Raw genomic sequence first — 57671 nt, 5'->3', positions numbered from 1 at the left:
TGCGCCGCCGGTCGAGGACCGGCCCGCCGGCGGCCTTGACGGCCTCGGCGATGTCGCCCGTGGTGATCGAGCCGAACAGCCGGCCCGACTCGCCCGCGCGGGTGGTCAGCCGCACGCGCAGGGCGCCCAGCTGGCCCGCGACCTCCTTGGCGGTGCCGAGGTCACGGATCTCGCGGGCGTCGCGCGCCTTGCGGATGGTCTCGATCTGCTTCTCGGCGCCGCGCGTCCAGCGCATGGCGTAGCCGCGCGGGATGAGGTAGTTACGGCCGTAGCCGTCCTTGACCTCGACGACGTCGCCGGGGGTGCCGAGGCCGGAGACCTCGTTGGTGAGGATGAGCTTCATGTCGACGAACCTCCCTTAGCGCGCCGTGCTCGTGTAAGGCAGCAGGGCCACCTCACGGGCATTCTTGATCGCCGTCGCCACGTCGCGCTGGTGCTGGGTGCAGTTGCCCGTCACCCGGCGCGCACGGATCTTGCCGCGGTCGGAGATGAACTTCCGCAGCAGGGCCGTGTCCTTGTAGTCGACGTAGGAGATCTTGTCGTGGCAGAACAGGCAAACCTTCTTCTTCGGCTTGCGCAGTGCCGGCTTTGCCATCGTGGTGCTCCTTTCAGAGCCCCGCCGTCAGAGCGGGAATGGACTCGGGCTTGTGGACAGAATTTAGAAAGGCGGTTCGTCGCTGAAGTCGTTGCCGCCGCCGCCGAAGCCGCCGCCGCCCTGCTGGCCGCCGCCGCCGCCGAAGCCGCCGCCACCGCCGCCACCCTGGAAGCCGCCGCCCTGAGGCGGGGCGGGCGTCGCGGAGGCCCACGGGTCGTCGGCGGGACCGCCGCCGAAGCCGCCGCCGCCACCCTGACGGGAGGTGCGGTTGACCTTGGCGGTCGCGTTACGCAGGGACGGGCCGACCTCGTCGACCTCGACCTCGTAGACCGTGCGCTTCTCGCCTTCCTTGGTCTCGTAGGACCGTTGCTTGAGCCGCCCCTGCACGATGACCCGCATGCCGCGCTGGAGGCTCTCGGCGGCGTTCTCCGCCGCCTGCCGCCAGACGTTGCAGGTCAGGAAGAGGCTTTCGCCGTCTTTCCACTCGTTGGTCTGTCGATCCATGTACCGCGGAGTGGACGCGATGCGGAATCGAGCCACCGCTTGCCCCGTCGGGGTGAAGCGCAGCTCCGGGTCGTCGACCAGGTTGCCGACGATGGTGATTACGGTGTCGCCTGCTGCCATGGCTAGCGCTCGCCTTCCTGCACGCCTTCGCTTGGGTTACGGCTCAGAGTACGGGGCTTCCCCGACAAAAGCCGGAGGTTAGTGCACGTCCGGACGCAGGACCTTGGTGCGCAGAATGCCCTCGTTGAGGTTCATCTGGCGGTCGAGCTCCTTGACCGTCGCGGGCTCCGCGGACAGGTCGATGACGGCGTAGATGCCCTCGGACTTCTTGTCGATGTCGTAGGCGAGCCGGCGACGGCCCCAGACGTCGACCTTCTCGACCGTGCCGCCGTCGTTGCGGACGACGGTGAGGAACTGGTCGAGGGACGGAGCGACGGTGCGCTCATCGAGCGAAGGGTCCAGGATGACCATTACTTCGTAACGACGCATGCGGACTCCAACCTCCTCTGGACTCTTGCGGTCACGACACTCTGCCGTGACAGGAGGACGCTGACGCCTGAACCCGGGCGGGCCCCTTTCGGCACCCCGGGGCGATGGATCACCCATCACAACGCAGCGTGCCCCAGGTTACCAGCCACAGGTAGGTGGGAAGGCCCCTAGGAAACCAAGGGGGTGGTGACTGTGCCACATGTGCTTCAGCCCTCCGAGAGGGAGCGGTTCAGGTTCACGCTCAACACCGACGGACGCCCGCACCGGGTCGAGAACGCCCTGGCCGTCATCACGCTCGCCTGCGGTGTGGTGGCGTTCGTCGCGACCTTCTGGACCTCGGCGCACATGATCGCGTCGTGGGCCGGCACGCTCGGCTTCGGCGTGGGTCTCTATTCGCAGTACATCTCGGCGACCACGCCGCAGCGCTCGCTCAACGTGGTGGGCCTGGTCGGGTCGTTCGTGGGGGCCGCGCTCGGCATCGCGCACGGCGGTTTCCTCCCGCACCCGTGATCCCCTCGCGCATGAGCGACGGCCCCGGCGCATGGTCCGGGGCCGTTGTATATGTGGATCAGCCGATGTGCAGGTCGATGCCGAGCAGGACCAGGAACCACAGGAACACCGCGAGCAGCGCCTCCGCGAGATCCCTGAGCAGTCCCGGCGTGATGTAGTCGTAGACCCAGGCGACGTAGATGCCGACGACGACGTAGACAAGAACGATCAGCGCCCGTAAGCGCCAGCGGCTCATGGCGGTTTCTCCTCGGGTAGGGGGCGTCTCCCGACTGCCCTGGAGCCCGCCGGGCAAACCCGGCCGTACCCTGCTCGGGCGGCGGATAGCCTTACCTGCATGGTGCGAATCGGAGCTCATGTCGACCAGGACGACCCCGCCGCCAGGGGCGCCGAGGTGGGGGCCGAGGTGGTGCAGTTCTTCCTCGGTGATCCGCAGGGCTACGCCAAGCCGGTGCTGCCGGACAAGCCGGTCGAGGGCGTCGACGTCTACATCCACGCCCCCTACCTGATCAACGTGGCGACCACCAACAACCGCATCAGGATTCCCAGCCGCAAGCTGCTGGAGCAGCACCTCAAGGCGGCGGCGGGGCTCGGTGCCAAGGGCCTGGTCGTGCACGGCGGCCACGTCAACAAGAGCGACGACCCGCAGGCCGGCTTCGACAACTGGCGCAAGGTGTTCGAGCGCATGGAGTGCCCGATCCCCGTGCTGATCGAGAACACCGCGGGCGGCGGCAACGCGATGGCACGCAAGCTCGACCGCATCGCGCGGTTGTGGGACGCGCTCGACGGGTTCGACGTGGGCTTCTGCCTCGACACCTGCCACGCCCACGCGGGCGGGGAAGAGCTGATCGACGTGGTCGAGCGGGTCAAGGCCATCACCGGCCGCATCGACCTCGTCCACTGCAACGACTCGCGCGACGAGTTCGACTCGGGCGCCGACCGGCACGCGAACCTCGGCCAGGGGAGGATCGACCCCGAGCTGATCCTCGCGGTGTGCCGGGCGGCGGGCGCGCCCATCGTGGTGGAGACGCCGGGCGCGGGCCAGGCGGACGACATCGCGTTCCTGAGGAAGAACCTCTAGCGTTTACACACAGCCTGTGGATAACTTCCCTGGATTACCAAGAGAAGAAAGCGGGTAGAAACATCAGCCCGCCCAGGCGCCGCTGAGGAACCGGGCCATGTTGACCAGCATCAACGGGCCCGAGATCAGCAGATAGAGCGCGAAAAGCCACGGCCGCCTGGTCGCCACCCGCGCCACCAGCACCCACAGCGGAAACCACAGCAGCAGCGAGCGCGGGATCGACAGGTAATAGGCCGACGTCATCAGCGCCGCCGCCTGCAGGCCCGTGTAGACGGCCTCGCTCCACCGCCGCAGCACCAGCAGCCAGACGAGCGCCGCCACGACCACCACGGCGCCGGCGATCTCCATCCTGAACGCCACCGCGAAGTCGTCGGAGCCCATCGCCGAGCGCCAGGTCGTCCGCCACGCCTCCCACGGCCAGGCGAAGTCGCGCCCCCACCCGGCCTCCTGCGCGTGCTTCCACGCCAGCCAGTCGCCGGTCCTGCGGAAGTGGTAGAACGCGTACGCCACCAGCGGCACGAACGGCACCACCAGCCACCCGGCCCGCCGCACCGGCTCCCTGCGTACGACGAACTCCACGAGCAGCGCGGCGGCCAGGAACAACCCGGTGATCCGCACGCACGACGCCCCCGCGGCCAGCACCACCGCGAGCGGCCAGCGTCCCTGCCTGGCGGCCAGCCACGCGGGGATCGCGAAGGCCAGGAAGAGCGACTCGCTGTAGCCCGCGGCCAGGAACACCGCCATGGGGAAGGCCAGCAGCCCCAGCACCGCCGCCCACCCGTGGGCGCCCTCGGCCTCGGCCAGCCGGGCCAGCGCCACCATGGCGACCGCCCCGGAGATCAGCGAGACCAGCAGCCCGGCCGCCGCCCAGTCGGGGACGACCAGGTGCACCAGGCGCAGCGCCAGCGGCAGCCCGGGGAAGAAGGCCGGCAGGCCGTCGTCGGCGGGCTGTCCTGGCTCGCCGTCGTAGCCGTACTCGGCGATCGTGACGAACAGCGTGGTGTCCCACTTGCTCCACCGGTGCGGGTAGCCGGCCAGCGTCGCGCCGAGCAGGGTGGCGACCAGCAACCCGGCACGCGAGCCGAACCAGAGCAGCAGCGCGTCCCGGGTGGCCGAGCGGGTGATCATCTGTTCAGTGACGCCAGCGTGAACCGGTCAGGGGCGCCGTCGAACACGCCGCCCGTCTGGTCGTCGACGCCGGCCGCGCGGACGACGTCCTTCTCGGGCCGCAGGATGTCGCGCACCACGAACGCCATCATGACGCCGATCGTGATGATCCGTCCCCAGACGGCGGTGAAGTAGGTGTCGTCGCCGATGCCCAGGTCGTCGCGCTCCAGCGGCGGCTGCGAGAGCAGGTAGAGCCAGATCGCGACGAAGTACCACACCTCGGCGAGCTGCCACAGCGCGAGCGGCTTCCAGTTGGGCCTGGCCAGCACCGCGAACGGCACCAGCCACAACACGAACTGCGGCGACCACACCTTGTTCGTCATCATGAACGCGGCCAGCGCGAGGAAGCAGATCTGCGCCAGCCGGGGCCGCTGCGGCGCGCCCAGCGTCAGCACCGCGATGCCGAGGCACATGATGGCCAGCGACACGATGCCGAGCGTGCTCACGTCGGACTCGCCGAGTATCGGCCAGCCCTTGTTCTGGAAGAACAGCCACGGCGAGCCCCAGTCGACGCCGCGCTCCTGGGAGAAGACGTAGAAGCGGCGCCAGCCGTCCCACGCGAAGACCATGAACGGCACGTTGACGAGGATCCACGCCGCCGCCGCGGCGCCCATCGTCTCAAGGAACGGCCGCCACCGCCCGGTGCGCCAGGTCAGCAGGAACAGCGCGCCGACGAACATCAGCGGATAGAACTTGGTCGCGATCGCGAGCCCGAGCAGCACGCCCGCGGCCACCTGCCGCTCGCGCTTCCAGGCCAGCAGCATGCCCATGGACAGCGCGCCGGCGACGAGGTCCCAGTTGATGTACGCGGCCAGCACGACGGCCGGCGAGATCGCGTACCAGAGGGGGTCCCAGCGTCTGGCGGGGCCGGCCACCGCGGCCATCAGCAGCACCCCGGCCACCAGGCAGAGGCCGAGCAGGATCACCGTCAGGTCGTAGAAGCGCACCGCCTGCACGACCTTGTCGGGGCTGAGCGCGCGGGCGATCCAGGCGAACACCTGCATGACCTCGCCCAGCACCACCGGGTACTCGACCTGCTTGTCGAACGGCACCGCCGCGAAGTAGGGGTTCTGGGTGTCGAGGGCGCGGTCGAAGTAGAGGGGGTAGATGTCGGTGTAGCAGAAGTTCGTGTACGTGGTGACCTGGTCGTTCCACCCACCGGTACGGCACGGCAGCCGCACCACGTACGCGAGGCTCGCCCCCAGGGCCGCGATGAGCCCCAGGGGCAGGTACGGCACGGCACGCGCCACCCAGGGGGCGCGTGCCTCGGTGCTCGTCACTGGGTCCGTCACTGATCCTCGGGCCTGCCGGGCATCGGCCGACTGCCGCTGGGTCTGGCGTTGGGCGCCGATCCGCCTCCTGCGACGTCCACGTCACTGTCCGGCAGGCCGAGCTGGTCGGTCTCGGTGCCGGTGTCGTCGCTCACGTCGCCCTCGGGGATGCCGGGGTCGTCGTTGTCGCAGTTGATGAAGCAGTCGTCACCCTGATCGAACGGGTCGCCGGTGCCGAGCGGGTTGTCGTCGTCCTCGGGCGTCGGGGTCGGCGTGGGCGTCGGGCTCGGCACGATGTTCTCCGGCGTGCCGACCTCGGCGCGGGCGGGGAACTGCTCGACCGGCATGCCCTCGTGGGCGAGCTGCATGAACCTCTGCCAGACGATCGTGGGCGGGCCCGCGCCCTCGAAGCCCAGGGAGACCTCCTTGGGCGTGGTGTAGGGGTTGTCCCAGCCGTACTTCTTGCTGCCCTTGCGGAACACCGGGCAGTTGGAGTGCTGGGGCGGGACGACCTTGCCGGTCTTCGTCACGCACTGCTCGCGGTAGAAGCCGACCGCCGTGGAGATCTGCGGCGTGTAGCCGACGAACCAGGCTTCCTTCTCGTCGTTGTTGGTGCCGGTCTTGCCGGCCGCCGGCCGGGAGCCGAGGCCCTTGCCCGCCGCGGTGCCCGACTTGAGCACTTCCTGCATGGCGATCGTCGAGTCGGCGGCGACCCCCTCGTCGATGACCCGCTTGGCGGCCGCCATCTCGGGGTAGACCACCCGGCCGTCACGCGCCTTGACCTGGCGTACGACGTGGTAGCGGGTGTACTTGCCGCCGTTGGCGAAGATCGAGTAGCCGGCCGCCTGCTCCACCGGCGTCACCAGGGCGCTGCCGATGGCGAACTGGTAGTGGTGCTCCTTGACGTCGTCCTCCATGCGCTTCTGGTTGAAGCCGGCCTCCTCGACCAGGTTCTTGACGTCGTCGAGCTTGTTGGGCAGCGCGTAGGCCATCGACACGTACGCGGTGTTCACCGACTGCGCCGTGGCCTTGACCACGTCGACGGCGACGCCCACGTTGTGGCTGTTCCTGATGCCGCCCTCCTGCTGGCCCGGCAGCTCCTTCGGCACGGTCTCGTTACCCGGCACGTAGCTCTTGAGCGAGTAGCCGGCCTGCAGCCAGGCGGCCAGCACGTACGGCTTGAACGCCGAAGCGGCCTGCTTGGTGGACTGGAAGGGCTCGTTCCACGGGTCGGTGAGATAGTTGTCGCCGCCGTAGAAGGCCAGCACCCGTCCGTTCCTCGGGTCCACGGCGGCCAGGCCGGCGTGGTACTCCGTGGACATGTTGTAGGCCTTCATCGTCTCCTTGACCGCGGTCTTCGCGTGCTGCATCATCTTGCGGTCGAAGGTCGAGATGATCTTGAAGCCGCCGCTCCTGACCTTGTCGCGGGTCAGGCCGCGGCCCTCGAGCTCCTTCAGCACCTGCTCGACCATGTAGCCCCTGAGCCCGCCCAGCTCGTTGTCGGACGCGCTCGCCTTGGTCTTGGGGAACTTCGCGGTCTTCGGCAGGTCGCCGTACTTGTCGGGCCACTGCTTCGACATGTAATCGACGACGGTCTTCCAGCGATCCTTCAGCGCGGGCGAGTCGTGGTCCCAGTTGGGCTGCTGGATGCGCGCGGCGAGGTAGGCGCCCTGCGAGGGGGTGAGGTTCTTCGCGTGGACGTTCTTGCCCGGGAAGTACGCCTTCGCCGCGGCCTCGACGCCGTAGGCACGGCCGAAGTTGATGGTGTTGAGGTAGTTCGCGAGGATCTGGTCCTTGGTCAGCTCGTCATCGAGCTTGACCGCGACGAAGATCTCCATGACCTTGCGCTTGATCGACACTTCCTGGCTGAGGCCGTCGTAGTAGTTACGGGCCATCTGCTGGGTGATCGTCGAGGCGCCCTGGAGCTGCTGGCCGGTCGCGGTCATCCAGACCGAGCGGGCCATGCCGGAGATGGAGATGCCGGAGTCTTCGTAGAACGTGTCGTTCTCGATCGCGACGGCGGCGTCCTTCACGCTGTCGGCCATCTCGGTGATCGGCACGCTCTCGCGCTTGAAACCGAGCGTGGCGATCGGGGTCTTGCCGTCGCGGTAGTAGATGGTGCTCTGCTCCGCCAGCGCCTCGGCCTGGGCCTCGGTCGGGACGGGCGTGTTGGCGTACGCGACCATGATCATGCCGAACAGGCCGGCCGCGAGCACCACGACACCGGCCACGACGAGCTTCCAGCTCGGCAGGAACCTGCGCCAGCCGCCGCCACCACCGCCTCGTTTGACCGGCGGTTCCGGCGGTTCTGACGGTGGGCCCGAGCCGCGCCGGCGCGAGCGGCGCGGCGCGTCGCTGACGATCGTCTCCTGGTTGCTCACCGCGCGCGTGTCGGGGCGGGCGTGGGAGCGCGACGGCGGCTGGTCGCCGCGCTCCTGCGGGTATGCGGCGGTTCGCCGCTCGCGCGGCGGGTGGTCGCCGCGCTCCTGCGGATGCTCGGCACGCGCGCGGCGGCGTGGCGGCGGCTCGTCGTACGGCTGCGCCGCCATGGCGCCGGTCTGCTCGTATGCGGCTTCGGGACGACGGGGCGGCTGAGCCGCGCCCCAAGCCGGATCGCCGGTTTGAGGAGGAGAACCCTGGGGCACAGAACGGGATGAGCTGGAGCGACGGCGCCTCCCCGGGCGTGCCGTCCCCTCATTCATGCTGTTACTCACACGTCCTCGCAACGTCGTCGGAACATAAACGGCGGTCGGGCGTGAGGCTGCTCGCCGCCCTCGGTCTTCACGCTTGATCGACGAGGTCAGGCGGTCCGTTCCCGAGGACGTACGAAACCGTCAGGTGATTCCAGGAACAACCTTGGCAGACCTCGACAACGTACACCCGGAACTCATCGTAATCATGGGCCATGGCGACGAGTTCTGATGTGACCTTTGCCTGACCGGCATGCCGCCCGAGGGCGTCGCCGTAGACATAGGTCACGTTGGTGACGTTCTCCTGTTCGCAGACCGGGCAGAGGCGTTCGGTCGGCTCGCCGAAGTGGCGGGCCGCGCGAAGGAGGTAGGGCTGTGCGTCACAGACGTCGCGGCGCGACGATCGCCCCGCCCGCAGGGAGCGGACCACCGCCCTTTTCGCCAGGCCGTAATCCACCACCCTTCTCTGTGACCACATGAGCGCCAGACTACGGCGTTTCGGAGGTTGATCCCAACGACTTGCCGGATTCGCAGATTGCGGCCATATAGCGCCCCGACGTATCCTCAGGATGTATCGGCTCGATACATCGACGCGAGAGGGGGCGGTTCCAGTGGCCAGCGGACAGGGCAGGGTTCTGGAGCTGGCCGTGCTCGGGTCGCTGCACGAGACGCCGCTCCATGGCTACGAGCTGCGCAAACGGCTCAACGCCTTGCTGGGGATGTTCCGTGCGTTCTCCTACGGGTCGCTGTACCCCTGTCTGCGATCACTGCTGGCTCAGGGCCTCATCGCCGAGGAGCAGCCGGCCCCGTCCACGATCGTCGGCGGCCGGTCGAAGATCGTCTACAAGCTGACCGCCGAGGGCAAGGAAAGGCTGCAGGAGCTGCTCACCCAGGCGGGCCCGTCCGCCTGGGAGGACGAGAGCTTCGGCGTGCACTTCGCGTTCTTCCGGCACACGGAGGCCGAGGTGCGCCTGCGCATTCTCGAAGGCCGCCGCAGCCGGCTCGAGGAACGGCTCGACGCGGTGCGCACCGCGCTGGCACGCACCAGGGAGCGTCTCGACAGCTACACGCTCGAGCTGCAGCGCCACGGGCTCGAGTCCGTCGAGCGCGAGGTGCGCTGGCTGAACGAGCTGATCGCAACTGAGCGTCGGGCCTCGTCCGAGGACAGGCCCGAGAGAGATACCACGTCAACTGATGAGTAAGGGAGCGAGTGCGATGGGTTCGGTTCGCGTCGCCATTGTCGGTGTCGGCAACTGCGCGTCGTCGCTGGTCCAGGGGGTTCACTACTACAGGGACGCGGATCCCGACGTACGGGTCCCTGGCCTGATGCACGTGAAGTTCGGCGATTACCACGTGGGCGACGTCGAGTTCGTCGCCGCGTTCGACGTGGACGCCAAGAAGGTCGGCCGCGACCTGTCCGAGGCGATCGTCGCCAGCGAGAACAACACGATCAAGATCTGCGACGTGCCCCCGACCGGGGTCACCGTGCAGCGCGGGCACACCTTCGACGGTCTTGGCGAGTACTACCGCGAGATCATCGAGGAGTCCGACGAGGACCCCGTGGACGTGGTCCAGGTGTTGCGTGACAACCAGGTGGACGTGCTGGTGTCGTACCTGCCGGTGGGCTCGGAAGAGGCCGACCGCTTCTACGCGCAGTGCGCCATCGAGGCCAAGGTGGCGTTCGTGAACGCGCTGCCGGTCTTCATCGCCTCCGACCCCGTGTGGGCCGAGAAGTTCACCGAGGCGGGCGTGCCGATCGTGGGCGACGACATCAAGTCGCAGGTGGGCGCCACCATCACGCACCGCGTGCTGGCCAAGCTGTTCGAGGACCGCGGGGTCGAGCTGCTGCGCACGTACCAGCTCAACTTCGGCGGCAACATGGACTTCATGAACATGCTGGAGCGCACCCGCCTCCAGTCGAAGAAGATCTCCAAGACGCAGTCGGTCACCTCGCAGATCCCGCACGAGATGGGCAAGGCCGACGTGCACATCGGCCCGTCCGACCACGTGCCGTGGCTCGACGACCGCAAGTGGGCCTACGTCCGCCTGGAGGGGCGCTCGTTCGGTGACACGCCGCTCAACCTGGAGTACAAGCTCGAGGTGTGGGACTCGCCGAACTCGGCCGGCATCATCATCGACGCCGTGCGGGCCGCCAAGATCGCCCTCGACCGGGGCATCGGCGGGCCGATCCTGTCGGCGTCGTCCTACTTCATGAAGTCGCCGCCGGAGCAGTACTCCGACGACGAGGCGCGCGAGTACGTCGAGAAGTTCATCAGGGGCGAGGTCGAGCGCTGACCTTCATCGGCGCCGCGACTCCTCATCGAGGGGCGCGGCGCCGTCCGCCTGTCAGGGACGTGCGGCGGGCGGCAGCGCGTCGGCGCCGGCCGGCTGCCAGGACAGCGGGTCGGCGCCCAGCTCGGTCAGCAGCGGCACCTGCTCCCTGCACCACGGCGAGATCGCCAGCAGGCCGTTCTGGGCCCCCTCGGCGAACTCCTTCCACGGCATCCACAGCGTCTCCCCCACCTCGTCCGGGTTCGGCGTGACGGGCGCGTCGACCGTGACGCGGTAGACCGGGCACAGCTCGTGCTCGACGATGCCGTTGGCCATCACCGCGCGGTAGGCGAACGAGGGCAGCATCAGATCGACGCTCTCGACAGTCAGGCCCAGCTCGTAGGACAGGCGGCGCACCACCGCCCGGTCGAGCGCCTCACCCGGCAGGGGGTGGCCGCAGCAGCTGTTGGTCCACACGCTCGGCCAGGTCAGCTTGTGATCGGCTCTCCTGGTGAGCAGCACGCGGCCGTCGGAGTCGAAGACGTAGCTGGAGAAAGCCAGATGGAGGGGGGTCTCGCGACCGTGCACCGACGTCTTGGGCGCGGTGCCCAGCGCACGGCCGTCGCGATCTACCAGCACAACGTGTTCGTCGCTCGTCACGCTTTGAAGCGTACGAGATCATGACCACCACTTGGAACCCCGGCGTGGCAGCCGACGAGCGCGGGCTAGGCTGACGGCGTGTCTTTCGTCGCCGATCTCCGCACGGTTCTGCGGGGCAGGGACTTCAGGCGGCTGTTCGGCACCCGGCTGGTCTCGCAGTTCTCCGACGGCATCTTCCAGTTCGGGGTGACCGGGTTCGCCTTCTTCAGCCCCGAGAACCAGACGACCGCCGTCGAGGTGGCGGCCGGGCTGGCGGTGCTGCTGCTGCCGTACAGCGTGCTCGGGCCCTTCGTCGGCGTCTTCATCGACCGCTGGTCGCGGCGGCAGATCCTCATGGTGGCGCCGTTCATCCGCGGCGGCCTGCTGCTCGTCGCCGCCGCGCTCGTGGCGGCCGACGTGCCCGATCCCGCGTTCTACGCGGCGGCGCTGGCCGTGCTCGGCGTCAACCGGTTCTTCCTGGCCGCCCTGGGCGCCTCGCTGCCCCACGTGGTGCCGCCCGAGCGGCTGATCTCGGCCAACGCGGTCGTGCCCACCTCGGGCACGGTGGCCACGTTCCTCGGCGCGGGCGTGGGCTTCCTGCTGCGCGAGCTGTTCGGCGGCGACGACCTGGGCGTGGCGCTGCTGCTGGTGACGTCCGGCTTGGTGTTCACGATGAGCGCGCTGGTGGCGCGCACCATGGAGCGGCAGCTGCTCGGCCCGTGGCCCGACCCCGACCGGCCGCAGGCCCGCCAGGAGCTGCGCAACGTCGTCACCGGGCTCATCGACGGCGCCCGCCACCTCCTGCGCCACCGCGTGGCCGCCGCGACGCTGGGCGCGATGGCCGCCCACCGCTTCCTGTTCGGCATGTGCACCGCGCTCGGCATCATCCTCTACCGCTACTACTTCGCCCACGGCGACGCCGAGGCCGCGCTGCGCGGCATCGGCCTGGTGGTGATCGCCGCCGGGCTCGGCACCGCGCTGGCCGTCGTCATCACGCCGTACACGACCGAGTGGCTCGGCATCGAGCGGTGGGTGCAGATCGCGCTGGTCGCGGCCGGGGCACTGACCGCGGTGCTGGTGCTGCCCTTCCAGGAGTGGGGGCTGCCGGTCGCCGGGTTCGTGCTGGGGGTGGCCGGGCAGAGCGTGAAGATCTGCGCCGACACCACCGTCCAGCGCGACGTCGAGGACATCTACAGGGGCCGCGCCTTCTCCATCTACGACATGCTCTTCAACGGCATGTACGTGCTGGCCGCGGCCCTGTCGGCGGCGATCCTGCCGGCCGATGGCAAGTCGTACGCCGCCGTCGCGATCATCTCGCTCGGCTACCCGCTGGCCGCCCTGGGCTACCGCCTGATCACCGCGTCCTCACGCACCGAGGTCGGTTGACCTCGCCCACTCCAGCAGCGCCTCGGTGGCGGCCTCCTTGCCGATCACGCCCTTGTCGAGCCTGAGGTCGAGCAGGAACTTGTAGGCCCGCCCCACGATCGGCCCCGGGCCGACGCCGAGCACCTGCTGGATCTCGTTGCCGTCGAGCTCGGGCCTGATCTTGGCCAGTTCCTCCTCCTCGGCCAGCCTGGCGATGCGCTCCTCCAGGTGGTCGTAGGTGCGCGACAGCGCCGCCGCCTTGCGCTTGTTGCGGGTGGTGCAGTCGGCCCTGGTCAGCTTGTGCAGCCGGTCGAGCAGGTGGCCGGCGTCGCGGACGTAGCGGCGTACGGCGCTGTCGGTCCACTCCCCCGTGCCGTAGCCGTGGAAGCGCAGGTGCAGCTCGACCAGCTGGGACACGTCGGCGACGACGTCCTTCGGGAAGCGCAGCTCCGTCATGCGCTTCTTCGTCATCTGCGCCCCGACCACCTCGTGGTGGTGGAACGAGACCCGGCCGCCCGGCTCGTGGCGGCGCGTCTTGGGCTTGCCGACGTCGTGCATGACCGCCGCCCAGCGCAGGATGCGGTCGGGGCCGTCCTCCTCCTGCGCGACGGCCTGGTCGAGCACGGTCAGCGTGTGCTCGTAGACGTCCTTGTGCCGGTGGTGCTCGTCGATCTCCAGCCGCAGCCTGGGCAGCTCGGGCAGCACGTGGGCGGCCAGACCCGTCTCGACCAGCAGCCGCAGGCCGTCGCGCGGACGGGCGCCGCAGATCAGCTTGTCGAGCTCGTCGCGGATGCGCTCGGCCGAGACGATCTCGATGCGGTCGGCCATCTCGGTCATCGCCGTCACCGCCGCCGGATCGACCCTGAAGCCGAGCTGCGCGGCGAACCTGGCCGCGCGCAGCATGCGCAGCGGGTCGTCGCCGAACGACTGCTCGGGGGTGCCGGGCGTGCGCAGCAGCCCCGCCCGCAGGTCGGACAGGCCGCCGTAGGGGTCGACGAACTCGTGCGCGGGCAGCCGCACCGCCATCGCGTTGACCGCGAAATCGCGCCGCTCCAGGTCGCCCTCAAGGGTGTCGCCGTAGACGACGTCGGGCTTGCGCGACTTGGGGTCGTAGGACTCGCTGCGGTATGTGGTGATCTCGATCAGCCGGTCGCCCTTGCGCAGGCCGACCGTGCCGAAGTCGATGCCGATCGTCCACACGGCGTCGGCCCAGTCTCTGGCGATCTCCAGCACCTGCTCGGGGCGGGCGTCGGTGGTCAGGTCGAGGTCGTTGCCCGCGCGCCCGAGCAGCAGGTCGCGTACGGGCCCGCCGACGAGCGCGAGCTCGTGGCCCTGTGCGGCGAACAGGCGGCCGAGCTCGTCGGCCACGGGGGCGATCTTGCGGAACAGGTCGTTCATGGCCTGCTGCTGGCTTTCGGTCAGAGTTGAGTCGGACAAACTGCGATCGGCCTTATCTGAGTGTGCTTGCGGAACATATCCCCCGAGCCACACCAGGTCCGGGTTACCGTCGGTCAAGGGACCGTCGGGGGGCACTGGAATGCGGCAAGGAGGACTATATGAAGGACGCCCTCGCGCTCCACCGCTGGCTCCTCGCACACCAGGTCCATCATGAGATCGTACGCCTTCCGCGTCCCATGACATGCGCGGAAGAGCTGCCGGAGACGGTCTTCGCGGCCGCCGGACGCTGCCTCATGGTCACGGTGCTGGACGTCACGACCAGGGTCGGCAGCGAGGTCGTCATCGCCGTCACCACCCCCGTCTCGTCGCCGCCGCGGCCCGGCATCGTCGGAGGGCTGCTCGGCGCCCGCCAGGTACGCCCCGCGCCCGCCCACGTCGTCAACGCGGCCACCGACTACGCCGACGGGCTCGTGTGCCCGCTGCTGCTGCCCGCCACGCTGCCGATGTTCATCGACGACCGGCTGCACGCGGACGACGAACTCCTCTACACGCCCACGGGAGAGCGGCACACCGCGCTCGCCATGAGGGCTCTCGACCTGCTGGCCGTCCTGCCCGGGAAGATGGTGGACCTCCGCGGCACACGCCCGCGGGGATCACGTGCGGCGGTCGCGCGACAGCACTGAACCCGTACCATTGCGGGCGTGTGTCGTCCTCGTCCAGCTCGGGCCTGCGCGTGATCCGTAAGACCACGCTGCTCGCCGCGCTGTCCGCCGCGTTGCTCGCCCCCACGATGGCGGTGACGCCCGGCGAGGCTGCCGCGACGCCGGTCCTTGCCGAGGTCAGGCGGCAGACCCTCGCCGTGTCGATCACGTCGATCACGCCCGAGGTGCCGAAGAGCCTGACCGATGTGATCAAGATCACCGGCACCGTGCGCAACGACACCGGCACGGCGATGTCCGGTCTCCAGGTGCGGCTGCGCTACAGCGCCCAGCCCTTCACCGACCGCGCCTCGATGGCCACCTACCAGGCCGACCAGAACAACGCGACGCTTCCGAGCAGCGTCTCCACGCGCAACTCGTTCCAGAACCTCGAGCCGCTGGAGGCCGGCGCCAGCGCGCGCTGGGAGATCACGGCCACGCCCGTGCAGCTCGGCCTGCGGCAGTTCGGCGTCTATCCCATCGCGGTCGACGTCGCCCAGTGGGGTGTGCCGCTCAGCGCGCAGCGCACCTTCCTGACGTACGCGCCGCCCACCACGCCGCGCCCGCCGCGCAACAAGCTCGCCGTCGTGCTGCCCGTCATCGACCAGCCGCGCCGGGCCACCGACACCGACCCCGACGCGCCCGGCAAGGGCCCGTTGTTCCTCGACGACAAGCTGGGCCAGGCCGTGACCGGCCGCGGCCGCCTGGCCGACCTGCTCAGCATCGCGCAGTCGGCGCCGAGCAGCGTCACCTGGGTGGTCGATCCCGCGCTGCTCGACGACCTCAGCGCGATGACCAAGGGCTACCAGGTCAAGACGAAGGACGGCAAGCGCTCCCAGCCGCCCAGCGCAGCGGCGGGCCAGTGGCTGACCGATATGCGCACCTCGCTGGCCGCCTCCCCCGTGGTGGCGCTCCCCTACGCCGACCCCGACGTGGCGGCGCTGGCCCACCAGGGGCTCGACCCGCAGACCCGCAGAGCCGTCGAGCTGGGCGGGCAGAAGGCCCAGCAGCTGCTCAGCGCCAAGGCCAAGACCAACATCAACTGGCCGGCCGCCGGCGTGCTCGACCCCGACGCGCTCGACCTGCTCGCCGTCAGCGGCGTCAACACCGTGCTGCTCAACTCCACCAACCTGCCGCCGCAGCCGCCCGTGCCCACCACGCCCGACGCCGCCGCGACGCTCGACTCGGTCAACGGCCCGGTCACCGCGCTGGTCGCCGACCCCGAGCTGAGCCGCCTGTTCGAGCCGACCGCGCCCACCTCGCAGGCGCTGACCAGGCAGCGGTTCATCGCCGAGACCGCGATGATCTCCGCGGAGCCGGGCCAGACCGTGCCGCGGTCGCTGGTCGTCGCGCCCTCCCGGCGGTGGAACCCCAACCCGGCGCTGGTCAGCTCGCTGCTCAAGACCGCGAGCCGGCTGCCCTGGCTGCAGCTGACCACGCTGGAGTCGCTCAAGCCGGGCAAGACGTCCGTGCCGCGCGCCGGGCTGACCTACACCGACCAGAACCGCAAGCAGGAGCTGTCCGGCAAATACCTCGACTCGGTCAAGGAGTCGTGGTCGATGGCGCAGCTGCTGTCCCGGGTCGCCACCGACGGCGCGCCGTCCAGCTTCGACGCCGCCGTGCTCCGCCTGACCTCCTCGGCCTGGCGCGACAGCACCCGCGCGGGACGCGCCGCGGCCAAGATGGTCGGCACCGCCGTCACCAACACCACCAACAAGATCCAGATCTTCGGCGTGGGCGGCCCCCGCACCCTGGCCGGCAGCAGCGGCGTGGTGCCCATCAGCGTGAAGAACGGCATGGGTCACCCCGTCGCCCTCTACATCGACGTCAAGTCCGACAACCCCGAGCTGCTGCAGATCAAGATCGTCGAGGAGACGCGGACGATCGGCCCAGGCCAGAGCACCACGTTCCAGGTGACGATGAACGCCACCCCCGACACCAGCGGCGACGCCACGGTGACCGTGCAGCTCAAGACCCCCGACGGCCAGCCCTACGGCAAGCCCCAGCGGCTGACGATCCGCACCACCGGCTACACCGGCATCGCCCTGGTGATCGTGGGCGCCGCGCTGACCGTGATGCTCGCCGCCGTCGTCACACGGCTGCTGCGGCGCAGGTCGCAGCGCAAGCTCGCGCGTACCAAGACCCGGGAGAGTGAGACCGTATGAGCCGCATGCTGCGGGCCAGCGCCATCATGGCGGCCGGCACCATGGTGTCCAGGGTCACGGGGTTCGTGCGGACGATGGTGCTGGCCTACGCCATCGGCACGGCAGCGCTCGGCGACGCCTACAACGCCGCGTACGCGATCCCGTACAGCATCCTCGACCTGCTGCTGCTCGGTGTGCTGAGCAGCGTCGTGGTGCCGATGATCGTGCGGGCCCAGCAGCACGACGCCGACGGCGGCAGGGCCTACGAGCAGCGGCTGCTGACGCTCTCCACCGGCGCGCTCATCGTGGTCGCCGCGATCGCCGTGCTGGCCGCGCCGCTGCTCATCGACCTCTACACGGTCTGGGACCACGGCAGCAGGGAATACGACGTCGCGGTCACGCTGGCCAGGTTCATCCTGCCGCAGCTCGCCTTCTTCGGCGTGGGCGCGGTGGCCGGCGCGATCCTCAACACCCGCGACCGCTACGGCGCCCCCATGTGGGCTCCGGTCGTCAACAACCTGGTCGTCATCTGTGTGTTCCTGCTCTACGCGGTGGCCGGGCCCGGCAACGACATCTCCCGCGTCACCACCGGCGACCTGGCGCTGCTCGGCGTCGGCACCACGGCCGGCATCGTGGCGCAGGCGGCGGTGCTCATCGTGGCGCTGCGGCGGGCCGGGTTCCAGTTCGTGCCGCGCTTCGACCTGCGCAACGCGCGGCTCGGCGAGATGGGCAAGGCCGGCGTCTGGACGATCGGCTACGTCATCGTCACGCAGGCCGGTTTCATGCTGACCACCAACCTCGCGAGCGCCGCGGGTGACGAGGTGGCGGGGCACGGCATCAGCCCGTACACGCTGGCGTTCCAGCTTTTCCAGCTCCCTTACGGCGTGATCGGCGTCTCCGTGATCACCGCGATGCTGCCCAGGATGAGCAGGGCCGTGGCCGACGGGCGCTTCGGTGACGTGCGGGCCGAGTTCGGGTCGAGCGTGCGGCTGGTCTGCGCGCTCATGGTGCCCGTGTCGTTGCTGCTCATGGTGGTCGGCCCGGCGATCACCGTGCCCATCTACGGCCACGGCGCCAACTCCGTGGCCGACGCCGTCTACATCGGCAACGTGCTGCAGGTCTACGGGCTCGCGCTGGTGCCGTTCGCGGTGTTCCAGCTGCTGCTGCGGGTCTTCTACAGCTTCGGCGACACGCGTACGCCCGTCTTCATCGGGGCCGGCACGACCGCGGTCAACGCGGTGCTCATGGTGCTGTTCCACCTCCTGCTGCCGGCCAGGTACGCGGTGATGGGGCTGGCCCTGGCGTACGCGGCGGCGTACGGGCTGGGCGCGGTGCTGGCCTGGTGGCTGGCCGCCCGCCGGGTTCAGGGGCTGGACGGCTGGGCCGTCGGCATGGCGATGACCAGGATGTATCTCGCGGCGCTGCCCACGGCCGTGCTCGCGCTCGCCACGGTCTGGGTGGTCACGACCGTCTTCGGCGGGCTCGACTTCCTCAACTCCGTGATCGTTCTGGCGATCGGCGGTGGCCTGGGAATGTTGCTCTATCTCGGCGTAGCCCACAGAATGCGCATCCCGGAGGTCAACTCGATCGTTGGGATGGTCGCAAGGCGGGTAGGTCGGTAAAGAACGCGGGCGGAATCTCCTCGGCACTACCATGGAGCCCGACACGCGCGAATGGAAGCAGGAGGGGCGTGGGCGGATCCACCCGGCATAGCGTGCCTTCGTGGGACACCACCACGCAGGTGAGTCGAACCATGAGCACGCCCGATCGGCCAAGCGGAGTGAGCCAGTGAGCAGCACGTCGGCCGTCGCACCCGGCACCCGTCTCGCCGAGCGTTTCCGGCTCGAAGATCGCGTCAGCGAGTCCGACGGCGCCACCCTGTGGAAGGCCATCGACGAGATCCTCGCCCGTCCCGTCGCCGTCCACACCTTCGCGCCCGACTTCCCGCGCGTCCACGAGGTCGTCACGGCCGCCCGCGCGGCCAGCCGGCTCACCGATCCGCGGCTGACGCAGGTCTTCGACGCCGCCGAGGACGACAAGCACGCCTACGTCGTCAGCGAGTGGGTCACCGGCGAGTCGCTGACCGACCTGCTCGCCGCCGGCCCGCTGGAGCCCGAGCGCGCGGCCGGGCTGATCGCCGAGGCCGCTGAGGCGCTCGCGCACGCTCACGAGGCCCACCTCTACCACCTGTGCCTGCGCCCCTCCCACCTGGTGTGGACGACCGGCAACACGGTCAAGGTGCTCGGCGTCGCGGTCGACGCCGCCATGTGGGGCCTGACCACCGACCAGCCCGCGCTCGACGACGCCGAGGGCCTCGGCCGGCTGCTGTACGCGGGCCTGACCGGCCACTGGCCGGGCGACGAGGAAGAGGGCGGCCTGCCCGCCGCCCCCATGAACGACGGCCACTTCTGCACGCCCCGCCAGGTCACCGCGGGCGTGCCCGGCTACCTCGACACGGTCACCGTGCGGGCCTGCCTGCCCGAGTCGCGCAGGGGCCAGGGCGCTCTGTCGAGCCCGTCCGAGGTGGCCGAGGCGCTGGCCGACGTCGCCAGGCCGATGCCGATCCCGATCTCCTATCCCTCCACCCCGGCGGTCGCCTCGGCGTCCCACACCGAGGGCCTCGACATCGCCCACCGGCAGCAGTCGGCCCCGCCGCCCCTGCCGCCGGTGATGCAGCCGCGCCGGCCGTCCGGCGGGGGCGGCAGCACGCTCAACCGGGTGCTGATGACGCTCGTGGTGCTGCTCGTCATCGCCGCCGTGGGCGTGGGCGCGTGGACGATCGGCCGCAGCCTGGGCAGCCCGACGACCTCGCAGACGGCCAGCGCCAGCCCCACGGCATCGGCCTCCGCGCCGGTGGAGACGCAGGCCGTCAAGCCGGTCAAGGCGCAGGGCTTCGACCCGCTCGGCGACGGCGACGAGAAGCCCGACCTCGCCAAGCTGGCCATCGACGGCAAGCCCAGCACGCTGTGGAAGACCGAGACCTACACCAGCGCCGACCTCGGCAGACTCAAGGACGGCGTGGGCCTGCTGCTCGACATGGGCAAGTCCCTGCAGATCAGCGACGTGGTCGCTACGCTGTCCGACGCACCGGGCGCGACCGTCGAGCTCAAGGTGGGCGACTCCCCTGAGCTCGGGTCGCTCAAGACCGTCGCCACGAAGAAGAACGCCGCAGGTAAAACCACCCTCGCTCCGGAACAGGCGGTGACCGGCCAGTACGTTTTGATCTGGTTTACGCGCGTTCCGACAGATGCGGGCACTTTTCATGGCACCATCTATGAGGTAGTGGTGCACTCTCCCGGATCGGCATAATCAGGAAACTCTCTTGTGAACTCCCCACCCGAGACACCCTCAGCAGCGGAGCGGCCGGCGGTCACAGACGCCGAGCTGCTGACCGCACATATCAACGGGGATCCACACGCCTTCAGCGAAATCGTCAAGAGACACCGCGACCGCATGTGGGCGGTCGCCCTGCGCACGCTCGGTGACCCCGACGAGGCCGCCGACGCCGTGCAGGACGCCTTCGTCTCCGCTTACCGCAAGGCCGCCACGTTTCGCGGCGAAGCAGCCGTCACCACCTGGCTGCATCGCATCGTGGTCAACGCCTGCCTTGACAGGATGCGCCGTAAATCCGTCCGGCCCGTCGCCGACGACGAGCTGATCGAGGCCGCGGAGCGCGAGACTCCGCTGCCCGACCAGACCGTCGAGCGCGAGGTGTCGATGGAGGTTTCGGCCGCGCTGAAAATGCTGCCCGCCGACCAGCGGGCCGCGCTCGTGCTGGTGGACATGATGGGCTACTCAGTCGAAGACGCAGCTCAGGTGCTGCAAGTGCCGAGTGGCACGGTGAAGAGCCGGTGCGCCCGAGGGCGCGCGAAACTTGCCCCAATTCTTTCGCATCTGCGGAACCGAACCGACCTGAATCGCGTCTCATCCGCGAAGGGAGCAGAACTTCGTGACGGGTGATACGCACTACGATCTGGAAATCCTCGCCGAGCTGGCCGAGGGTCTCCTGGACGCCGACACGGCACGCCGGGTCCGCGAGCATCTCGCGGTCTGCGACCCCTGTGGGGAGCTACTGGCCGACCTGGCGGCGGTTCGCGAGGTGCTGGCCGCGACGCCCACACCGGCCATGCCGATGGGTGTCGCACTGCGCATCGACAAGGCGCTGGCCGCCGAGGCCGAGTCCAGGCGTGGCGGGGGTGTCGGCCTCGCGGAACCACCGGACTGGGATGAGCTCATGCGGGACGCTCCGTGGGAGCGGCCGGCGGAGGTCCCCGAGCCCGTGCGGCTCCATCGGGACGTTCCTGCTCAGGTCCCGGAGCCGACGCGTCTGTCCGGGGATTCGCCCGCCGAGGTCCCCGAGCCGGCTTCGACCGGACCGGCCGGCGTGCCTGAGCCGGTGCGGCTCGGCGTGGTCTCCGACGACGGCACGGTCGTCCCGGCGAAGAGCCGGTCGATCAGGCGGCGCCGGTGGGCGATGCCCGCGGTCGCGGCAGCCGCCGCGGCGGCCGTCGTGGCCGGGTCCGCGGTGGCCGGAACGGCCCTGCTGGCCAGTGGCGGTGAGTCGCCGGCGCCTCCGGTGGCGCTGCCGGTTCCTTCGACGTCCTCGGCCGCCCCGCAGCCCCAGCAGAGCTCGATGCGGGCGACACCGTCGAAGCCGCCGCGCGGCTACGCCCTGACCAACAGCGACCACAACTACAGCGACCCCGAGCTGCGCAGGCCGCTCGAGCTGTTCCTGGCGCCCGCTCCGATACTGCACGGCGACTCCAACGACGCCGACAAGGTCGCCAAGTGCGTCAGCGCGGTCTCCAACCGCTCCAAGCTCGACGTGTTCGCGGTGGACCAGGGCCAGTACAACGGCCAGGAGGCGCTGCTGGTGGCGAGCTGGAAGCAGCAGTCGACCAAGAGGATCCGCATCGACGTCGTCGATCCGTTCAACTGCAAAAACCTGCGCAAGCCCGCCCTGGGCCGCTGGTAGACCACGGTCACCGGCCAGGTCCGCCGGCTGCGAAGCCCGACGTCAGAGCCCGCTTCTCGCGGGCTCTTTCGTTTGTCCCGGCGTTGTGAGGTAAGGCGGGAATCACTGCGGCCTAGGATCTGTTGTCGCCGGTGGCATCGACAGACGAGGAAGGCGTGGGAGCGTTGAGCGACGTTCGTAACGTGATCATCATTGGTTCCGGCCCTGCCGGTTACACGGCGGCCGTCTACTCCGCTCGTGCCGAGCTCAAGCCGCTCGTCTTCGAGGGCTCCGTCACCGCGGGTGGCGCGCTGATGAACACCACCGACGTGGAGAACTTCCCCGGGTTCCCCGACGGCATCATGGGTCCCGACCTGATGGACAACCTGCGCAAGCAGGCCGAGCGATTCGGCGCCGAGCTGGTCGCCGACGACGTGGTCGAGGTCGACCTGCAGGCCGACCCCAAGGTGGTCAAGACCCACACCGAGACCTACTACGCCAAGTCGGTCATCCTGGCCATGGGTTCCGGCTACCGCGAGCTCGGCCTGGAGAACGAGAAGCGGCTCTCCGGCCGCGGCGTGTCCTGGTGTGCGACCTGTGACGGGTTCTTCTTCCGCAACAAGGACATCGTGGTCGTCGGCGGCGGCGACACCGCGATGGAGGAGGCCACGTTCCTGACCAGGTTCGGGCGCATGGTGACCGTCGTGCACCGCCGCGACACGCTGCGGGCCAGCAAGATCATGCAGGATCGCGCGCTCGCCAACGACAAGATCCGCTTCGTCTGGGACTCCGAGGTCGTCGACGTGCTCGGCGAGTCCAGGGTCGAGGCGGTCAAGCTGCGCAACGTCAAGACCGGCGAGGAGTGCGAGCTCGCGACCGACGCGCTGTTCCTCGCCATCGGCCACGACCCGCGCACCGAGCTGGTCAAGGGCCAGATCGACCTCGACGAGAACGGCTACATCAAGGTGGCGTCCCCCTCCACCGCGACCAACATCGAGGGCGTGTTCGCCGCCGGCGACGTCGTCGACCACACCTACCGCCAGGCCATCACCGCGGCCGGCACCGGCTGCGCCGCCTCGCTCGACTCCGAGCGCTGGCTGGCCAACAACGAGAAGTAAGGAGCGCACCGTGAAGGCTGTCACCGACGCCAATTTCGAGTCCGAGGTCCTCAAGAGCGACAAGCCCGTCCTGGTCGACTTCTGGGCCGAGTGGTGCGGCCCGTGCCGTCAGGTCGCGCCCATCCTCGAGGAGATCGCCAAGGAGCACGGCGACAAGCTGGAGATCGTCAAGCTCGACATCGACGCCAACCCCGAGGTTCCGCGTCAGTTCGGTGTACTCCAGATCCCGACCCTGAACGTCTATAAGAACGGCGAGGTCGTGAAGCAGATTATCGGCGCCAAGCCGAAGGCCATGCTGCTGCGCGAGCTCGAGGGCATCATCTAGCTCGTCTTCCGGCTGACCGGTTGCCCGCTCGGGGGACGCGCTGCGCCCTGCGAAAGCCCCTCGTGGTTCGGTCCGCGAGGGGCTTTCCGCTTGGCAGGTGTGCGTATGGGGGTTGTGGCGCCTGTGGCGCCGTCAGGCGGGCCTGTGTAGCCGTCGGGCGGGCCGTGTAGCCGTCAGGCGGGCCTGTGAAGCCGTCAGACGGGACGCAGGGCGCGTTCCGGACTCATGGAGCCCAGGAGGCGTTCGAGAGCCACCTCGACGTCCTCACGCCACGAGACGGCGCTCTTGAGCTCCAGCCGCAAGCGCGGGAAACGCAAATGCGGACGCACGGTCTTAAACCCCACAGAAAGCAAGTATTCCGCTGGAACTACGCAACTTGGTTCTTCCCACTTCAAGTCCCCGAAAGCTTCAATAGCTTTCACCCCGCGCCGCGTCAGGTCTTTGGCGACACCCTGAATCAGCATGCGCCCGAGCCCGCCACCCGAGAACTCCGGAATGATGTGGGCCGTCATCAGCAAGACCGCGTCGGCGCTGACCGGCGAGGTGGGAAAGGCCACCGAGCGCGGGGTGTAAAGGGGCGGGCTGTAGAGCACGAACCCGGCAGGCACCCCGTCGACATACACGATCTTGCCGCAGCTGCCCCACTCCAGCAGCGTGCCCGAGAGCCACGCCTCCTTCTCAAGACCCGGGTCGCCCGAGTCGAGCGCCCGCTCCCCGTTGACGGGATCCAGCTCCCAGAACACGCACCGCCGGCAGCGGCGCGGCAGATCTTCAAGATTGTCCAGGGTTATGTTGACCAGCCGGCGCGACAACTACCGCCCCTATCGTTGACCCGGAAAAGCGCGCGAAAACCGCGTCCACAGGTGGCATCGTAGCCCAGTACAGATGTCGTCAGCGGACACCACGACGGTCCAGCCCGGTCACGGGCGACATGTCCGTCTGGCGTAATCTGGTATTTCAGTCCGATATAGACACCTAGGAGGTGGGCCGTGACAGAAGAGCTGGATCACGGTCAGACACCCGCGACCCAAGGGTCGCGCATCGACGCCTACGTCGATCGGTACGCCGCGCGAGCTACCGGGATGGTCGCCTCCGAGATCCGAGCTCTCTTCGCCGTCGCGTCGAGGCCCGAGGTGGTCTCGCTCGCTGGCGGCATGCCGTACGTCACGGCCCTCCCCCTCGACATGGTCGGCGAGCTCGTCTCCGACCTCGTCACGCGGCGCGGCCCCGTCGCGCTGCAATACGGCTCCGGCCAGGGTGACCTGCATCTGCGTGAGCAGATCTGCGAGGTCATGAAACTGGAGGGGATCAACGCCGGGGCGAACGACGTCGTCGTCACCGTCGGGTCGCAGCAGGCCCTCGACCTCATCACCCGCATCTTCATCGACCCGGGCGACGTGGTGCTCGCAGAAGGCCCCTCCTACGTGGGCGCTCTCGGCACGTTCGCCGCCTATCAGGCCAAGGTCGTCCACATCGCCATGGACGACCAGGGCATCGTGCCCGAGTCGCTGGCCCAGACGATCTACGCCCTCGAGACCGCGGGCGCGCCCGTCAAGTTCCTCTACACGATCCCGACCTTCCAGAACCCGGCCGGTGTCACCCTCAACATCGCCCGCCGCCAGCAGGTGCTCGACATCTGCCAGCGGGCCGGGATCCTGGTCATCGAGGACAACCCGTACGGACTGCTCGGCTTCGACGGTGAGCCGCTGCGCGCGCTGCGCGCCGACAACCCCGACGGCGTCGTCTACCTCGGCTCGTTCTCCAAGACGCTGGCCCCCGGCTTCCGCGTCGGCTGGGCGCTCGCGCCCCACGCCATCCGCGACAAGCTCGTGCTCGCCATGGAGTCGGCCGTGCTGTCCCACTCCTCGTTCACGCAGCTCGCTGTCGGCCAATACCTGGCCACGCAGCCGTGGCGCGAGCAGATCAAATCCTTCCGCGAGCTCTACCGCGAGCGCCGCGACGCGATGCTCGACGCGCTCGAATCGCTGATGCCGCCCGAGGTGACGTGGACCCGTCCCGGAGGCGGCTTCTTCGTGTGGGCCACCCTGCCCGAAGGGCTCGACTCCAAGGCGATCCTGCCGCGCGCCGTGGCCGAGCGGGTCGCGTTCGTGCCCGGCACCGGGTTCTTCTCCGACGGCAGCGGGGCCCGGCACATGCGGCTGTCCTTCTGCTTCCCCGAGCCCGACCGCATCCGCGAGGGCGTACGCAGGCTCGCCGGGGTGATCGAGCAGGAGATGCAGCTGCGCGACACGTTCGGCACCGGGTCCACGCGCGAGCACCAGGGCGTGGACACACCAGGGCCCGACCTGGCCTAGCCGGGTCATGTTCGTCGGAACGGGAGGGCGCGCCGCGCGCCCTCCCGTTCTCCTTTCCAAGGAATCCGGCTGAGATGGGATGGGATCGCCGCACATAGCACCTCACGTACACCCCCCATCCCCAGCGCCGGTACGGTTGGACAGCGTGTCGTCAGCGGAGGAGTTGTGATGAGCGATCTGGGCCACGTGCTCGTGCTGGCCGGAGGTCTCTCCTACGAGCGAGAGGTGTCTCTGCGCTCAGGTCGCCGGGTCAGCGAGGTGCTGCGGGCCACGGGCATCGACGTCGAGGCGCGCGACACCGACGCCTCGCTCGTCCCCTCGATCCTGGCCGACCCGCCCGACGCGGTGTTCGTCACGCTCCACGGCGGCGCGGGCGAGGACGGCGCCATCCGCTCCGTCCTTGAGCTGCTCGACGTCCCCTACGTCGGCGCCGACCCCGACGCGTGCCGGGTCGCCTTCGACAAGCCGACCGCCAAGGCCGTCGTACGCTCCGTCGGCCTCCGCACCCCCGAGTCCGTCACCCTGCCGAAGGAGACCTTCCACGACCTCGGCGCGACCGTGGTGCTCGGGCGTATCGTCGAGCGGCTCGGGCTGCCGCTGTTCGTCAAGCCCGCGCGCGGCGGCTCCGCGCTCGGCGCCTCCTTCGTCCGTACGGCCGAGGAGCTGCCCGCCGCCATGGTCGGCTGTTTCGCGTACGGCGACACGGCGCTCATCGAGCGATACGTCGAGGGCGTCGAGGTGGCGGTCTCCGTCGTCGACCTCGGCAACGGCCCGGTCGCGCTGCCGGCCGTGGAGATCGTGCCCGACGAAGGGGTCTACGACTACGCCGCCCGCTACACCGCCGGCCGCACCGAGTTCTTCGCCCCCGCCCGCCTGTCCGCCGCGGCCGCCGCGGCGTGCGCCGAGACCGCCGTGACGGCGCACACGGCGCTGGGGCTGCGGGACGTCTCGCGTACGGACCTGATCGTGGACGCCGCCGGCGTGCCCCACTTCCTTGAGGTGAACGTGGCGCCGGGGATGACGGAGACGTCACTGCTGCCGATGGCGGCGGAGGCGGCCGGACAGGATCTGGGCGAGCTCTGCCGCGCGCTGCTCCAAAACGCCGCCAGCCGCGCAACTCGTTGAAGGGGCACTCGTAGAGGGAGCGCCTGCGTAGGGAGCTTGCGAAGGCGCGCTTCGCGCGAAGTGGGCGTAGGGCTTCGCGCGAAGCTGGCGCAGTGGGCGGCCAGGGGGCTTCGCGCAAGGTTGGCGCCAACCCGTCCCAGCGGGCCGCTAGGGGGCGGCGCTCAGCGCGAGGTTGGCACCGACTCGGCGACAGTGACCTAAGTAGCCTTACGGTGTGCTGTTCGATTCCACGTATCCCAAAAGCTTCGCCAGCGACAACCACGCAGGCGTGCACCCGACGATCCTCGCCGCCATGACCGCCGCGAACCACGGGGACGCCCCCGCCTACGGCGACGACACCTGGACGGCCACCTTCGAGGACAAGATCAGGGAAGTCTTCGGCCCGAACGCCCAAGGCTTCCCCCTCCTCAACGGCGCAGGCGCCAACATGGTCGGCCTCGCCCCCATGCTCGGCCGCTACGACGGCATCATCTGCGCCGAGACCGCCCACATCGCCACGCACGAGACGGGCGCCACGGAACGCCTGCTCGGAGTGAAGCTCCTGACGGTCCCCACGGGAGACGGCAAACTACGCCCCGCAGACATCACGTCCCGCCTCAACGTCCTGGGCCTCCACCACGAACCCCAGCCCACGGTCGTCTCGATCTCCCAGGTAACAGAACTCGGCACCTGCTACTCCCCCGCTGAGATAGCCGCCCTGGCCGAGACAGCCCACGAGTCAGGATTGAGGCTCCACGTCGACGGCGCCCGCCTCGCGAACGCCGCCGCGCACCTGGGCTGCGACCTGAGGTCGATCACCACCGACGCAGGCGTGGACATCTTCAGCTTCGGCGGCACCAAGAACGGCGCCCTAGCCGCAGAGGCTGTAGTAGTCCTGAACCCATCGTTGGCAACCGCAATCCCCTTCCTCCGCCGCCAGTCCCTCCAACTGGCTTCGAAGATGCGCTTCATCTCAGCTCAGCTGACGGCCCTCCTAACGGACGACCTTTGGCGCGAGAACGCCACCCACGCCAACCACATGGCCACCCGCCTAGCGGACGGCTTGAAGGACATCCCAGGCGTATCCCTTGCCTACCCCGTGCAAAGCAACGCCGTCTTCGCCACCCTCCCCCACGAGGTCGCGAAGTCCCTCCTGCAGCGCTACCTATTCCACTTCTGGGACGAGCCCGCCGGCACCGTCCGCTGGATGACGGCCTTCGACACAACAGAGGACCACGTGGACGACTTCCTGGACTCCCTCCGCGAAGCCTCCACCAGCTAACCCGGGGCACCGACCGGTTCCACGTGAAACCACCCCCGCAACCGAAGCTCCCCACCTCTTCGCCGAAGCCGAACTCTTGAGGTTCACCGCCGCAGGGGCAAGAGCCGCAACCGCGAGACAACACACCCACCCACGCCTGGGCCGGCTTTATCCCACCAGCGGCACCCGCATGCGACGGACAACCCGCCGTCTCCCGCCGCCTTGTTTCACGTGAAACAAGGCGGCGCCCGGGCAGACACCCGCCCTCCGACGGCCCCCCGAAAATCGCAGAAGACCGAGCACTCCCACTCCCCCAGCGCACCCGCCGCCGCAACGCCAGTCCTCGCCCCGTCTCCAGCCAAATCCGCACCCCCAACAGAACCAGAACCGCAACGGGCAACGGGCAATGGGCAATCGGCAGCGGGCACCGGCGAGGGGCAACAGCACGGACACGCGCACGGACACGCGCACGGACACGCGCACGGACACGCGCACGGACACGCGCACGGGCACGCGCACGGGCACGGGCACGGGCACGGGCACGGGCACACGGCATGGCACGGCACGGGCGGCACTCGGCACGCGCACGGCAACCGCAACGGCAACGGGCAACGGGCAACGGGCAACGGCACTAAACCACAGCAACGTTTCACGTGAAACGCGCCCCACCACACCGCCGCCAAGGGACTCTCAGGAATCGGCTCCCCCCGGCCGACGGCAGACGAGCTGGGCGACGGGTGGAAACGGGATCGGCGTCAGAGTCACGTCCACAAGAGACCTGCACCGGGTTTGCTTGGCGGGACAGGCGCGCTGGGCGACGTGTTTCACGTGAAACACGGAGATGCCCAGATGCCACGCTCGCCTTTCCAGGGCGTCAGCTCAGAGCCCAACCTCGGCCCCCGAGACACCGCTCGGCCCCGAGACACCCTGAGAACAGTCGGCCGGTTCGATTCCCGGCAGGGTCAGCATCCCTGACCGTCCTCACCCGTCAACCGCCCGGATCCGGTCGCTGCGGGCGATGACGGCTCGGACGCGGTTTTCCTAGGGGATGCCGGGTCGGATGCTGTAGAGGTCGCCGCGTATCCCGCTTTTGCCCATGCCTTCGGCTCCGGGTCTCAATCCGGGGCGCGGTCTTCGATCCCCTCGGTGTGGGGCGGGCACCTCGATCGTGCCTTAAGACCTGGCACCGAGCCGCGGAGCCGAGAGCCGGGATGCTTCGGTGTCAGTCCTCGGTCTCTCGCATGGCTCGGGCCGCCTCCGGGGCCATCGTGCCGATGATGCGCTCCAGGTCGTCGATCGTGGCGAACTCCACGACGATGCGGCCCTTTCGCCGTCCCAGGTCCACCTTCACCTTGGTTTCGAAGTGGTCCGAGAGGCGGTCGGCGAGGTGGGTGAGGCCGGGGGCGGTGGGCTTGACCGGCTGGCGTTCGCGGGGTGCCTTCGTGGCCGCCTTGGCGCTGCCCATGGCGACGATCTCTTCCACCGCTCGTACCGACAGCAGCTCGGCCACGATCCGCTTGGCGAGCTGGATCTGCTCCTCAGCGTTGTCGAGGCCGAGGAGCGCCCGCGCGTGTCCGGCGCTGATCGTCCCGGCGGCGACCTTCAGCTGGACGTCAGGAGGGAGGTTCAGCAGACGCAGGGTGTTGGTGATGTGAGAGCGGGAGCGACCGACCTTCTGTGCCAGCTGTTCGTGCGTCGCCTGGAAGTCGTCCAGGAGTTGCTGGTACGCCGCCGCTTCTTCAAGGGCGTTCAGCTGTTCACGCTGGAGGTTCTCGATCAGCGCGTCCCGCAAGAGGTCGGTGTCCTGGGTGTTGCGCACGATCGCGGGCACCGGGTCCAGGCCGGCCTGCTTGCAGGCCCGCCAGCGCCGCTCCCCCATGATCAGCTCATACTGGCCACCGCCGATCGAGCGCACCACGATCGGTTGCAGCAGGCCGACCTCACGGATGGACGCCGCCAGCTCCTCCAGGCGCTCCTCATCGAAGATCTCACGCGGCTGCCGGGGGTTGGGGACGATCGCCTTGAGCGCGACCTCCTTGAAGTACGCTCCGGCGATCGGCTTGGGACCCATCTCCTCCGTTGACCCGTTGGCCGGGGCCGGCGCCGCCCCCGTGCCGTCAACGATGGGACCGGTCGGGATGAGCGCCCCGAGTCCCTTGCCCAATCCCCGCCGCTGCTGGCTCACTGCGTCTCCTCATCCACCCGGTCGATTCCGGTCACTCCAGGAGAGGTTACCGTTGCGGGCCCGACCGAGTGCCCCCTCGCCACACACCGTCCGGTTGGATTTACACCGACACGGTCACAAACCTGCCCAACCCGTGACTGGACCCCGACCCACCCCCGTTTCGCTCTCCCCTCACCCGCCCCCTCTCGGCCTGCGGGGGCAACGCGATCAAACCCCGCCTCACTCAAGGGCCCGAACGCACCGCAACGGCGTCACGGGAGACGGCTCAAAGTACGCGGTCGGAAGGCAGGAACAGCAGGAGATGAGGAGGCGGGCCGAGGAGTCAGAGGACGCGCTCAGGAGACGCAATCCGGCCACCCGGTCCCAGGTACACGAACCTGGCCACACGGCCCCGGGGCAGGGTCCCAGGGGCACGGACGTGGGGATCCGATCCTGAGGGCGCGGTCCTCGGGGGCACGGTCTGGACCGACGGCCGGTGACCAGCGCCAGGCGGCCAGGCGGCCACCGGTGGGCAGGCGGCTGTCAGTGACCGGGCAGCTGTTGGTGGCTAGGCGACCGGTCAGTGGTTGGCAGGCCGTGGAAGGCCAGGCGGCCGGTCAGTAGTCAGCCAACAGGGACGGCCAGACGGCCGTCGGTGGCCGAGCAGCCGTTGACGCCAGGCTGCCGCCTGTGGCTGACAGACGGTTGCAGGCCGGGCGGTAGTTGATGGGCCGGATGGCCGTTGATGGCCGGATGGCCGTAGGTGGTTAGGAGACTGTGGCGCGGTGGGCTATCTCGCGGGCTGCGTCCATGTACGCCATCGCGCCGCTCGACCCCGGGTCGTACGTCATCACCGACTGCCCATAGCTGGGCGCCTCCGACAGCCGCACGCTGCGCGGGATGACCGTGTTCAGCACCGTGTCGCCGAAGTGCGCACGCACCTCCTCGGCCACCTGGGACGCGAGGCGGGTGCGGCCGTCGTACATGGTGAGCACGATCGTCGAGAGTCGCAGCGTCGGGTTCAGGTGGGCCTTGATCAGATCGACGTTGCGCAGCAGCTGCCCGAGCCCCTCCAGCGCGTAGTACTCACACTGAATCGGGATCATCACCTCGTCGGCCGCCACGAGCGCGTTGACGGTGAGCAGGCCGAGCGACGGCGGGCAGTCGATCACGATGTAGTCGAAGTTCACCGCCTCGTACGCCGCCAACGCTCGCCGCAACCGCGCCTCCCTGGCCACCAGGGACACCAGCTCGATCTCCGCACCGGCCAGGTCGATGGTGGCGGGAGCGCAATAGAGGTTGGGCATGTCGGGCACCTGCTTGACGATGTCCGCCATCGGCAGGTCGTCCACGAGCACCTGGTAAACGTCAGGCACATCGCCACGATGCTCGGTCGCCAGCGCGGTGGACGCGTTCCCCTGCGGGTCGAGGTCGACCACGAGGACACGCTGGCCGTGCATCGACAGCGCGGCGGCGATGTTGACCGACGTGGTCGTCTTACCTACGCCGCCCTTCTGGTTCGCCACGGCGATCACTCGGGTCTTGGACGGGCGCGGCCAGGTGCCGTCGCCATCGCCGGAGGTCTCGCCGGTCTGGGCGGCCGTCTGGGTTGCAGATGTTTCACGTGAAACCACTGAGCTGAGCGCCTCTCGTACCAACGGCGAATCACCGGGGTTCAGGGGGGTCTGGGTCACGATGGCCATCCTTTCAACCAGTGGTGTGCCGGTGCCGGGAGTTTGCTGTCGCGACACGCCCATTTCGGGCCAGCCAACCCCGGTTGGACTCTCGGACGAACGGCTGTCCGGCCAGCCAAGGCCACTTGACGCGACTGGCACAACCGTCACCTCCTTCGTCGCCGCCTGGCTTGCTCCGGCGCGCGACCCGCTACCACCCGAACCAATGTTGCAGGCGGCTCGACCTTACCGCGCCCGACGGTGACAAGCTCGGCCGTTCGGGCCCCGCTGGCGCGCAATTGCTCCTGCGCCTCGGCCAGCTCGCCGGCCGCCCGCTCCCCCTTCATGGCGATGAGCTCGCCGCCCTCGCGCAACAGCGGCATGGCCCACGTCAGCAGCCGGTCGAGCGGCGCCACCGCGCGGGCGCTGGCCACGTCGAACTCGCGCTTGCCCGCCAGCTCCTCCGCCCGGCCGCGCAGCACCTCGACGTTGTCGAGCTTGAGCGCCTGCACGCACTCCTCAAGGAACACGGTACGGCGCAGCAACGGCTCCAGCAGCGTCACCGTGATGTCCTGCCGGACGATGGCGAGCACCAGCCCGGGCAGGCCGGCGCCGGAGCCGATGTCGACCAGCCGCACGTCCGGCGGCACGGCCTCGGCCACGACAGCGCAGTTGAGCAGGTGGCGATCCCAGATCCTGGGCACCTCCCGCGGGCCCAGCAGCCCGCGGACGACACCGGGACCCGCCAGCAGGTCGGCGAACGTGTTGGCGCGATGCCAGGCCTCCCCCGCGAAGACGTCCCGCGCTATCTCCGGCGGCTCCGGAAGCTCATCGCTCACTGGTTGGTGGCCTTTCTGGGGCTCGTGGCCCGCGTGATCGGGGTGACGGTCGCCGGGCGCGAATCAGGCTGCGGCGACAGGGTCCGGTCTCCACCCAAGGCTACGGGGTGAGATCACAAGGGAAGCCTAGCGGGCCTTGGTGAAGGTGGCCTGTGAGCACGCCGTCAGCGCAGCGTTGCGTGGGCACGTAAAGCGTGACATGTCGGTGTACGGGGTCGATCGATGTGGGTGACTGGTCGCCGTACAGACCGTACAGGCCGTACAGGAGGAAGGGGGTGGATGTGCACCGGCCGCCGGCCTCGCGCAGGACGCCGGGTAAATGGCCCGGCGGGTTCAAGGGGCATATCGTCTCGCGGCGGCCGGAGGGACGTTCGGACGGGTTCCGTCCCGCGAGTGCGCGGAAGCGGAACCATCGTTCCCGCCTGTCCGGGATGGTTCGGGCGGGCGATCGGTTGAGCAGCTCCCGGACGCCCGCTGCGAACGACACTCGATCGGCCCCTCGGAAAAGGTCCCAACGGCCGACCGCTCCGACCGCTTGTGGAGCAGTCGGGCACAAAGGCCGGCCCGAAAGGACCGGCCGGAGCACAAACGCCGGAGCGCAAAGGCCGGTCCCGAAGGACCGGCCGGATGGATGTCGGCGCGTCGGAGAGGTCCCACCGTCCAGGTCGGAAGAGACTGGACGGCCGGCTCGACGGCTTCCGAAAGGGTCGGTGCGGAAGGACCGGCCGGCTGGGACGTCGGCCGGCCGGAGAAGACCTGGACGGCCAATCCGACATAGCCGGTACGGCCGGTGAGACGGGACATGTCGCCCGGCCGCGAGAGCCTCAGGCGGGGAGGACCACCACGTAGCGGTTGGGCTCCTCGCCCTCCGACTCGCTGCGCAGCCCCACGGCCGCCACCGCGTCGTGCACGATCTTGCGCTCGAACGGCGTCATCGGCTGCAGCGACTTCGGCTCGCCCCGGTCCTTGACCTGGCCGGCGACTTCGGTGCCGAGCTTGGTCAGCTCGGCCCGCCGCCGCTCGCGGTAGCCGGCGACGTCGAGCATCAGCCGCGAGCGTTCGCCCGTCTGCCGGTGCACGGCGAGGCGGGTCAGCTCCTGGAGCGCCTCGAGCACCTCTCCCCCGGACCCCACCAGCTCGGTGCTCTTGAGCCCGACGACGGAGACGAGCGCGCGGTCGCCCTCGACGTCCATGTCGATGTCGCCGTCGATGTCGGCGATGTCGAGAAGGCCCTCGACGTAGTCGGCAGCGATCTCGCCCTCCTGCTCCAGCGCAGTGAGATCAGGAGCCTTCTCCTGCTCGGCCTCGGTCATGGCCGGCCTCTCCTTCGTGTTCAAGACTTCTTGCTGCCGGTGCGCTTGCTGCGGGGTTGCCTGCTGGGCTGCTGCCTGATGATCTTAGGCTCCGGAGGGGGCGGAGGGGCCTGTTCTTCCGGAGTGGTCTTGCGGAGTTTCGCGAACAGACCGGGCTTGGGCTGCACCGGGACGGGGTTGCCCTTGGCGTCGTACTCCGGCATGGGGTGCCGGCTGTAGAACCAGTGCTGCTGACCGAGGGTCCACACGTTGGTGGTGACCCAGTAGAGGATCAGTCCGAGCGGGAAGTTCAGGCTGAAGAAGGCGAACAGCGGCGAGATGTACATCAGGATCTTCTGCTGCTGCGCCATGGGGTTGTCCGGCATCTGGGCCATGGAGCGGGTGACGCTCTGCCGGACGGTGAGGAACGTGGTCAGCGAGCTGACCGCGACGAAGAAGCCGATGACGACCTTCTCGCTGATGGCGGGCGCCTCGAAGAACGTCGCCGGCAGCGGCGCGCCGATGATGAGGGCCTGCTTGGCGCTGTCGACCAGCTCCTGCGTCATGCCGAACTTGGCCTCGTCGGCCGCGATCGCGCGGAGCACGGTGAACATGGAGATGAAGATGGGGAACTGCGCCACGATCGGCAGACAGCCGCCCAGGGGGTTGGCCCCCGCCCCCTGGTAGAGCGCCATGACCTCCTGGTTCATGCGCTGCTTGTCGTTCTTGTAGCGCTTGCGGAGCTCCTGGACTTTCGGCGCCAGCTCCTGCATCTTTCGCGACGATCGCATCTGCTTGAGGAACAGCGGGAAGATCAGGATCCTCATGAAGATGGTCAGCGTGATGATGGTCAGCGCCCAGGTCAGACCGCTGTTGGGATCGAGAACCGTGCTGTACGCGGTATGGATCCAGGTGATGACTTGGGCGACGGCTGTATACAGCCAATTGAGCCAGGACAGCTCCACCGAGCTATCTCCCTTGCGTTTCGTGGGACGGGACCGGGCGTGGGGGCACCGGGTCTATACCTCCGGGATGAAATGGATGGCACCGCCCGATGCGCCGGACAGTCAGCCATATGCCGCGCAGTGCTCCATGTACGGCAATCGCTTCGAGTCCGTATGCGCTGCACGAGGGGTAGAACCGGCAGCGTGGACCGAGCAGCGGGCTGATGAACGCCCGATAGAACCGGATGGGGAGGATCAGCGCCCGAGCAGCGAGGCTCGGCGCCGCCACTCCTTGCGGTTGCTCCGTCATTTCCGTCCACCCGTCGAGGACTCGCGCCGCCTGAGACAACGTTCCAGCGCGAGGTCGAGTTCGGCGGCCAGTTGCTCGAATCGCGCGGACGCGGCCGGTGGATTGGCGCGTACCACAAGCAGGCTACCTCGCGGCAGCCGGTGGAGTCGGTCCCGCATCAGGTGTCGGAGCCGTCGTTTGACCTTGTTCCGGGTCACCGCGCCACCGACGGCCTTACTCACCACGAAACCCACCAGGGGTGGCTCTTCCCCAGAAGTGGTGAAATGCACCACCAGAGTGGGGCGACCGGCGCGCTTGCCGCGCCTGACCGCCGCCTCGAACTCCTCCCCGCGTCGCATGCGGGATTGACGGGACAGCACCGTATACGTCTAACGCCCGCCGGCGTGATCCGCCGGCGGGCTGTCATCGCGCGGGACGGTCAGGCCGACAGCTTCTCGCGGCCCTTACGGCGGCGAGCGGCGAGGATGGCGCGACCGGCCCGGGTGCGCATCCGCAGCCGGAAGCCGTGGGTCTTCGCGCGGCGACGGTTGTTCGGCTGGAAAGTACGCTTGCTCACGGGTGGGCTCCAGGCTTGATGGTGCGCCGCAGGGGCGCCTAACACACATGGATGGCCTGCCAAGGAAGCGAGGGCACGCGAAATAGCCGTCGCGTGACAAGCCGACCGTCGTACGTTACGGGGCAACGCACCCACAGGTCAAACCGGACGCGTTATCCACTGATCCACAGGCCACTTTTCCACACCGGCCCCACGTCCACAGTATGTGCACTCCGGTGCCACTAGGCTGTGGACAACGTCTTGAACACAGCTGTGCACAAAGCTACTGTCAGCCCTTCCGGGCCGCTCAAGCCCTGTGGATAGCCTGTGGATCTCCTGTGGAGGGCGTAAGCGGGACGCCCGCAGCCGCGTGTGGACGAAGGGGTCACCGATCATCGTGAGCGGCCGCGGCATGTGGATATCCGATCGCGGGGGGCCGCGAATGAGAGGAGGGGGAACCGCATCGTGAACGGTGTCGACCTCGGCACGGTATGGGCGAGGGCCTTGGGCAACTTCCTCAACGAGAACGTGCCCATCCAGCAGCGTACGTGGCTGTCCATGGTGCGCCCGATCGCGCTGGCCAACGACACGATCGTGCTCGGCGTCCCCAACGACTTCCTCAAGGACCTCATCGAGGGCAAGCTGCGCCCGCTGGTGGCCCACGCGCTGTCGCAGGAGCTCGGCAGGACCATGCGGCTGGCCGTGATGATCGACACCACGGCGCCGGAACAGCCCTCCGGCGACTCTCATCAACAGCCTGTGACTCAGAGTTATCCCCAGGGTGTGGAGAGTCAGCTGCGTTATGCACAACCCGCGCAGCCGCAGCACAACCAGCCTTCCGAGCCTCCGCAGTTCTATTCTCCACAGCCAGAGCAGCAGCAGATATCCACCGACTATCCACAGCAGGGCTTCGATTTCGAACAGGCGCCGTCGTACACACCGCCTGTGGAGAAGTCGCCGGAGCCGGCCCAGAATCGGTGGGAGGCGAAGAGCAGCAAACCCAGCGAGCCTGCCCGACTCAACCAGAAGTACACATTCGAGACATTCGTCATCGGCGCCAGCAACCGTTTCGCGCACGCCGCCGCCGTGGCGGTCGCCGAGTCCCCCGCGAAGGCGTACAACCCGCTGTTCATCTATGGGGATTCCGGGCTGGGCAAGACACACCTGCTGCACGCGATCGGCCATTACGCCCAGAGCCTGTACGACGGCGCCCGCGTCAGATACGTGAGCTCCGAGGAGTTCACCAACGACTTCATCAACAGCATCCGCGACCACAAGGCCGACGGGTTCCGCGGCCGCTACCGCGCGATCGACATCCTGCTCGTGGACGACATCCAGTTCCTGGAGGGCAAGGAACAGACGCAGGAGGAGTTCTTCCACACCTTCAACACCCTGCACAACGCCAACAAGCAGATCGTCATCTCCAGCGACCGGGCGCCCAAGCAGCTCATCACGCTGGAGGACCGGCTGCGCAACCGGTTCGAGTGGGGCCTGATCACCGACGTCCAGCCGCCCGAGCTGGAGACGCGCATCGCCATCCTCAGGAAGAAGGCCATCCAGGAGGGCCTGGCCGCGCCGCCCGAGGTGCTCGAGTACATCGCCAGCCGCATCTCCACCAACATCCGTGAGCTGGAGGGCGCGCTGATCAGGGTCACCGCGTTCGCCAGCCTCAACCGCCAGGGTGTGGACCTGCAGCTGGCCGAGGTCGTGCTGAAGGACCTCATCACCTCGGAGTCCGACACCGAGATCACGATCGCGGCGATCATGAACCAGACCGCCCAGTACTTCGGCATCAGCATCGACGACCTGTGCGGCACGTCGCGCAGCCGCGCGCTCGTCAACGCCCGGCAGATCGCCATGTACCTCGCCCGCGAGCTGACCGAGCTGTCGCTGCCGAAGATCGGCCAGCAGTTCGGCGGCCGGGACCACACGACGGTGATGCACGCCGAGCGCAAGATCCGGTCGCTGATCGCCGAGCGCAGGTCGATGTACAACCAGGTCAACGAGCTGACAATGCGGATCAAGCAGACACAGCGCGGATCGTGAAGTCGTACACAGCCTGTGGAAAACACTGTGGACCAGCGGAAACGCAAAATCGGGGCGGTCGTTCGCCCCACAATGCTGGGAAAAATCCATCCACAACGGCTGGGGACAGTGCTGGGGACATCCTGGGGAGAACTTGGGGACTACCAGTGGACAACGTGTGGACAGACTGTGAACAGTCGATCTGGGGCTCCAGAAGGGCCCCTTTTACCCCGTGGATAACCTGTGGAAACCTCGTGGATAACCCCCGATCTTCCGTGGATGACGGGACCATGATCTGGGGACGGACTGTGGGCGAAGTTTCGTCATCCCCAGGCGAGCGAGTTCTCCCCAGGCGTCACCCACACCCTCGGTGGATAAAAACAAGGGCGCTGACCAGCAAGGACGCCGGTTGTCCCCAGTTTCCACAGCCCCTAGTGTGATGACCTCTTCTCTCTCTAACTAGAAACTCAAAGACCCATAGAGGGGTTCTCCCGGAGCGCGAGGCCGGGAGGGTGGATCCTTGAGATCCTTGAATCAACGACGAACCCAGGAGGCTGATCACCGTGATGTTCCGAATCGAGCGAGACGTCCTCGCTGAGGCGGTGGCATGGACGGCGCGCAGTCTCCCGGCGCGTCCGTCGGTGCCCGTGCTCGCCGGCATGCGCCTGGAGGTCACGGAGGAACAGCGGCTCAAGCTGTCCGGCTTCGACTACGAGGTCTCGGCGGAGGTCACGCTCGAACTGCACACCGGTGAGCCGGGCGTCGTCCTGGTCTCGGGCAAGCTGCTCGCCGAGATCACCCGCGCGCTTCCCGCACAGCCTGTGGACTTCGTGGTGGACGGCGCCAAGGCCGTCGTCACGTGCGGCAGCGCCCGCTTCACCCTGCTGACCATGCCTGTGGAGGACTACCCGTCGCTCCCCGCCATGCCGCCGGCCGCCGGTCGGGTGGGCAGCGACGTGTTCGCCTCGGCCGTCGGCCAGGTCGCCGTCGCCGCCGGCCGCGACGACACGCTGCCGATGCTCACGGGCGTGCGCATGGAGATCGAGGGCGACACGGTGACCCTCGCCGCGACCGACCGCTACCGCCTCGCCGTACGCGAGCTGAAGTGGCAGCCCGGCCAGCCCGACTTCTCGGCGATCGCGATGATCCCCGGCAAGACGCTGGCCGACACCGCCAAGGCGCTCGGCGCGACCGGCGCCGAGGTGGAGATCGCGCTCAGCTCCGCCGGAGGCACGGGCGAGGGCATGATCGGGTTCTCCAGCGCCGGCCGCCGTACGACGACGCGCCTGCTCGACCCCGAGTTCCCCAAGTACCGCTCGCTGCTGCCGACCGAGTTCTCCGCTCGCGCGGACTTGTCCACAGGCCCGTTCGTCGAGGCCGTCAAGCGCGTGGCCCTGGTCGCCGAGCGCAACACGCCGGTGCGGCTGGCGTTCAAGAGCGGCGAGGTCGTGCTGGAGGCGGGCAGCGGCGACGAGGCGCAGGCCGTCGAGGCGCTGCCGGTCGAGTACGAGGGCGAGGAGATGAACATCGCCTTCAACCACCAGTTCCTGCTGGAGGGCCTGGGCGCCATCGACTCCGACGTGGCGCGGCTGCAGATGACCACGTCCACGAAGCCCGCTATCCTCACCGGTGGCAAGCCTGTGGAGGACGGCGCCGTCACGGACTACCGTTACTTGATCATGCCTATCCGGCTGTCAGGCTGAATCGGCCGTCAGGGATGATGGAAGCCTGACAAGGGGGTAGACAACATGCAGATCGGCATGGTCGGACTGGGCAAGATGGGCGGCAACATGGCCGAGCGGCTGCGCCGCGGCGGTCATGACGTGATCGGCTACGACCGCGACCCGGCGATCAGCGACGTGGCCAGCCTCAAGGAGCTGGTCGAGCGCCTGGAGGCGCCGCGCGCCGTGTGGGTCATGGTGCCCGCGGGCAAGCCCACCCAGACCACCGTCGACGACCTCGGTGAGCTGCTCGACGTGGGTGACATCGTCGTCGACGGCGGCAACAGCCACTACGTCGACGACCAGAAGCACGCGCGCGAGCTGTCGGCCAAGGGCATCGGCTTCGTCGACTGCGGCGTCAGCGGCGGCGTGTGGGGCCTGAAGAACGGCTACGCGCTGATGTGCGGCGGCGACAAGGCCCACGTCGACCGGCTCATGCCGATCTTCGAAGCGCTCAAGCCCGAGGGCGAGGACGGCTTCGTGCACGCCGGTGACGTCGGCGCGGGCCACTTCGCGAAGATGGTCCACAACGGCATCGAATACGGCATGATGCAGGCCTTCGCGGAGGGCTGGGAGCTGCTGGAGGCATCCGACGTCGTCAAGGACGTCAAGGGCTCCTTCGCCAGCTGGCGCACCGGCACGGTCATCCGTTCCTGGCTGCTCGACCTGCTGGTGCGCGCGCTCGACGACGACGAGCACCTCGAGCAGCTGCGCGGTTATGCACAGGACTCCGGCGAGGGCCGGTGGACGGTGCAGGCGGCCGTCGACCACGCCGTCCCGCTGCCGGTCATCACCGCCGCGCTCTACGCCAGGTTCGCCTCGCGCCAGGACGACTCGCCCGCGATGAAGGTCGTGGCGGCGCTGCGCAACCAGTTCGGCGGCCACGCGATCACCTCGGCCGAGGGCAGCACCGGCAAGGGGGCCGACTCCCCCGGCGCCGACGTCACGCCGCCGCGCGAGAGCGATCGCTAACGGTTTTCCACAGGCTGCATGCCGGTGACCCCGGTGGCGGGCGAGGCGCACTAACCTTCGTGGGGTGCATGTCGCCCACCTCTCGCTGACCGACTTCCGGTCCTACGCGTCCGTGGAGCTCGGCCTGGAGCCGGGCGTCACGGCGTTCGTCGGGCCCAACGGCCAAGGCAAGACCAACCTGGTCGAGGCGCTCGGCTACGTCGCGACGCACTCCAGCCACCGGGTGGCGAGCGACGCGCCGCTCGTTCGCAAGGGCGCCACGCGGGCGATCGTGCGCTGCGCGATCCAGCGTGACGATCGGCGGGCGCTGGTCGAGCTGGAGATCAACCCCGGGCGGGCCAATCGCGCGCGGCTCAACCGCTCGCCCGTCTCCAGGGCCCGCGACGTCGTGGGTCTGCTGCGCACGGTGCTGTTCGCGCCTGAGGACCTCGCGCTGTCCAAGGGCGACCCGTCCGAGCGCCGCCGCTTTCTCGACGACCTGCTGGTGGCCAGGGCCCCCAGGTTCGCGGGAGTGCGCGCCGACTACGACCGGGTGCTGAAACAGCGCGGCGCGCTGCTGCGCACCGCCGCTCAGGCCCGCAGAGGCTCCAGGAGCGCCCGGCGGCAGGAAAGTGACGCCGGGTTCGCGGCGGCGGGCGCCGGCGACGTCCTGAGCACTCTGGAGGTCTGGGACGCCCATCTGGCGCGGCACGGGGCGGAGCTGTTGCGGGCGCGGCTGGAGCTGATCGAGGCGCTGCGGCCGCTGGTCGCCGGCGCGTACGCGACGCTGGCGCCGTCGAGCGCTCCCGCGACGCTCGCCTACCGCAGCACGTTGTCCACAGGTGGGGACGAAGAAGGGGCTCCCGGTGACCCGGAAGCCCCCGCTGAGCGGGGATCTTTCGATACACAGACGTTATCCACAGACTTGGGGAAAACCCTTGAAGAACGTCTGCGCGAGCGGCTAGTGGAAGTCCGCCAGTCCGAGCTCGAACGCGGGGTCACGCTCGTCGGTCCCCACCGCGACGATCTGATACTCGGGCTCGGCGACCTGCCCGCGCGCGGTTACGCCAGCCACGGCGAGTCGTGGTCGTTCGCGCTGGCGCTCAGGCTCGCGGCGTACGACCTGCTGCGGGCCGACGGCGGCGACCCGGTGCTGATCCTCGACGACGTGTTCGCCGAGCTCGACAGCCAGCGCAGGCGCCGACTGGCGGAGATCGTGGCGCCGGCCGAGCAGGTGCTCATCACCGCGGCGGTGCCGGACGACGTGCCGTCCGAGCTGTCCGGCGGCAGATACGACGTCGCAGAGGGGAGTGTCACCCGTGTCCGCTGACGAGAGTCGCGGCGAGAACGCCACGGCCAGGGGCGTGGCGATGGCCCGCGAGAAGCTCGCCCAGGCCAAGGCCGACGCGGCCAAGCGCGGCCAGCTCCCCCGGCGCGAGCCCAGGCGCAAGGCGAAGGGCCCGCGCAGGGAGGCCGGCGATCCGCAGCTTTTCGGACGCGCGATCGCCGACCTGCTCGCCGACCGAGGCTGGGAGCGCCCCGCCGCGGTCGGGGCGGTGTTCGGCCGCTGGCCCGAGATCGTGGGCCCTGACCTGGCCGCCCACACCAAGCCGGAGTCGTTCGACGACGGCGAGGTGCTCATCGTGGCCGACTCCACGGCCTGGGCGACGCAGGTGCGGCTGCTCGCGCGCACGCTCGTACGCAGGCTCAACGAGGAGCTGGGCGACGGCACGGTCACGAAGGTCAAGGTCAGAGGCCCGCAGAACGCGCCGCGTCCATCAGGTGGATTGCGGGTGACCGGAAGCAGGGGGCCGGGCGACACCTATGGCTGAGCCCGCCGTCGGGCGCGCGTTCTCCCCTTCGCCGTACGTCGCCGGGAGCGGCCAGAAAGCCCCAGACGCGATAAGCCCCCTTTCCGGAGGGGGGATGCTTGCCTGGGGGCAAAACGAGCTAGCGGGCATCACAGGCGCGTTCATTGCCACCTTGGCCCTCCGGAAGCGGTAGAATGAAAAAGGATTCCGGACACGTCCGCTTGCGTGTCACCCCGGCAGCAAGCCGACTCCCCTGGGTGACCGCGCATCGGGGCACTCACGACGGTGACGGGCACGGCAGGGGCAGCTTCACGAGGTGATGGCCTCCCCCGCCGCGTGTCCGCGGCAGGAGGATTTCGCAGTTGTCCTACGACGCTAGCTCAATCACCGTACTCGAGGGGCTTGAGGCGGTCCGCAAGCGCCCGGGTATGTATATCGGCTCCACCGGTGAGCGCGGCCTCCACCACCTCGTCCAAGAGATCGTGGACAACGCGGTGGACGAGGCCCTGGCAGGTTACGCCACCAGGATCGACATCACGCTGCTCGCCGACAACGGCGTCCGCGTGGTCGACGACGGGCGCGGCATCCCCACGGGCATCCACCCGGTGGAGAAGATCTCCGCGGTCGAGCTCGTGCTGACCACGCTGCACGCGGGCGGCAAGTTCGACAGCCAGTCGTACGCGGTCTCCGGCGGCCTCCACGGCGTCGGCTCGGCCGTCGTCAACGCGCTGTCCACCGCCATGGAGGTGGAGGTCAAGCAGAACGGCCACTACTGGCGCCAGCGCTACGAGATGTCCAAGCCCACGGCCCCCCTGGCCAAGGGCGAGGAGACCGACGAGACCGGCACCACGATCACGTTCTGGCCCGACCCCGACGTCTTCGAGACCACCACCTGGAACTACGAGACGCTCTCGCGGCGCTTCCAGGAGATGGCCTTCCTCAACAAGGGCCTGCGGATCACCTTCACCGACGAGCGGCCCGACCACGTCAACGGCGAGCCGAAGACGGTCGAATACCACTACGAGGGCGGCCTAGCCGACTTCGTCAAGCACCTCAACACCAAGAAGGAGCCGGCGCACGCGTCGATCATCTCCTTCGAGGAGGAGAGCGACGGCCTCGCGGTCGAGATCGCGATGCAGTGGAACAACTCCTACTCGGAGTCGGTCTACAGCTTCGCCAACGTCATCAACACCGCCGAGGGCGGCACCCACGAAGAGGGCTTCCGCGCGGCGCTGACGTCCATCGTCAACCGCTACGCGCGCGAGCAGAAGTTCCTCAAGGAGGGCAAGGACGACAACCTCTCCGGCGAGGACGTCCGCGAGGGGCTGACCGCGATCATCTCGGTCAAGCTGTCCGACCCGCAGTTCGAGGGCCAGACCAAGACCAAGCTCGGCAACACCGAGGCGAAGTCGTTCGTCCAGAAGGCCTGCAACGACCACCTGCGCGACTGGTTCGAGCGCAACCCGGGCGAGGCCAAGGACATCATCAACAAGTCCCTGCAGGCCTCGCGCGCCCGCATCGCCGCCCGCCAGGCACGCGACCTGACCAGGCGCAAGTCGCTGCTGGAGTCGGGCAGCGGGCTGCCGGGCAAGCTGGCCGACTGCCAGTGGAACGACCCGGAGAAGTGCGAGCTGTTCATCGTCGAGGGCGACTCGGCGGGCGGCTCGGCCAAGGGCGGCCGCGACTCGCGCTACCAGGCGATCCTGCCCATCCGCGGCAAGATCCTCAACGTCGAGAAGGCGCGGATCGACAAGGTCCTGAAGAACAACGAGGTCCAGGCGCTGATCACGGCTCTGGGCACCGGAGTGCACGACGAGTTCGACATCAGCAAGCTGCGCTACCACAAGGTCATCCTCATGGCCGACGCCGACGTCGACGGCCAGCACATCAACACGCTGCTGCTGACGCTGCTGTTCCGGTTCATGCGGCCGCTGATCGAGGCCGGCCACGTCTACCTGTCGTGCCCGCCGCTCTACAAGATCAAGTGGGACCGCAAGGGCGAGGACGCCTCCTACGCCTACTCCGACCCGGAGCGCGACGCGGTCATCGCCGAGGGCATCGCCAACGGCAAGCCCGACCCGCGGCCGCGTGACAACGTCCAGCGCTTCAAGGGTCTCGGCGAGATGAACGCCGGCCAGCTCTGGGAGACCACGATGAACCCGGAGACCCGGCTGCTGCGGCTCGTCACCCTCGACGACGCGGCCCAGGCCGACGACCTGTTCAGCGTGCTGATGGGCGAGGACGTCGAAGCGCGGCGCGACTTCATCATCCGCAACGCGCGCGACGTCCGCTTCCTCGATGTTTAGCCAAAAGGACCTTTACCTGTGACGGACGTGAACACCACTCCCCCGGCTGACCGCATCGAGCCGGTGGACATCCAGTCCGAGATGCAGCGCAGCTACATGGACTACGCGATGTCGGTCATCGTGTCCAGGGCGCTGCCGGACGTGCGCGACGGTCTCAAGCCGGTGCACCGCCGGGTGCTCTACGCGATGTACGACGGTGGCTACCGTCCCGACCGCGGCTACTTCAAGTGCGCCCGCGTCGTCGGCGACGTGATGGGCACCTACCACCCGCACGGCGACACCTCGATCTACGACGCCCTGGTGCGTCTGGCGCAGCCGTGGTCGCTGCGCTACCCGCTGGTCGACGGGCAGGGCAACTTCGGCTCGCCGGGCAACGACCCGGCGGCGGCGATGCGCTACACCGAGTGCAAGCTCGCGCCCATCGCCATGGAGATGCTGCGGGACATCGACAAGGAGACCGTCGACTTCCGCCCCAACTACGACGGCAAGTCGCAGGAGCCCGACGTCCTGCCGGCCCGCTTCCCGCAGCTGCTGGTCAACGGCTCGGGCGGCATCGCGGTCGGCATGGCGACCAACATCCCGCCCCACAACCTGCGCGAGGTCGCCTCGGCGGTCAAGTGGGCGCTGGAGAACCCTGAGGCCACCGACGAAGAGCTGCTCGAGGCGTCGATCAGGCTCGTCAAGGGCCCCGACTTCCCCACCAAGGCGCTCATCGTGGGCCGCCGGGGCATCGAAGACGCCTACCGCACCGGCCGCGGCTCGATCACCATGCGGGCCGTGGTCGAGGTCGAGGAGGACAAGGGGCGGCAGGCGCTGGTCGTCACCGAGCTGCCGTACCAGGTCAACCCCGACAACCTGGCGCTGAAGATCGCCGAGCTGGTGCGCGAGGGCAAGCTGACCGGCATCGCCGACGTACGCGACGAGAGCTCATCGCGGGTCGGCCAGCGGCTGGTCATCGTGCTCAAGCGCGACGCGGTCGCCAAGGTCGTGCTCAACAACCTGTACAAGCACACCCAGCTCCAGGACACCTTCGGCGCCAACATGCTGGCGCTGGTCGACGGCGTGCCGCGCACGCTGCGCCTCGACCAGTTCATCCGGCACTACGTCGCCCACCAGATCGAGGTCATCGTCCGCCGGACGCGCTACCTCCTGCGCAAGGCCGAGGAGCGGGCCCACATCCTGCGCGGCCTGCTCAAGGCGCTCAGCCGGCTCGACGACGTCATCGCCCTCATCCGGGCCTCCGAGTCCGCCTCCGCCGCCCAGCAGGGCCTCATGGGGCTGCTGGACATCGACGAGGTGCAGGCGCAGGCCATCCTCGACATGCAGCTGCGCAAGCTGGCCGCCCTGGAGCGGCAGGCCATCCAGGACGAGTACGACTCCCTGATGACGCAGATCGCCGAGTACAACTCGATCCTGGCCAGCGAGAGCCGGCAGCGCGAGATCATCAACGAGGAGCTGGCCGAGCTCGTCGGCCGCTACGGCGACGACCGGCAGACGGAGATCATCGCCTACGACGGTGACATGTCCATCGAGGACCTCATCGCCGAAGAGGAGATCGTCGTCACGATCACCAGGGGCGGCTACGCCAAGCGCACCCGTACCGACCTCTACCGGGCGCAGAAGCGCGGCGGCAAGGGCGTGCGCGGTGCCCAGCTGCGCCAGGACGACATCGTCGACCACTTCTTCGTCACCACCACCCATCACTGGCTGCTGTTCTTCACGAACAAGGGCCGGGTCTACCGGGTGAAGGCGTACGAGCTGCCCGACGCCGGCCGCGACGCGCGCGGCATGCACCTGGCGAACCTGCTCGCCATGCAGCCGGACGAGACCGTCATGGAGGTCCTCGACCTGCGCGACTACAATGTCGCGCCCTATCTCGTCCTCGCCACCCGCAGCGGCCTGGTCAAGAAGACCCGCCTGGCCGAGTACGACTCCCCCAGGTCGGGCGGTCTGATCGCGATCAACCTGCGCGAGGACGACGAGGTCATCGGCGCCCGGCTGGTCTCCGAGGACGACGACCTGCTGCTCGTCTCCAAGGGCGCGCAGTCCATCCGGTTCACCGCATCCGACGACGCGCTGCGGCCCATGGGCCGCGCGACCAGCGGCGTCATCGGCATGAGGTTCCTCGAAGGTGACGAACTTCTCGCCATGAATCGGATCGCCGACGGTCAAGACGTGCTTATCGCCACCGAGGGCGGGTACGCGAAACGGACGCCAGTTGAGCAGTATCCGGTCCAAGGACGTGGCGGTAGAGGCGTGCTTACTGCGAAGATTGTGACTTCTCGTGGCAAGCTGGTCGGAGCCGTCATGGTCAACCCAGAGGACGAGGTCTTCGCGATCACGTCCGCAGGCGGCGTGATCCGGACGAGTGCCGGTGAGATCAAGCAGTCCGGCCGCCAGACCATGGGAGTTCGATTGATGAATCTCGCTGAAGGCGACAGCGTGGTGGCCCTCGCCCGGAACGCGGAGTCATTGGAGACTTCGGTGGAGAGTGAGGAAGACGGGGGAGGAGAGTAACCCATGAGCGCCCAGGGTGGCACCGCCAGGACCACGGCGGCTTCGGGTAACGGACAGCAGCCGAAGAAGCCCACAGAAACCGAGATCTTCAACGCGGTGGACGACGGCAAGGACACCTCGCCCGCACAGGGCAGGCCCAGGCCGGGCCAGGAGGACAACAAGCCCTCCCAGCCGCAACAGTCACACCAGGCGGGCCCGATGAGCCCGCCCGCGTCTGCCGGCCCTCAGGGCGGGCAGACGGAGAACAACGACACCGTGCGCCTGCGCCCGTCGCTGGCCACGGAGGCCCCACCGGCCGTCGAGCTGCCCAAGAAGAAGTCGTCGTCCAACTCGTCGGGAGGTCGGCTCCCCCGCAAGGCCCACCTGGTCCTGCGCCGCGTCGAGCCGTGGTCGGCCATGAAGTTCAGCTTCGTGGTCTCCCTGGTCTGCTTCGTGGTGCTGTTCGTGGCGGTCGCCGTGCTGTACGGCGTGCTGTCGGCCCTGGGCGTGTTCGACTCGATCGTCGACCTGGTCAACCAGCTCGGCAAGGGCGAGCAGGGCCAGAGCTCCATCCCGATCGACATCGCCTCCTGGTTCGAGCCCGTACGCATCCTCGGCTACACGGCTTTGATCGGGGCGGTCAACGTCGTCCTGATCACGGCGCTGGCCACCCTGGGTGCGGTCATCTACAACATCGCCTCCGATCTGGTGGGCGGCGTCGAGGTGACGTTCAGCGAGGCCGAGTAGGGTTCTTTGCTCGCGTCGTGCTCCCACGTACGGCGCGAGCAGCCCGCCGGACACGGTAAGCTTTACCTCGTCCCGAACAACCGGTTCGCCTCTCTGCGGCGGATGCGATAACGTTCGGGGTGCGAGCGGGGCTATAGCTCAGACGGTTAGAGCGCTTCCCTGATAAGGAAGAGGTCCCAGGTTCAAGTCCTGGTAGCCCCACCCAGCTAGAAGGCCCGTTCCGATCTTTCGGACGGGCCTTTGACGGCAGCGGTGACGGCAACGGCACTCGCGCTCAGTCCCCGAAGAGCTTCCCCGAGATCTTTTCAATGGCTTCCCTGTGTGCGTCCTGATCGCCGTGCGTGTAGATCTCCATCGTGACCGAGATGCGCGCGTGCCCCAAGATCTCCTTGGCGTCTCGGGGAGAGACCTTCAGGTCCTTGAGCATTGTGCCCGTGGTGTGCCGGAGATCGTGAAGCCTGATCCGACGTAGCCCGTTGTCCTTGATCACTCTTTCAAAGGCGCGACCGAGGTTCGTCGGCTCGATGGGACCGCCCGTGCGTGACGTGAAGACCAGGCCGGAGTCCCGCCATTCCTTGCCCGCCTTGCGCTTGGCGTTCGCCTGCAAGCCTGCTTGTTCGATGATTGCATTTCGCACGAACGGGATCAGCGGGAGCGTTCGCTTGCCGGCGGCGGTCTTCACCGGCACCCGGACAAGCTTGCCCTTGATCCGCTGAATCTGCCAGGCGACGCGGAGCGTGTTCGCGTCGAGGTCCACGTCTTCCCAGCCGATCCCGAGCACTTCACCGCGCCGGAGTCCGTAGACCAGGAGCATGGCCAGTGGCAGGTAGTACGGCAGCGGCTTGGCCGCCCTGAGGAATTGCCGAGCTTCGTCCACAGCCCAGGGCCGAACTGTGGATGGAGTGGGCGAAGGCAGCGTGGTCAGGCGTGCGGGGTTGCTGGAGATCAGTTCTTCTCGCATGGCCCGAGTCAGGGCAGCGCTGAGCGTGACCTTCATGGCGTAGACCGTCCCGACCGAGTGACCGGCGTTGATCTGCCGATTGAGGAAAGTCTGGATCGTGGCGACGCGCAACCGGTCGAGGCGTTGCTTGCCGAGACCCGGCTTGAGGTAGAGCCGGACCATCGTCTCGTACTTGGCGTACGTCGTAGCCCGCAGCCGGAGAGGCGCAACGTGTTCGAGCCAGTAGTCCAGGTACTCCCCCAGCTTCCATGGGCGATCAGCCACGGGAAGGCCACGCCGCGACCGATCGAGGACCTCTACGAGCTTGCCGTGCACCTCCTCCCGAGTCTTGCCGTACTTGCGGACCCGCTTGTACGTGCCGTCCGAAGCCAGGACGAAGGCAGCGCCTTCCCACCGACCGTCTTTCCGCTGGTAGATGGTGCCTTCGCCGTTCGCTCGCCTGCCCTTCTTGGGCCTCATGCCGCCTCCTCTCTGAGCTGAGACACGAACGCATCAACGGCCACCAAGGGCACGCGCCGACTACGGCCGACCTTGACCGACTCCAATTCGCCGGCCCTGATCAGGTTGTAGATCTGCCATCGACTCAGCCCGAGAACCGCCATCACTTCGGGTACCTTCAGGAGCCGTTGTTCCAGGGGAGCTACGTTCACGCCGCCACCTCCTCCCTGACTGCCGAGAGATCGTGCTGTCTCTGTTCCATCCGCTCGCGCCAGCGTTGACGCTCAGCGATGGCAGCCAGGAGTCGTGCGCCGAGGGGCGGAAGGTCAGGGTCACCGGGTGGGACAGGCCGCCAGGTGAAGCGATCGCGGTCGGTGTTCTCCGTTGCCGAAAGCCCGAGGGCTTCCAGTGCCCAGGTGCGGCGGTCGGCGCGGTGATCGGTGAGGGTCTTGTTGGACCACTTGCGGGAGACCAGGACGCGCCGGCCGGCGTAGCCGAGGTGTTCGGGCTTGTGTGCCTTGCCCCGGCACCGGCCCGGAGCTTGACCCGGTCGGGCGTTCTTCGGCTGGACGCCGTAGCGCAGCCAGTTCGGGCAGGTGGGCGAGCACGGTTCGTAGCGCAGTGCCGCCGCCATCCGGTCGGCGTGATCTTTCTGGCGTTGGTTGTCCGGCTCGCAGGTCTCGGCGATCGACTTGGTCAGGTACTTGGTCAGGTAGTGGCGGATCAGATGATCGGCCCGGTCGGTGCCGCCGAGCACGCCCTTGGCGTCCACCTGATCGCCGAAGCTGAGCACATGCATGGGCTGGTCGTCGTCGCCGATGGCGTCAAGCGCTTCGTCCCAGGTCGGGAGAACCTCACCCGTGCGAGGATCAAGGTAGCCGCACTCGTCTTCCCAGACGGGAAGGGCGTCGCCGTCGAACACGACGCGGTCCGTCGAAGGCCACCACACCTGGTGGTAGGTGGCGGCGGCTACCTGCTTGATCTCCGTCCGGGAGAGCGTTCCTCGCATGGCGAGATGCAGGTGTGGGGCCAGCCGCTTCTGTGGTTCGACGGTGGCGAAGTACTGCACGTCCCAGCCGGCCACGCGCCGTAGATTCTGGACGAAGCGATCAACCAGCTTGGGGAAGTGGATCGCATCGCGCGCGGCCCGCTGATAGTCGTAGGAGTCCGGATCGACCGGCGCACCGTCCAGGATGCGGCCATACGACGGGAGCGTGAGCGTGATGAACATCGAGGGGCGGAAGCGCTTGCCGTCCGGCGACTCGTAGAAGCGCCCGAGCGTGCCGGAAACCTTCTTACGCTTGGGCAGGTCCGGAGCGTCCTGCCGCCGCCTGGTCGAGCGCTTACGGCCCGTGGAGGAGCGTCCGAGCACGTTGCCCCGCAGCCCCGAGGCGCGTATGTCGGCCTCGACTTCCGCGATGGCCTCATCCCAGGGGGTGAGGTCTTCGCCCTCCTGGTCGGCCTGGTCGCGCATGGCTTGCAGGTCGGCCCGCAGCTCGATCAGGTAGCGCTGTTCGTCGGTCGGCGGATCAGGGGTGATGTCCGGCTCTTGGTCGAGGTGCCAGCCTTCCCGGCACTGCGCCTTGCGGAGCTGCACGTTGCGCTTGGCGCACGGCGGGCACTTGCTCTCCAGGGTGGCCCCGCACGGGATGTCGAAGCGCTGCTTCTGCCCGGTCAGGGAGTCGAGCCGGTACATCGGGATCGGTCGGATGCACACGCCGAAGGAGATGGCGAGTTGGTCAACGACTTCCCGCGCGAGCGGCTGAGCCAGTCGCACCGCGCGGGGAGTCGAGCGATCGTTGCCGTTCACTTGGTCTTGCTCCGGTAAGTCCGCGCCGCACGGCTACGGCGAGCAGGCTTGGCCGGCTCGGGCTCGGCGACGATCAGGACCAAGGAGGACTGCGAGCACTCGCCGCAGGTGACCTGCTGCGTCGCCTGGTCGAGCGTGCACCGGCCCTTGGTCCGGCAGGTCGGGCAGCGGTGGCCATGAAGGGTTTCGGGTCCGGTCATGATTAGGCCGCCTCTCCGGTCGAGTTCTGCGTCTGGGGCAGGGTGAGGGTGTCGTCATCGGGTGCGGTGAGCCAGGCGACCATGTCGCGGATGTCGTCGTCGGAGACGTACGCGGCTCGCGCCCGGGTCGGGTTCGGGGATGCCTCCAGCCGGACGTAGGCGACGCCGGCACCGACCGCGGGGACGGGAGAGATGCAGTCGGCCAGCGCCCCGCGCTCCCGTGCGCCATCGCCCAGGACCATGTCCACCTGCTCCGACTCGTCCAGCCGCATGGCCAGCTTGTCGGGGAACAGGTTGCGGATGTTCATGACCTCCTTGCGCGGGTCCTGGAGTGCGGCCAGGACGCCGATGCCGACCGCGCGGCCCTGCGTGGTGAGGGTGGCCAGGGCGGCGGAGATGCGCCGCTTGAGGTCCTTGTCCGCCTGGTAGGCGGTCAGGAAGGCGACCTCATCCACGATGACCAGGACGAACGGGTACTCCAGCGAGACCGTGTGTGAGCGGACGTGTCCGGCGAACAGGCCCGCCCGGTCCTGCATGAGCGTGACCGCCTCTTCCAGCGCGTCGGCGCAGTCCTCCGGTGAGGAGGCGTAGCGGCTGAACAGCTCGCGCCCGTAGGACAGTTCCATCAGCTTGGGGTCCAGGGCGATGACCTCGACCAGGCCGGCCCGGATGGCGGGCAGCAGGCCCCGCACGGTGGACCAGATGATCGAGCCCTTGCCGGCACCGGTCGCGCCGGCGACCAGGACGTGAGTGCCGTGAACCTTGAGCGTCCAGGGCTTGCCGTCCTCACACAGCCCGATCGGGACCGCCGCCAGATCCACGGAGGCGGGGATCGGCAGTGCCGGGATCGGGGAGGCGAGCAGGTCACGGCGCGGGAAGGTCAGCCGCAGCACGCCGGCCCGGACGATCGAGACCCGGCACGAAGCGGAGCCGAAGGCGTGCGCCAGGTTGTCGGATCGGTCCCGCCACTGCTCCGGAGACTGGCCCTTGAGCATCTTGACCGTGACCACGTCGGCCACCGGCCCGCACACGACCTTGACCAGGCGAGGCCGGTACTCTAGTGCCTTGTCCATGCGGGACAGGCCCGCGCCGGACATGGCGAACGACCAGTGACGCCGGTAGTTGGCGATCAGCCGCCAGTAGGCCAGCAGCCGCCACCCGACGATCAGGCAGAACGACGGACGGTGCGCGAAGGCCCAGACGACCAGCGCCAGCACGACGCCGCCGAGGCACCAAGCCGTGAAGACCCAGCCGTAGCGGAGCGTCGCGGCGATCGGAGCGAGGTAGGCGAGAACGGCGATCGGGTGCCGGTAGAGCAGCCGGACCAGGCCGGAGACGAACCGCCCGATGAGAAGAGCGACAGTGATGATCGCGGGAGTCTGTACGACCGTGGGCCGGAACATGACCGGAGCGCCCGGATTGGTCGTGACCAGGTCCCCCGCGACCTCACCATGGGTTCGGCGAAGCATACGATGGACACCTCCTTGATTCCTTGACCGGGATGAGTGGGAGAACAGGGGCCACCGGAAGTTGCCGCTTCGTGGTGGCCCCGCCTTGCATCTCAGGCCGCCGTCTCGTTGGCCTGGTCGAGCTGGAGAGCGTGGATGCGCTCGCACTCGTTGAGGAACTTCTGCACCTGCGCCGTGAAGTCTCGGACGGTCTCCAGCACGTCATCCGTGATCCCCTCCCGACCGATCGGGCTGATGCTCACGTACGCGCCGCAGATGTCCAGACTCAAGATCGGAACGCTGGTCGGGTAGACCATGCACCTCATGCGCACGTCGGACCCCAGATGGAAACTGACGGACGCGATCGACTCGCTCATGCCTGCCCTTCCCGCGCGTTGATCGACGGCAGGCCCCGCCAACGCCGCTCGATCTCCACCGCGAACACCTGAGCCGCGTTGGCCAGGTCCCGCGCGAAGTCGACCGACTCAGCGGTGACCTTGTCCGCGTGCAGGCACACACTCACGATCGCGTTGCCGGCACCGAGCGCCAGGACCGGAGTGCGGTCCGGGTAGGTGGTGCAGGTGGCCTGTCCCTTGCCGTCCACGTGCAGCGCGGTCCGCTGCCAGGAGCCGCCCTTGCGTCCAGCCATCACGCACCATCCTTCGAGCTGGGAGCCGGCGCGGTCTTGAAGCCGTTCGGCTTGACCATCCCGGTCGCGCGCAGCGAGTAGGCCAGCCGCTTGGTCTTGTCGTTCAGGTACGGAGTCACCGTCATGTCGGTGAACTCGATCCGCTCGAACATCTCGCCCGTGGGTGGAACCGGCTGCACGTCCGCCAAGATCTTCACGGCCACCTCACGCGACCGGGAACCCAGCTCCGGGTCCATGTCCATGACCCGGCACGTCCAGACGCGGCCCTGCGTGACCTTGTCCTTGGCCGGCGACCGCTTGCCGGTCCTGTCGTCGTAGTCCTCCGCCTGAGCGATCGAACCCGGCACCAGCACACAACCAGCCGGGAACACGTCCTCGAACCGGACCGCGAACCGCATCCCTCCAGGAAGCGCCATGTTGTCCTCCCTCCTACGCCTCACTAGGCGTCTACTCGACTAGAGGAGTTTGCTTACTTCCTTTGTACTCCTCTAGACGAGTTTGTAAACCCCTATCGCGCAGGAAGTTCGTACGACAACACGTAGGCGTCGCTGGACATCACCGTGTCGCACACCTCCACCGGAGTGCCGTCGATGGCGTAGGCCGTACGCACCAGGTGGAACACCGGCACACCGGGGGCGAGCTTGAGCGCTCGGACCTCATCGCGGAGCGGCATCCGAGACCTGATCTCCTCCACGAAGCGATCGAGCCGGTAACCCTTCTCCTCTATGCGCGCGTAGATGCCGCCCGGCCCACTGTCCGGCTGCATGATCTGCGTACCCTTGGCGATCTCCACAGGAATGTACGACACCGCCGTCTCTACCGGCTGTCCGTTGATCAGATAACGGCGGGAGCGAGAGATCACCCGATTCTTAGATCCGAGGTTGAGCAGCTCGGCCACCGACGCCGATGGCTCCACTTCCGTGATCTCGATGGAGTCAACGGACGGCTTGCCGCCGGCCCCTTCCGTCTCGGCGATGAATGCCGCCTTACCCTGATCGCGATGCCGACGCGCGAAGCGATCCGAGGCGAGGCGTCGGACAGGAGGATGAGATCGGACGAAGACGCCGCGCCCGTGCTCGGCCACGGTCAGACCCTCGCTCTGCAAGACTTGCAGCGCGTTCCGGATCGTCATCCGCGCGACGCCGTAGTGTTGCATGAGCTGTGCTTCCGAGGGGACCTTGTCGCCTTCCCCGAGTTGGCCGCGTTCGATCGCCTGACGCAGATGATCAGCGATCTGACGGAAGATGGCCCGGTCGCTGATCGGGTCCAGGTCCGGCAAAGTGAGCGATTCGGACACTGGCCAACTCCTCTGCTCGTACATACGTGTACTACAGTCGAGATTACCGTCTTGCACATCGCGGAGGTAAGCCGATGCACCACCATGACGCGCACTCTGTCAGCGTGGCAGGTGTGATCATCGATGACCACGGGCGCGCGCTGCTCACCCAGCGGCGGGACAACGGCCATTGGGAAGCACCGGGCGGAGTGCTGGAGCTGTCCGAAGACATCACCACGGGCCTCCTGCGAGAGGTACGGGAAGAGACCGGCCTCCAGGTTGAACCCATCGCCCTAACCGGTGTCTACAAGAACATGCAGCGCGGCATCGTGGCCCTGGTCTTCCGCTGCAAGAGCGTAGGCGGGCAGCTCACCGAAACCGATGAGACCCGTGCTTTCCGCTGGGTCAACGCCGACGAAGTTCGTGCTCTCGCGTCCGAGGCATTCGCCGTCCGAGTCCTAGACGCCATGGACCCCAACCACCCGCCAGCGGTGCGGCAGCACGATGGCGAACGCCTGCTCAGCGTGTAGCTTGCCGAATTGCCATTGTGTAGATCAAGGCGGCGGCGCAGCCGCCGCACCCGCGCGGCCCTCCCCGCGCGAGCGTGCGGCCTGGGGGCCGGTCTCGCGCGGGAGCCGCGCGGGTCGAATTGCGGTGAACACCCATGCCAGAACGCTGTCAGACTCGACCCATGGGCAGTGACTGGGCCGAGCTTGACGACTGCATCCTCAACTGGGCAAACATCCGTGGCATCCAACTCATTCGCGACAGGTTCGATTGCTCAATCCCCGAAGCGATCGACTTCCTAGCCGCCCGCATCGAGGAACTGCGGCAGACTCGCCCTGAGGACTTCACGCCCGAGCCCGAAGGCTATGCGTTCTACTCCTAAAACCATGCCTCCGGCGGGGACTCGGCTCCGGGATGATCGCCAAAACGGTTCGTTGCAGGTTGTCAGTGGCTGAGGTGAGCCTGATCTTCCCGCCCGCCACGTCCAGGCGGAGCCCAGCAGATCAAGGCCATGGGGCCAAGGTCGTTCTTCCAGTGGGGAGCTCCAGCCTTGACCCCATGGCCTTGATCCGCTGCATTGCATGTGGACGAGGCAGACGGGAAGATCAGGCAGGGGAGGAAGTGCGGGGACGTAGTATCTTCACGTCGTGGCGGAATCCGAGGAAATCATCAACGCCGTATTTGAAGACTGGGCTGTGAATCTCGATGGCACGATCGAGGAGCTGACATCCCAAATCTTGATGGGCGCACACGGAGTCATCCCCGACCCCGAGAAGTCCGAGGATGCGGAGATCAAGCTCCAAAGGCTCATTCGTCGTGAGCTCACCTCGATGATGTTCGGCTACTGCGTAACGATCAATGGTGGGAGTGCCAGTGCTGAAACAGGGATGGTTCACCTAGTGGATGAGAACGGCACCGACCATACGAGGCTTGGCTTGCACAGCGCATTCTTGGGCTACCTGGACTCGACTGGGCGACCCACCGTCTGACGCTTGACGGCAACGAAGACGGCAACGACCCCGAACGAAGCCAGATCAACTCAGCCGGATACACCAGTGCTTCCCGTGGCGAAAGCCGTACGACACGGCCAGTGATCGTGCTGATAAGGAAGAGGTCCCAGGTTCAAGTCCTGGTAGCCCCACTTAGTTCGACCAGTGAAAAGGCCGCTATCCGATTTTCGGAGAGCGGCCATTCTGCTGTTCGCGTGCTTATCCGCGTGACGGTCGCCACTCTCGCTTGAGCAAGTCATACACCCACGAGTCGGACACGTCGCCGTTCACGCCGCAGTTTTCGCGCAACGTCCCTATATCCGGGGGCCGGCCCGGTCGAAAGTGCTGGTCCTGGACGGCACTTTCGACCGATGCCGCTCTTGGGGTGTGGTCCCGCAGACTTGGGGCTCATGTCAGAGAGAAGACGGCGTATCGACGCGCTCGATGTGATCCGCGGATTCGCGCTCTGCGGGATCCTGCTGGCCAATGTGGAGCCGATCTCCAACATCAGCGGCAAGGTCGTGCCGGCCGGTCCTGGCGACTGGATGGGGTACGTCGTTGATCATCGGTTCTTCCCCATCTTCGCCGTTCTGTTCGGGGTGGGGTTCGCGCTGCTGCTGGAGTCGGCCGAGGGCCGTACGGCGAGTCCGCGGCTGCTCCTGGTGCGCCGACTGGTTGTGTTGCTCGTGATCGGCGTCCTGCACATGCTCCTGGTCTGGCCGGGGGACGTGCTCGCCATCTACGCGGCCTCCGGGCTGGTGTTCCTGCTGCCGTCGACCTGGCTGCCGCGGTGGGCGGTCGCGGGCCTCGCGGCCGTGGTCCTCGTGGCGTCCCTGGCCGTCACCGACGGCTACCTGCTCGCCCCCGGCCTGCTGCTGGCGGGCGCCGCACTGGTGAGGTTCGGCGTGATCGACCGGATCGAGCGGTCCGTGAAGGGAACGGCCATCATGGGCGCGCTGCTCGCGGTGGCCGCGGCCCCGGTGCTGGCGGTGCAGGTCGTCATGCACATGAACGGTCCCGTCGGCCGGGCCGGCGGTGTCGTGATGGCGGTCGCCGGCATGCTCATCGGCGGGGTGTACGTGTGCGTGCTGCTGCTCCTGCTCAGGACGCCGCTGCGGGCGGCGCTGCACGCGCTCTTCGCGCCGCTGGGGAGGATGGCGCTGACGAACTACCTCACCGCCTCGATCCTGGTGCTGGCCGTGGCGCACCTGCACGGTCGTCCGCAGGACTGGACCCAGCCCGTGCTCGTGGGGGTCGCGATCGGGGTTCTGGCCGCGCAGTGGGTGTTCTCCACGTTCTGGCTGCGGCATTACCGGTACGGGCCGCTGGAATGGTTGTGGCGCTGGGCCACGTGGGGCCGCCGCCCGGCCATTGGCCGTTCGCACAATTCCGCGAGGACAGTTGGGTCGAACTGACCTTGGGAGTGTGAGCTTTACTGATGCGCTTGATAGCGGGCATCGTTCAGGATGACCCCTGTGACTGAACGCGATTTATTCGCCTATGCGTTGGTGGCCGGTACTACATCGGTAGATCTTTAAGTCGTTCGCCAGCGTGACTGCTGGTGTATCGGTGATGGTCTGCGAGTGACCTTGTGCCTCACCTACGATCTGGTCGTGTCCTGGGATACCGAGCTCACGGCGCTGACCTCGAGGATCGCTGATCGGCTGTTCAAGCGGCCCGAGC

57 protein-coding genes and 1 tRNA gene (1 of these 58 running past the window's edge) are annotated in these 57671 nt (G+C 68.2%); 29 read left to right on the top strand and 29 right to left on the bottom strand.

What is annotated here, in order from left to right:
• From rplI to rpsF, 4 genes are all read right to left on the bottom strand, one after another.
• A protein-coding gene (gene rplI / locus AB0K12_RS14295; protein WP_364559981.1) for a 50S ribosomal protein L9 crosses the window boundary here: on the bottom strand, window positions 1–343 show its 5' portion. It extends 104 nt beyond the left edge of the window; only the first 343 of its 447 coding nucleotides appear in the window; it begins with the start codon at window positions 341–343; the stop codon falls past the left edge of the window.
• A gap of 15 nt (window positions 344–358) precedes the next feature.
• Window positions 359–595, bottom strand: a complete 237-nt coding sequence (gene rpsR / locus AB0K12_RS14290) for a 30S ribosomal protein S18 (protein WP_020543048.1) — start codon at window positions 593–595, stop codon at window positions 359–361.
• Between the two features lie 63 nt (window positions 596–658).
• Window positions 659–1219, bottom strand: coding sequence for a single-stranded DNA-binding protein (locus tag AB0K12_RS14285; protein ID WP_364559978.1), 561 nt, complete (start codon window positions 1217–1219; stop codon window positions 659–661).
• 78 nt (window positions 1220–1297) lie between these two features.
• Entirely contained in the window at window positions 1298–1588 is a 291-nt protein-coding gene (rpsF, locus tag AB0K12_RS14280; protein ID WP_026214314.1) for a 30S ribosomal protein S6, read from the bottom strand.
• Window positions 1589–1780: 192 nt separating this feature from the next.
• On the opposite strand from rpsF, the gene AB0K12_RS14275 reads away from it, so the two are divergent.
• Window positions 1781–2098, top strand: coding sequence for a hypothetical protein (locus AB0K12_RS14275; RefSeq protein WP_364559974.1), 318 nt, complete (start codon window positions 1781–1783; stop codon window positions 2096–2098).
• Window positions 2099–2156: 58 nt separating this feature from the next.
• Here AB0K12_RS14275 and AB0K12_RS14270 read toward each other — a convergent pair whose 3' ends face one another.
• Window positions 2157–2333, bottom strand: coding sequence for a hypothetical protein (locus AB0K12_RS14270; RefSeq protein ID WP_345393090.1), 177 nt, complete (start codon window positions 2331–2333; stop codon window positions 2157–2159).
• 99 nt (window positions 2334–2432) lie between these two features.
• On the opposite strand from AB0K12_RS14270, the gene AB0K12_RS14265 reads away from it, so the two are divergent.
• Window positions 2433–3176 (top strand): deoxyribonuclease IV, encoded by a 744-nt coding sequence (locus AB0K12_RS14265; RefSeq protein ID WP_364559972.1) that lies wholly within the window; start codon window positions 2433–2435, stop codon window positions 3174–3176.
• 63 nt (window positions 3177–3239) lie between these two features.
• Here the strand turns inward: AB0K12_RS14265 and AB0K12_RS14260 are convergent, their stop codons facing one another.
• The 4 genes from AB0K12_RS14260 to AB0K12_RS14245 all read right to left on the bottom strand — a co-directional run bounded on the left by AB0K12_RS14260 (window position 3240) and on the right by AB0K12_RS14245 (window position 8782).
• The gene (locus AB0K12_RS14260; RefSeq protein ID WP_364559969.1) at window positions 3240–4304 is read right to left on the bottom strand and encodes a mannosyltransferase family protein; all 1065 of its coding nucleotides are present in this window, start codon (window positions 4302–4304) and stop codon (window positions 3240–3242) included.
• On the bottom strand, window positions 4301–5635 hold the full coding sequence (locus AB0K12_RS14255) for a glycosyltransferase 87 family protein (RefSeq protein WP_364559967.1): 1335 nt from the start codon (window positions 5633–5635) through the stop codon (window positions 4301–4303). The genes AB0K12_RS14260 and AB0K12_RS14255 overlap by 4 nt, the downstream gene beginning before the upstream one ends.
• Window positions 5632–8163, bottom strand: a complete 2532-nt coding sequence (locus tag AB0K12_RS14250) for a transglycosylase domain-containing protein (protein WP_364559965.1) — start codon at window positions 8161–8163, stop codon at window positions 5632–5634. The genes AB0K12_RS14255 and AB0K12_RS14250 overlap by 4 nt, the downstream gene beginning before the upstream one ends.
• Window positions 8164–8395: 232 nt before the next feature.
• Window positions 8396–8782, bottom strand: coding sequence for a DUF5318 family protein (locus AB0K12_RS14245; RefSeq protein ID WP_345393108.1), 387 nt, complete (start codon window positions 8780–8782; stop codon window positions 8396–8398).
• Window positions 8783–8915: 133 nt separating this feature from the next.
• Here AB0K12_RS14245 and AB0K12_RS14240 point away from each other — a divergent pair, with 133 nt between their 5' ends.
• Both AB0K12_RS14240 and AB0K12_RS14235 read left to right on the top strand, forming a co-directional pair.
• Window positions 8916–9506 (top strand): PadR family transcriptional regulator, encoded by a 591-nt coding sequence (locus AB0K12_RS14240; protein ID WP_345393111.1) that lies wholly within the window; start codon window positions 8916–8918, stop codon window positions 9504–9506.
• A 13-nt stretch (window positions 9507–9519) separates the two neighbouring features.
• Complete coding sequence (locus tag AB0K12_RS14235; RefSeq protein ID WP_355417571.1) at window positions 9520–10599, top strand: inositol-3-phosphate synthase; 1080 nt, start codon at window positions 9520–9522, stop codon at window positions 10597–10599.
• 51 nt (window positions 10600–10650) lie between these two features.
• Here AB0K12_RS14235 and idi read toward each other — a convergent pair whose 3' ends face one another.
• Entirely contained in the window at window positions 10651–11235 is a 585-nt protein-coding gene (gene idi / locus AB0K12_RS14230) for an isopentenyl-diphosphate Delta-isomerase (RefSeq protein WP_364559959.1), read from the bottom strand.
• Window positions 11236–11313: 78 nt separating this feature from the next.
• Here idi and AB0K12_RS14225 point away from each other — a divergent pair, with 78 nt between their 5' ends.
• Window positions 11314–12600, top strand: coding sequence for an MFS transporter (locus AB0K12_RS14225; protein ID WP_364559956.1), 1287 nt, complete (start codon window positions 11314–11316; stop codon window positions 12598–12600).
• On the opposite strand, the gene AB0K12_RS14220 is transcribed toward AB0K12_RS14225, so the two are convergent.
• Window positions 12580–13977, bottom strand: a complete 1398-nt coding sequence (locus AB0K12_RS14220) for a CCA tRNA nucleotidyltransferase (RefSeq protein ID WP_364559954.1) — start codon at window positions 13975–13977, stop codon at window positions 12580–12582. The genes AB0K12_RS14225 and AB0K12_RS14220 overlap by 21 nt on opposite strands.
• A gap of 158 nt (window positions 13978–14135) precedes the next feature.
• On the opposite strand from AB0K12_RS14220, the gene AB0K12_RS14215 reads away from it, so the two are divergent.
• The 8 genes from AB0K12_RS14215 (at window position 14136) to trxA (ending at window position 23216) form a co-directional block, all read left to right on the top strand.
• Window positions 14136–14660 (top strand): YbaK/EbsC family protein, encoded by a 525-nt coding sequence (locus AB0K12_RS14215; RefSeq protein ID WP_364559952.1) that lies wholly within the window; start codon window positions 14136–14138, stop codon window positions 14658–14660.
• A 20-nt stretch (window positions 14661–14680) separates the two neighbouring features.
• Entirely contained in the window at window positions 14681–16840 is a 2160-nt protein-coding gene (locus AB0K12_RS14210; RefSeq protein ID WP_364559949.1) for a DUF6049 family protein, read from the top strand.
• A complete protein-coding gene (gene murJ, locus AB0K12_RS14205; protein ID WP_364559946.1) occupies window positions 16837–18441 on the top strand; it encodes a murein biosynthesis integral membrane protein MurJ in 1605 nt (534 codons plus the stop codon). The genes AB0K12_RS14210 and murJ overlap by 4 nt, the downstream gene beginning before the upstream one ends.
• A 166-nt stretch (window positions 18442–18607) precedes the next feature.
• Window positions 18608–20128: a protein kinase family protein gene (locus tag AB0K12_RS14200; RefSeq protein ID WP_364559943.1), complete on the top strand. Its 1521-nt coding sequence runs from the start codon at window positions 18608–18610 to the stop codon at window positions 20126–20128.
• 15 nt (window positions 20129–20143) lie between these two features.
• Entirely contained in the window at window positions 20144–20779 is a 636-nt protein-coding gene (sigM, locus tag AB0K12_RS14195; RefSeq protein WP_355417595.1) for an RNA polymerase sigma factor SigM, read from the top strand.
• Window positions 20769–21794, top strand: coding sequence for a zf-HC2 domain-containing protein (locus AB0K12_RS14190; RefSeq protein WP_364559940.1), 1026 nt, complete (start codon window positions 20769–20771; stop codon window positions 21792–21794). The genes sigM and AB0K12_RS14190 overlap by 11 nt, the downstream gene beginning before the upstream one ends.
• A gap of 164 nt (window positions 21795–21958) precedes the next feature.
• Window positions 21959–22891 carry a thioredoxin-disulfide reductase gene (trxB, locus tag AB0K12_RS14185; RefSeq protein WP_345393142.1) on the top strand — a complete coding sequence of 311 codons (933 nt, stop codon included), beginning with the start codon at window positions 21959–21961 and terminating at the stop codon, window positions 22889–22891.
• Window positions 22892–22901: 10 nt separating this feature from the next.
• On the top strand, window positions 22902–23216 hold the full coding sequence (trxA, locus tag AB0K12_RS14180) for a thioredoxin (protein ID WP_355417604.1): 315 nt from the start codon (window positions 22902–22904) through the stop codon (window positions 23214–23216).
• Between the two features lie 194 nt (window positions 23217–23410).
• Here trxA and AB0K12_RS14175 read toward each other — a convergent pair whose 3' ends face one another.
• Window positions 23411–24028: a GNAT family N-acetyltransferase gene (locus tag AB0K12_RS14175; RefSeq protein WP_364559935.1), complete on the bottom strand. Its 618-nt coding sequence runs from the start codon at window positions 24026–24028 to the stop codon at window positions 23411–23413.
• 270 nt (window positions 24029–24298) lie between these two features.
• Between AB0K12_RS14175 and AB0K12_RS14170 the strand changes: the two genes are divergently transcribed.
• The 3 genes from AB0K12_RS14170 (at window position 24299) to AB0K12_RS14160 (ending at window position 27917) form a co-directional block, all read left to right on the top strand.
• The gene (locus AB0K12_RS14170) at window positions 24299–25531 is read left to right on the top strand and encodes a PLP-dependent aminotransferase family protein (RefSeq protein WP_364561408.1); all 1233 of its coding nucleotides are present in this window, start codon (window positions 24299–24301) and stop codon (window positions 25529–25531) included.
• A 168-nt stretch (window positions 25532–25699) separates the two neighbouring features.
• Window positions 25700–26656, top strand: coding sequence for a D-alanine--D-alanine ligase (locus AB0K12_RS14165; RefSeq protein ID WP_364559932.1), 957 nt, complete (start codon window positions 25700–25702; stop codon window positions 26654–26656).
• Between the two features lie 214 nt (window positions 26657–26870).
• The gene (locus AB0K12_RS14160) at window positions 26871–27917 is read left to right on the top strand and encodes a low specificity L-threonine aldolase (RefSeq protein ID WP_364559929.1); all 1047 of its coding nucleotides are present in this window, start codon (window positions 26871–26873) and stop codon (window positions 27915–27917) included.
• Window positions 27918–29118: 1201 nt separating this feature from the next.
• On the opposite strand, the gene AB0K12_RS14155 is transcribed toward AB0K12_RS14160, so the two are convergent.
• From AB0K12_RS14155 to rpmH, 8 genes are all read right to left on the bottom strand, one after another.
• Entirely contained in the window at window positions 29119–30081 is a 963-nt protein-coding gene (locus AB0K12_RS14155; protein ID WP_364559927.1) for a ParB/RepB/Spo0J family partition protein, read from the bottom strand.
• A gap of 746 nt (window positions 30082–30827) precedes the next feature.
• On the bottom strand, window positions 30828–31763 hold the full coding sequence (locus AB0K12_RS14150) for a ParA family protein (protein WP_364559924.1): 936 nt from the start codon (window positions 31761–31763) through the stop codon (window positions 30828–30830).
• Between the two features lie 137 nt (window positions 31764–31900).
• Window positions 31901–32572, bottom strand: coding sequence for a 16S rRNA (guanine(527)-N(7))-methyltransferase RsmG (gene rsmG / locus AB0K12_RS14145; protein ID WP_364559921.1), 672 nt, complete (start codon window positions 32570–32572; stop codon window positions 31901–31903).
• A gap of 824 nt (window positions 32573–33396) precedes the next feature.
• A complete protein-coding gene (locus AB0K12_RS14140; RefSeq protein ID WP_364559919.1) occupies window positions 33397–33885 on the bottom strand; it encodes a R3H domain-containing nucleic acid-binding protein in 489 nt (162 codons plus the stop codon).
• Between the two features lie 20 nt (window positions 33886–33905).
• Complete coding sequence (gene yidC, locus AB0K12_RS14135; RefSeq protein WP_364559916.1) at window positions 33906–34829, bottom strand: membrane protein insertase YidC; 924 nt, start codon at window positions 34827–34829, stop codon at window positions 33906–33908.
• Between the two features lie 4 nt (window positions 34830–34833).
• A complete protein-coding gene (gene yidD, locus AB0K12_RS14130; protein WP_355417625.1) occupies window positions 34834–35118 on the bottom strand; it encodes a membrane protein insertion efficiency factor YidD in 285 nt (94 codons plus the stop codon).
• Window positions 35115–35477 (bottom strand): ribonuclease P protein component, encoded by a 363-nt coding sequence (rnpA, locus tag AB0K12_RS14125; protein WP_345393154.1) that lies wholly within the window; start codon window positions 35475–35477, stop codon window positions 35115–35117. Before rnpA ends, yidD begins: the two co-directional genes overlap by 4 nt.
• A gap of 59 nt (window positions 35478–35536) precedes the next feature.
• Complete coding sequence (gene rpmH, locus AB0K12_RS14120) at window positions 35537–35674, bottom strand: 50S ribosomal protein L34 (protein WP_043614899.1); 138 nt, start codon at window positions 35672–35674, stop codon at window positions 35537–35539.
• A 441-nt stretch (window positions 35675–36115) separates the two neighbouring features.
• Here rpmH and dnaA point away from each other — a divergent pair, with 441 nt between their 5' ends.
• The 9 genes from dnaA to AB0K12_RS14075 all read left to right on the top strand — a co-directional run bounded on the left by dnaA (window position 36116) and on the right by AB0K12_RS14075 (window position 47911).
• Window positions 36116–37699 carry a chromosomal replication initiator protein DnaA gene (gene dnaA, locus AB0K12_RS14115; protein ID WP_364561405.1) on the top strand — a complete coding sequence of 528 codons (1584 nt, stop codon included), beginning with the start codon at window positions 36116–36118 and terminating at the stop codon, window positions 37697–37699.
• Window positions 37700–38241: 542 nt separating this feature from the next.
• Window positions 38242–39381 (top strand): DNA polymerase III subunit beta, encoded by a 1140-nt coding sequence (gene dnaN, locus AB0K12_RS14110; protein WP_355417631.1) that lies wholly within the window; start codon window positions 38242–38244, stop codon window positions 39379–39381.
• Between the two features lie 45 nt (window positions 39382–39426).
• On the top strand, window positions 39427–40371 hold the full coding sequence (gene gnd, locus AB0K12_RS14105) for a phosphogluconate dehydrogenase (NAD(+)-dependent, decarboxylating) (protein WP_364559910.1): 945 nt from the start codon (window positions 39427–39429) through the stop codon (window positions 40369–40371).
• Window positions 40372–40435: 64 nt separating this feature from the next.
• A complete protein-coding gene (gene recF, locus AB0K12_RS14100) occupies window positions 40436–41680 on the top strand; it encodes a DNA replication/repair protein RecF (protein WP_364559907.1) in 1245 nt (414 codons plus the stop codon).
• Complete coding sequence (locus AB0K12_RS14095; RefSeq protein ID WP_355417640.1) at window positions 41670–42182, top strand: DciA family protein; 513 nt, start codon at window positions 41670–41672, stop codon at window positions 42180–42182. Before recF ends, AB0K12_RS14095 begins: the two co-directional genes overlap by 11 nt.
• A gap of 341 nt (window positions 42183–42523) precedes the next feature.
• Window positions 42524–44467 carry a DNA topoisomerase (ATP-hydrolyzing) subunit B gene (gyrB, locus tag AB0K12_RS14090; protein ID WP_364559903.1) on the top strand — a complete coding sequence of 648 codons (1944 nt, stop codon included), beginning with the start codon at window positions 42524–42526 and terminating at the stop codon, window positions 44465–44467.
• Window positions 44468–44485: 18 nt separating this feature from the next.
• Window positions 44486–46984, top strand: coding sequence for a DNA gyrase subunit A (gyrA, locus tag AB0K12_RS14085; protein ID WP_364559900.1), 2499 nt, complete (start codon window positions 44486–44488; stop codon window positions 46982–46984).
• Window positions 46985–46987: 3 nt separating this feature from the next.
• Window positions 46988–47710, top strand: coding sequence for a DUF3566 domain-containing protein (locus AB0K12_RS14080; protein ID WP_345393166.1), 723 nt, complete (start codon window positions 46988–46990; stop codon window positions 47708–47710).
• A gap of 127 nt (window positions 47711–47837) precedes the next feature.
• Window positions 47838–47911 (top strand) — tRNA-Ile (locus AB0K12_RS14075).
• Window positions 47912–47984: 73 nt separating this feature from the next.
• On the opposite strand, the gene AB0K12_RS14070 is transcribed toward AB0K12_RS14075, so the two are convergent.
• The 9 genes from AB0K12_RS14070 to AB0K12_RS14030 form a co-directional block, all read right to left on the bottom strand.
• Entirely contained in the window at window positions 47985–49130 is a 1146-nt protein-coding gene (locus tag AB0K12_RS14070; protein WP_364559897.1) for a tyrosine-type recombinase/integrase, read from the bottom strand.
• Entirely contained in the window at window positions 49127–49321 is a 195-nt protein-coding gene (locus AB0K12_RS14065) for a helix-turn-helix domain-containing protein (protein ID WP_364559894.1), read from the bottom strand. Before AB0K12_RS14065 ends, AB0K12_RS14070 begins: the two co-directional genes overlap by 4 nt.
• Window positions 49318–50919 carry a replication initiator gene (locus AB0K12_RS14060; protein ID WP_364559891.1) on the bottom strand — a complete coding sequence of 534 codons (1602 nt, stop codon included), beginning with the start codon at window positions 50917–50919 and terminating at the stop codon, window positions 49318–49320. Before AB0K12_RS14060 ends, AB0K12_RS14065 begins: the two co-directional genes overlap by 4 nt.
• Window positions 50916–51119 carry a hypothetical protein gene (locus AB0K12_RS14055; RefSeq protein WP_364559888.1) on the bottom strand — a complete coding sequence of 68 codons (204 nt, stop codon included), beginning with the start codon at window positions 51117–51119 and terminating at the stop codon, window positions 50916–50918. Before AB0K12_RS14055 ends, AB0K12_RS14060 begins: the two co-directional genes overlap by 4 nt.
• 2 nt (window positions 51120–51121) lie before the next feature.
• Window positions 51122–52588 carry an FtsK/SpoIIIE domain-containing protein gene (locus AB0K12_RS14050; protein ID WP_364559885.1) on the bottom strand — a complete coding sequence of 489 codons (1467 nt, stop codon included), beginning with the start codon at window positions 52586–52588 and terminating at the stop codon, window positions 51122–51124.
• A 92-nt stretch (window positions 52589–52680) separates the two neighbouring features.
• The gene (locus tag AB0K12_RS14045; RefSeq protein WP_364559883.1) at window positions 52681–52857 is read right to left on the bottom strand and encodes a hypothetical protein; all 177 of its coding nucleotides are present in this window, start codon (window positions 52855–52857) and stop codon (window positions 52681–52683) included.
• A gap of 83 nt (window positions 52858–52940) precedes the next feature.
• Window positions 52941–53216 carry a hypothetical protein gene (locus AB0K12_RS14040; protein ID WP_364559880.1) on the bottom strand — a complete coding sequence of 92 codons (276 nt, stop codon included), beginning with the start codon at window positions 53214–53216 and terminating at the stop codon, window positions 52941–52943.
• Window positions 53216–53632 carry a plasmid replication, integration and excision activator gene (locus AB0K12_RS14035; RefSeq protein ID WP_364559877.1) on the bottom strand — a complete coding sequence of 139 codons (417 nt, stop codon included), beginning with the start codon at window positions 53630–53632 and terminating at the stop codon, window positions 53216–53218. The genes AB0K12_RS14040 and AB0K12_RS14035 overlap by 1 nt, the downstream gene beginning before the upstream one ends.
• 92 nt (window positions 53633–53724) lie before the next feature.
• Window positions 53725–54513 (bottom strand): GntR family transcriptional regulator, encoded by a 789-nt coding sequence (locus AB0K12_RS14030; protein WP_364559874.1) that lies wholly within the window; start codon window positions 54511–54513, stop codon window positions 53725–53727.
• A 74-nt stretch (window positions 54514–54587) separates the two neighbouring features.
• On the opposite strand from AB0K12_RS14030, the gene AB0K12_RS14025 reads away from it, so the two are divergent.
• From AB0K12_RS14025 to AB0K12_RS14010, 4 genes are all read left to right on the top strand, one after another.
• Window positions 54588–55022 (top strand): NUDIX domain-containing protein, encoded by a 435-nt coding sequence (locus tag AB0K12_RS14025; RefSeq protein ID WP_364559871.1) that lies wholly within the window; start codon window positions 54588–54590, stop codon window positions 55020–55022.
• 161 nt (window positions 55023–55183) lie between these two features.
• Complete coding sequence (locus AB0K12_RS14020) at window positions 55184–55381, top strand: hypothetical protein (protein WP_364559869.1); 198 nt, start codon at window positions 55184–55186, stop codon at window positions 55379–55381.
• 265 nt (window positions 55382–55646) lie between these two features.
• The gene (locus AB0K12_RS14015) at window positions 55647–55988 is read left to right on the top strand and encodes a hypothetical protein (protein WP_364559866.1); all 342 of its coding nucleotides are present in this window, start codon (window positions 55647–55649) and stop codon (window positions 55986–55988) included.
• Window positions 55989–56398: 410 nt separating this feature from the next.
• On the top strand, window positions 56399–57403 hold the full coding sequence (locus AB0K12_RS14010) for a DUF418 domain-containing protein (RefSeq protein WP_364559863.1): 1005 nt from the start codon (window positions 56399–56401) through the stop codon (window positions 57401–57403).
• Window positions 57404–57671 lie beyond the last annotated feature (268 nt).

The organism is Nonomuraea sp. NPDC049419, assembly GCF_040676995.1.
Classification (GTDB): Bacteria; Actinomycetota; Actinomycetes; order Streptosporangiales; family Streptosporangiaceae; genus Nonomuraea; species Nonomuraea salmonea.
This window is presented reverse-complemented; position numbering and strand designations above follow the sequence as displayed.

Coding starts and splice junctions, on each gene's coding strand:
- rpsR (WP_020543048.1), bottom strand. CDS start 595: ATGGCAAAGCCGGCACTGCGCAAGCCGAAGAAGAAGGTTTGCCTGTTC.
- AB0K12_RS14285 (WP_364559978.1), bottom strand. CDS start 1,219: ATGGCAGCAGGCGACACCGTAATCACCATCGTCGGCAACCTGGTCGAC.
- rpsF (WP_026214314.1), bottom strand. CDS start 1,588: ATGCGTCGTTACGAAGTAATGGTCATCCTGGACCCTTCGCTCGATGAG.
- AB0K12_RS14270 (WP_345393090.1), bottom strand. CDS start 2,333: ATGAGCCGCTGGCGCTTACGGGCGCTGATCGTTCTTGTCTACGTCGTC.
- AB0K12_RS14265 (WP_364559972.1), top strand. CDS start 2,433: ATGGTGCGAATCGGAGCTCATGTCGACCAGGACGACCCCGCCGCCAGG.
- AB0K12_RS14260 (WP_364559969.1), bottom strand. CDS start 4,304: ATGATCACCCGCTCGGCCACCCGGGACGCGCTGCTGCTCTGGTTCGGC.
- AB0K12_RS14250 (WP_364559965.1), bottom strand. CDS start 8,163: ATGGCGGCGCAGCCGTACGACGAGCCGCCGCCACGCCGCCGCGCGCGT.
- AB0K12_RS14245 (WP_345393108.1), bottom strand. CDS start 8,782: ATGTGGTCACAGAGAAGGGTGGTGGATTACGGCCTGGCGAAAAGGGCG.
- AB0K12_RS14235 (WP_355417571.1), top strand. CDS start 9,520: ATGGGTTCGGTTCGCGTCGCCATTGTCGGTGTCGGCAACTGCGCGTCG.
- AB0K12_RS14220 (WP_364559954.1), bottom strand. CDS start 13,977: ATGAACGACCTGTTCCGCAAGATCGCCCCCGTGGCCGACGAGCTCGGC.
- AB0K12_RS14215 (WP_364559952.1), top strand. CDS start 14,136: ATGAAGGACGCCCTCGCGCTCCACCGCTGGCTCCTCGCACACCAGGTC.
- murJ (WP_364559946.1), top strand. CDS start 16,837: ATGAGCCGCATGCTGCGGGCCAGCGCCATCATGGCGGCCGGCACCATG.
- AB0K12_RS14170 (WP_364561408.1), top strand. CDS start 24,299: ATGGTCGCCTCCGAGATCCGAGCTCTCTTCGCCGTCGCGTCGAGGCCC.
- AB0K12_RS14165 (WP_364559932.1), top strand. CDS start 25,700: ATGAGCGATCTGGGCCACGTGCTCGTGCTGGCCGGAGGTCTCTCCTAC.
- AB0K12_RS14150 (WP_364559924.1), bottom strand. CDS start 31,763: ATGGCCATCGTGACCCAGACCCCCCTGAACCCCGGTGATTCGCCGTTG.
- AB0K12_RS14140 (WP_364559919.1), bottom strand. CDS start 33,885: ATGACCGAGGCCGAGCAGGAGAAGGCTCCTGATCTCACTGCGCTGGAG.
- yidD (WP_355417625.1), bottom strand. CDS start 35,118: ATGACGGAGCAACCGCAAGGAGTGGCGGCGCCGAGCCTCGCTGCTCGG.
- gnd (WP_364559910.1), top strand. CDS start 39,427: ATGCAGATCGGCATGGTCGGACTGGGCAAGATGGGCGGCAACATGGCC.
- AB0K12_RS14080 (WP_345393166.1), top strand. CDS start 46,988: ATGAGCGCCCAGGGTGGCACCGCCAGGACCACGGCGGCTTCGGGTAAC.
- AB0K12_RS14070 (WP_364559897.1), bottom strand. CDS start 49,130: ATGAGGCCCAAGAAGGGCAGGCGAGCGAACGGCGAAGGCACCATCTAC.
- AB0K12_RS14055 (WP_364559888.1), bottom strand. CDS start 51,119: ATGACCGGACCCGAAACCCTTCATGGCCACCGCTGCCCGACCTGCCGG.
- AB0K12_RS14050 (WP_364559885.1), bottom strand. CDS start 52,588: ATGCTTCGCCGAACCCATGGTGAGGTCGCGGGGGACCTGGTCACGACC.
- AB0K12_RS14040 (WP_364559880.1), bottom strand. CDS start 53,216: ATGGCTGGACGCAAGGGCGGCTCCTGGCAGCGGACCGCGCTGCACGTG.
- AB0K12_RS14035 (WP_364559877.1), bottom strand. CDS start 53,632: ATGGCGCTTCCTGGAGGGATGCGGTTCGCGGTCCGGTTCGAGGACGTG.
- AB0K12_RS14025 (WP_364559871.1), top strand. CDS start 54,588: ATGCACCACCATGACGCGCACTCTGTCAGCGTGGCAGGTGTGATCATC.
- AB0K12_RS14020 (WP_364559869.1), top strand. CDS start 55,184: ATGGGCAGTGACTGGGCCGAGCTTGACGACTGCATCCTCAACTGGGCA.
- AB0K12_RS14010 (WP_364559863.1), top strand. CDS start 56,399: ATGTCAGAGAGAAGACGGCGTATCGACGCGCTCGATGTGATCCGCGGA.